We start from the raw sequence: 41,200 nt of genomic DNA, 5'->3' as shown, positions 1-41,200 counted from the left end.
GCCGCTCTAGAGCATTTTCAAGTGAAGTGGAAACCGGTTTCCACTTTGCGCTGGCGCGGCCCTTGGGGTCGGGATCATGCTCTAATTGATAGCTGCCGCATCCTTGCGCGAGGCTACCGCCGCATCAGGCTTGAAGGGCACATCCTGAACCAGCGAGGACGACACGGTCGGGACCTGCTTCCCTTCGCTCGCACGCGAAACCGCGGTGCGCGTCCTGCTGAAAACAGTTTCGGCATTCCTGTCCGGCTGACCCAAACTCTTGAGCAGTTCAACCATCAACGGGCTGTATTGTCCGCCTGACTCATCGACGACCCGTCCCGGCGTCGCCGATGACAGGATCAGCGCGTTATCCGGCACGTTGATCGGCGCAAGACCGTGTGAGTAGGAGCGAAAGCGCCGCTCATACGGGTTGCGCCGCGAGGCGTCGATCACGGCGAGCTTGACCTTGGCGGCGCGCTCCTTCATCGCCCGGAGAACGGTTTCGATGGAGAGTCCGTCGCGCCGAACGTCGGCTTCCCTCCAGATCCGCGCGTCGACCGGGATCATGTAGCTCTCGCGGTCCGACTGAATGCCGAAACCGCTGAAGAACAGTAGCGCCGTCGTATCCGGACCGATCTTTGATTGAAGCCGGCGGACCGCGCGATGCATATCCTCCTTGTCGGCGTCCTCGACCATGATGACGTCAAAGCCGTCGCGCCGCAGAACCGCTGCGAATGCCCGAGCATCGTTGATGGACTGCTTCAACGGCCGGTTTGCATCGGGATAGTGCCCATTGCCGATGACCAGCGCGACCCGCGCACGCTTGACCGCGATGCTGCCGGTCGTGTCCTCGGCGTCCAGGGCCTTCGCGACCTCCAGACTGCGCTTGTTGAGGGCCGCATGGGCCCCGATCGCCAGCGAGACCATCCCGACGAGGACAGCGGCTAACATGACCGACCGGTGGGAAACGCGAAACTGACCCAACGTCATCCTGATCGATTCCTGGTCCGGTCCGAGAGCGCAACATGAGTTGCGCCATCGTCCGTTTGGTTTGAGAGAGCGCCCGCTTGTCGCGGTCAAATGCGCTGGTTTTGCGGCACCGCAGCATAAAGACGATTTTGCACCGCTGATGGTCCAATGAGCAACATGAAACCTTTATTTATCGGAAACACAATTGGTTAAGCGTATGCACGGGAACCCGGCGCGGTCTCTGAAAGAGGTGCGAAATTACGGAGAAGGGAGTCGTGTCATTGAGTCGGTGGCCGGCTCAGGTCGACGCGGTGACTTTCACATTCACATTGGTCTTTACCGGGGAACCTTCATCGCTTCTGATTCAATCAGAAGCGATGCTCCGGATTGCTGTTTTCGACACGTTTTCTTCACGCGAACCGGTATCCACTTCGCTTGAAAACGCTATAATCGTATACGTCTCAACGGCTTGGCTGGCCAAGCGTTGGGTGAAACGCCGGAACACGCGCGATGGCGCGGGCGAAAAGAAATAACATGCGCGATGGCGCGGAAAGAAATCATGACTGCTCGCCATCTAGCCGGCGCTGTCTACCGCGCGCTGACGAACCGTAAGGACGGCCCGACACTCTATGAGGTGTGCGATCCCGTACTGTTGCGCCATCAGGGCGGCGACGGTCATCTGGCCAAATTCTACAGGACCGCGCTGGCGAACCCGGCGCTGCGCCCGCTGTTGCGGCGCGCCGGCCTGCCGGAACTACGGGATAAGACCCGCTTTCAGGAGCTGCAGGATGCGCTGCGGCAGGCGCGGGATGAAGAGACGCCGGACTGGGCCGCGATCGGCCGGCCGGTGGCGGCGTTGCTGGATACGGTGACTTTGCACCATCCCCGGCCCGTCGCAACGTCCTGCTCCGGGCCGGAGCCGAGTCTTGCTGATATCGAGCGCGTGATCCGGACCTGCGGCGCGCATCTGCTTCAATCGTTCCGAAACAACGGGTTCATCCCCACCTTCGCGGCGTTCAACCTGATCGGCGATCCCGATCTGCGCGGCCGGGATTTTCTCGCCGCACTCACCGGCCTCGACGCCCGCGGCTACAAGAATTCGACGCTGCTCTTCAATCTGGCGCGGGTCTTCATCGCGCGGTCGCCGGCGCGCGAGGTGATCAACCCGCCATGGCGCGGCATCGCCGAACCGATGTGGGAGCCGGTGCAGATCCGTCATCGCTCCGCCTATTACGACGCATTCTTCATCGAAGCGCTGCTGGGTTTTGCCGAAACCGGCCTTGCCACGCCGGCGGAAACCGATGCGATCCGTCTCGCGAGCAGTGAGATGGTCGATTTCTGCCTGAAAACCAGCCGCGAGGATGTGCTCTCGCGAGACAGGAGCCGGGTCAGCGTGATCACGGCGCTGGCGCCCAATCCCCATCCGCGGTTCAACCGGTTTTTCACGCATATCAAGCAGGATCTCGGCTTCGGCATTTACGTTCCGGACTGCGACACCACGGCCTGTTCGTTTTCGGCCGCGACGCAAGCCGGCTCGAATGATCCGATCCTCGATCAACCGCTGCTCGATTTCTACGCTGGCTATCAGGTCGGCGGTGGCGCCAACGAGCCGCTCGTCACCGTGCCGCTGAACGACAACATCGATTACGACGGCGGCATCGTCACCTGGATCGACAATCTCGCGGGCGATCGTCCTTACGGCAACGATCTCGATCCCACCCTCAACCTCGATGTTCTCGAGGTCAGCTTCCGCAACTGTTCGCGGTGGCGCGTCCTCCAGACGCCGCAGCGCCTGCAAACGGTGCAGCGAATCATCCGCTTCCAGAGACGTCTGGTCGAGAGCGGCGCGTTCACCGATCCAAGGTCCCATATCTACTATCTGCCCGAGCTTTATTGCGCCTATTTCGGACGCTGTTACGCGGCATTTGCGATGCTGCCCTCCGCCACGCGGCGGGCGATCGATCCCGACGACAGTTTCGGCTACATGCGCGGCCGCATCCTTGGCTACGTGCAGGACACGCTGATCGCCGCCGAGATGAACGCGTTCGACGCGGCGCTGGCGCTCATCGCCCTCGGCCATCTCGGCGCGGACAGGGCGGCTTTCACGCCCGCGCTGAACTGCATCGTCGCTCACGCCGGCGAAGGCGGGCGGCGCGGTCCCTTCAGGGCTTACGAATGGAACAAGATGAAAACGCCGACCCGCATCGTGGTGGGCGGCCCGGAAGTGACCTCCGCCTTCGTCCTGATGGGGCTGGCCCTGGCGCGCAAGGCGATGCAGCGGGCGGTATAATAGCGGGGCGACCCCGGACGTTTGCTTCAATCTCCTGGAGCCGGGGCCTCCGGGGCCCATAGTTTCCACAGACGCGCGCTCTATGATTTTGATTTGACGCGTTTTCTTCACGCGAACCGGTGTCCACTTCGCTCGAAAACGCTCTAGCTGTATAGGATGATAACCCGTCCGGGACCATCAACGGCGGAAGATGCCGACGCAAGGAGATGAAATCGTGGTGACCGCCATCGAGACGATCGAGCAGCTCGAGGCTATTTATGGCCAGCCCGGCGAGGCGGCGACGATCAAGGTAGCCTACCGGATCACGCCGGCCTATCGCGCGCTGATCGAAAGCTCTCCGTTCGCGATACTGGCGACCTGCGGCGAGGAAGGGCTCGACTGCTCGCCGCGCGGCGATCTGCCCGGCTTCGTTCGCGTTCAGGACGATCTCACGTTGATACTACCGGATCGGCGCGGCAATAACCGCATCGATTCGCTGCGCAATCTCATCCGCGATCCAAGGGCCGCGCTGCTGTTTCTGATTCCGGGATCCGGCACCACCCTGCGCGTCAACGGCCGCGCGCTGGTGTCGGCCGACCCCGAACTGCTGGCATCGTTCGGGGTCGAGGGCAAAACGCCCCGTTCGGTCATCGTGATGACCGTGCAGGAGATCTACTTCCAGTGCGCGCGGGCGATCATCCGATCCCATCTCTGGGATCCCTCCAGGCATGTCGACCTCAAGAGCTTGCCGACACCCGGTGAAATTCTCGCCGAGATGAGCAAGGATCGGGTCGGCGGCGAGGAATATGACAAAGCCTGGCTCGAACGAGCCCGGCAGACGATGTGGTAAGGCTCTTGCGGGCCCGGCCCGCTGTTGCGAAGAGCATTTTGGAGTATGGTCCGCTTCAGCTTGATCGGATCATGCTCTAGAGCCTTTCCGCTTCTGATGGAATCAGAAGCTAGGCTCTATGATTTTGATTTGACGCGTTTTCTTCACGCGAACCGGTGTCCACTTCGCTTGAAAACGCTCTAACGCCCTAACAGCTGCTTTATGATCCCATCGATGGGTGGCGGTTTGTCCGGGGAAGGAGCCTCCCGGCGCGGTGGTCCTTCGGAAGGCTTGCCCGTGGCAGGTGGTTCCGCAGGAGCGGGATTGGCCCCCGCGCCGAGACCTTGCCGGATCAAGGTGTCAAGGGTCTCTCCGATGTGAGGAACGGACGAGTCGGAGTTGCCGATTCCGCTGCGGCCGAACAATCCCTGTCCCCATTCCCTGAGCTTTGCGTAAGCCGCGCCGGGATCGTCGAGAATGCCGGCGACATCAGGATAGATGCGCGGCTGGCTCCACGATCCCTGCACGGCGACCGGAATGCCGAGGCCGATCGGATCGGCGCGCCCTCCCTGGCCCTCGGTGCTCAGGACGAGTTTCGGCTCGACCCGGAGCGCCAGCATCTTCGCGCCGAGATCGAGGGAGCCCGCGCCGGTCATCCTCACAAGCGGGCCGGTGAGAAACAGGTCGTTCGTGGTCGCCTGCCCTTTCGCTATGGTCGCGGTGGCGCTGAGTTGCGACAGGTCGGTGGTCTGGTCGGGACGCTCCTGCCATCCCGACAGGGTGCCGGACGTCAACGCGCGGATCATTTTCGCAATGTTGAGATTGCGGATCGCCCCGTCGCGGACGTCGATCGAAGCCGTCCCCGCAAGGCTCGACATGATCGCCCGCAAGCTGGCGCCGGCGCCCCGGACATCGGCTGTCGCCCGCATCCTGCCATCGATATTGTCGAAATCGGCGAGACTCGACAACAGCGGCAGCGCGCGAACGCCGGTCACCTCGGCCTTGAGCGCGTAGGACGGGTTATTCGAGGACGCATCGATCGACAGGCTGCCATTGGCTCGCCCGTCATAGACGCCGAGGTTCGGAACGGAAGCCTTCAACACGCCTCTGGCGATGGCGGCCTCGATCTGGGCCGGCGCAAAGCGCGCCCGGCCGATCGTCAGTTCCGCGGCTGAAATCGTCCCCTGCGCATCGACATAGTTGAGCCCGCCGACATCGATCGGCGTGTTGCTCCATGACTGCGTGCCGGAGCGTGGTGCCGAAGGCTCGCCCGGTGCTGCGCTCAGGTCGAGCTTCTGAAAATCGAGATCGACCTTCACCAGCGGCTTGCTCGCAAGATCGACAGATGCCCAGCCGTTGAACTTGCCGTCGTCGAGCGATCCGGACAGGCCATTGATAAGAAGCGTCTGCCTGTTGATCCGGACTTCGGCCCTGGCGGTCAGTTGACGGGTTGGCGCACCGGAAACCTCAAGCGTCAGCTCGGTCGGGATATTCCGGCGCCCGAGCGGACCCGCGGGCGGTATCGCTGCGATGGCGAATGTCAGCGAGCGGCCGCCGGGGCGCGCGTCGCCCGTGATGTTGATTCGCCGGTCAGCGCCAAGCGTCACGCTGGTGTTCACGTCATCGATGCGGTCCTCCCACCCGGTTTGCGGATCGAAGAAAACGATCGCGCCGTTGGAAACCGTTACCCTTCCGATCGGGAACGCCGTATCGTCTTCCGCTGTCTCTTCGGAGCGGTCCGGCCCGGACGGCACGCCGCCGCCAGTGCGTTCACGAAGCAGCGGCGCCCGCAGCGTCGGATGGTCGATCGCCAATTCGGAGATCCTCAAGGTCCCCGACAGCAGGCTCGCAAGCGCGAGAGTGGCGCGAACTTCCCCCACGGCGAGCTGAGCATCCGTCGCGGCGTTCGCCGGACGATCAAACGTCACATGATGCAGAGTGAATCCGGGCGAGGGCCATAGCTCAATTCCGGTCGTGCCATTGATCGCGATCCGGTATCCGGTGTCGCGTTCGATCCGGTCCTGCACCAGCGAGGTGACGAAACGGGAAGGAACTCCGGTGACGAGAAGCACGATGACGATCGCGACCAGGCTGGCTGCGACGGCGCCTGCGATTTTCAATGCTCGTGCCATCTTGGAATAGCGCGTCCTTAGGGTTGCCGACCGTCAGAGCATTCTCCGGCTAAGTGGAATCCGGTTCGCGTGAAGAAAATGCTCTTAATCAAAAACTTGCGCATATTCTTATCGCAAAACCGGTATCCACTTCTGCGGAATACGAGCCTATGACACACTTTGCTCGATTTTCGATCGGGCGCATTGAAAAATGTGGCGTTCGGCACCTGCCGGCGAGACCCGGTCAGGCGCGCCAACCAAGGCCTGATGACCTCGTCCGGCTGTTGGTCTCAGGATGAAGGCGATGAGCAGGCAGTCGGAATTCGCGGTTATTCTCAAGATGAATCCGTTGTTTTCGGATCTTGACCCCGATGACCTGCAACGCATGGCGGCGCTCTGTCACACCGTGCAGGTCAATGCCGGCGAGGTCCTGTTTCAGAAGGGTGACGACGGCGATGCGCTCTATGGCGTCCGCCGTGGTCAGGTCCGCATCGAGACCGGCGATTCCGACGGCGGCCGGTTGACCCTGAACTTTCAGGGTCCGGGAGACCTGTTCGGCGAAATCGCGGTGCTGGACGGTCGGTCCCGCACTGCTGACGCGGTGGCGGGTGAGCCGGCCGAGCTGTTCGTGCTGCGTCGGGGCGATCTTCTGGCGTTCCTTGAGCGGGAGCCGCGGATCGCCATCCGCCTGATCGAACTGTTATGCCAGCGCATCCGCTGGATCAGCGAGCGCATGGAGGAGTCGGTGCTGCAGCCGCTGCCGGTTCGGATGGCGCGCCGGCTGTGCGCGCTGGCCGAGGATTATGGCTCGGAGGTTCATATTTCGCAGGAGCAGCTCGGCGTTTACGTCGGCGCGGCGCGTGAAAGCGTCAATCGCCAGCTCCAGCAATGGCGCAAGGACGGTATTCTCGATCTTCAACGTGGCCGCATCCTGCTCAAGAACATCGGCCGGCTGAACGCCGTGGCGCGCAACCCTTAGAGCGGCGGCCGGTCAAATGGAATCACCGCCGCCGTTCCAGTTAATTGATTGAGCATCGGATTTATCCGAAACCGGTTCCCACTTTCGGGTCCGATGCTCTAGCTACAGCGTTTTCGAACGAAGCATGTCCTCGGCTTTCGATTCCCAGTGTTTTGAGACGCGTGAGGCGGGCGGAAACCGCTACACGCTTTTCCTCATCCCGCTCTGGGATGGAACCCGGTTCGCATGAAGAAAACGTGTTAAAATATAAAGATAGAGAATTTCATCGCTTCCATGAAGCGGTGACAGTCTCCAGCGCTTATTCGGCGCCGGGAAGCGGTACGGCGCTCGTTGGCTTTTTGTGTTCGGCCGTTTCCGGCTGGGCGATCTCCGCGCCCGAGGTCAACACCCGTTTGCCGTGACGCCAGATGAACTTGCCGACATCATCCATCAGCAGGAACATCGCCGGCACGAACACCAGCGACAGTATCGTCGAAAACAACAGCCCGCCGATCACCGCGAGCGCCATCGGCGAGCGGAATTCACCGCCGGCGCCGAATGCAAGCGCACTCGGCATCATGCCTGCGACCATCGCGACGGTGGTCATGACGATCGGGCGCGCGCGCTTCATGCCGGCGTCGATCATCGCCTCTTCCCGTGCGCGGCCTTCGCGGATCGATTCGATGGCGAACTCGACCAGCATGATGGCGTTCTTGGTGACGATGCCCATCAGCATCAGGATGCCGATCCAGACCGGAGTCGTGAGCTGCTTGCCGGTGAGCAGCAGCGCCATGATCGCACCGCCTATCGAGAGCGGCAGCGAGAACAGGATGGTGATCGGTTGCAGGAACGTGCCGAACAGCAGCACCAGAACCGCATAAACCATCATCAGTCCGGCGGTGATCGCTGTCGCGAATCCCGCGGACAGTTCGTTCAGGCTTTCGGCGTCGCCCGACGGATTGACCCGCACGCCCTTCGGCAAGCTCTTCATCACCGGCAGATCGTTGATCATGTCGGTCGCATCGCCGAGCGCGGCCGTTCCGACGAGGTCGGCCGCGACGGTCGCCTGCCGCTCGCGGTCGTAGCGGTTGATGCTGGTGGGGCCTTGATCCAATCTGATGTCGGCAACGACGGAAAGCGGGACATGGCCGCGGCCGCCGCCGATCGGCACCCGCATCTGCTCCAGCACCTTCAGGTCGGCGCGTGCGCCGTCTTCGAGTTGCACGCGGATCGGAACCTGGCGGTCGCCGGCGTCGAACTTCGCCAGCGCGGGGCCGACGTCGCCGATCGTCGCCACGCGGATGGTTTGCGAGAGCTGCTCGGTCGAAACGCCGAGGCGCGCGGCCAGATCAGCCCGCGGCCGGATGCGCAGTTCGGGACGGTCGAGCGATGTCTCCGGCGTGACGTTGGCGATCAGCGGGATGCGTTTCATCTGCGTCGCCAGTTCGTTCGCGACATTGCTGACGATGCCGATGTCGGGCCCGGTCACCACCAGCGCAACCGCGCGCAAGCCATTCTCGTCGAGGAACCAGTAACGAACGTCGGGAACGCTTTCGAGCTCCTGTCCGATCGAGAGTTCAAGCTCGCGCTGGGTGATGCCGCGGTCCTGCTTGGGGGTATAGTTGATGATCAGGGACGCGCGGCGCACCTCCTGAAGTCCGGGCGGCACCCGTCCGCCGTCGACGAAGACGCTCGTCACCTCCGGCCGTTTGCGCAATCGCGCCGCGATGCCTTCCGTGACCTTTTCGGTATGGGCGAGCTGTGATCCGGGCGGCAGCTCGATCGCCAGCAGCGAGCGCGCGGTGTCCTGCGCCGGCAGGAAGCCCTGCGGCAGCAGCTTGATGCTCCAGATCGAGGCGGCAAAGACAGCGAATCCGATCAGAACGGTGATGATGTAATGCCGCACCGACCAGGTCACGAGCCTGGTATAGGCGCGCAGCACGCGCCCCGGCGGCGGAGCCTCATGCGGATGATCCTTCATGAAGTAAGCGGCAAGCACGGGCGTCACCAAACGCGCGGCCAGCAGCGAGAAGAACACCTGCACCGATACGGTGATGCCGAACTGCTTGAAGAACTGCCCCGCGATGCCCGACATGAAGCTTGCCGGCGCGAAGATCGCGATGATGGTGAGACTGATCGCGATCACGGCAAGGCCGATCTCGTCCGCGGCTTCCAGCGCGGCGCGGTAGGGTGACTTGCCCATCCGCATGTGGCGCACGATGTTCTCGATCTCGACGATGGCGTCGTCGACAAGGATGCCGGTCGAGAGCGTGATGGCCAGGAAGCTGACCAGGTTCAGCGAGAAGCCGAGAATGTCCATCGCCCAGAAGGCGGGAAAAATCGACAGCGGCAGCGAGATCGCGGCGATGATGGTGGCGCGGATATCGCGCAGGAACAGGAAAACGATGATGACGGCGAGGGTCGCGCCTTCGAAAAGCGTCGAGATCGCCGCCTCGTAATTGCCTTTGGTGAACTCGACGGAGGTGTCGATGAGCTTCAGGTCGACGTCGGGATACTGCTCTTTGAGAGCGTTGATCCGCTCCTGCACCGCCTCCGCCACCACGACATCGCTCGCTCCCTTGGAGCGTTTGATGCCAAGCGCGACCACCGGTTCGCCGTTGAAGCGGGCGAAGGTCCGGCGGTCGGCGATGGTATCGGTCACCGTTCCGAGATCGTCGAGCCGGATTTCACTGCCGCCCGGCAGGGAAATCATCGTGCCCGCCAGTTCGTTAAGGGTCTTGGCGCCGGCAAGGGTCCGGATGGCCTGATCGTTCTGTCCGATCTCCGCCCGCCCGCCGGCGACATCGACGTTGATGCCGCGCAGCCGCTGGCTGACATCGACCGCCGTCAGCCCGACAGCCTGCAACCGGTCCGGATCGAGCGACACCAGGATTTCGCGCTCGACGCCGCCGATACGCTCGACCTGGGCGACGCCGCGCACGCCCTGCAATGTCCGCTTGACCACGTCGTCGACGAAATAGGACAGTTGTTCAGGCGTTTTGCCGGGCGATATCGCGGCATAGGTGACGATCGGCAATCCGATGACGTCGACGCGCTGGATCAGCGGTTCGTTGACGTTCTGCGGGAGATTGGCGCGGACCCGCGTCACGGCGTCCTTGACGTCGTTCAGCGCACGATCGGTATTGGTCTCCAGCGCGAACTGGATGGTGGTCAACGACAGCCCGTCGGTGATCGAGGACGAGATATGCCTGACGCCCTCGACGCCCGAAACGCCATCCTCGATGGTCTTGGTGACCTGGGCTTCAAGTTCGGCTGGCGCGGCGCCGAACTGCGAGACCGCCACCGAGATCACCGGGATATCCGCGCTCGGCAGCCGCGTGACCGCGAGGTTGGTGAAGCTGACCCAGCCCAGAATCAGCAGAATGATCGAGAAGAGGACGGACGGAAGCGGATTCCGGATCGACCAGGCGGAAATATTGGAGGCCATCAATGTGCTCGCGATCGATCGAGGTCATCTGTGAATATGGCCTTGACCCGGTCGCCGTCATGCAGCGAGGTGCCGGCGTCGGCCACGACGGTTTCTCCGGCTTTCAGTCCTTCGAGGATTTCGACGGCGGTGTCGGAGGTCAATCCGATGCGGACGCGCCGCTTCTCCACGATATCTCCATTCACCACCTGAATCGTCAGGTGGTCGATCGCGGAGCGGGGAATCGCCACGCCGCAACTGCGCTTGGCGTCGATGCTGGCGCGGGCGAACATGCCGATCCTCAAGCCCGGATCCGCGCTCAGGGACAGCCGGACATGGCCCATCTGGGTCTTGCGATCGATCTCGGGCGAGACCAGCCGGACGCGCCCCACCAGATCGGAACCGTCCTCGCGACTGACGCGCGCGCTCGCGCCCGGGTTGAGCTTGAGCACATGGATCGAAGGCACCTCGGCATCCAGTTCGACCTCATTGTTGACGGCGATCCGAAACATCGGTCCGGCCTGTGGCGAGGCGGGCGCTCCGACGACGGTACGGACCTGGGTGACGAGGCCAGCAGCGGGCGCGCGCAGGGTCGATCCCGATTTGCCGCCTGGCGGGGGCGTCAGCCGGGCGAGCTCCTGATTCAGCGCGACGGTGTCGCCTTCGCGAACGAGCACGTCGGTGACAAGCGATCCTTCCGAGTCGGGGCCGGCCACCGCTTCCTGGCGCGCGACAACGAAGCCGGTCACACGAACCATTTCGGAAAAGCAGGCATTGGTGGCGCGGACGACCGTCACGAGGGCGCCCCCGGATGGCTCGGCGTCATCGGCGGCGAGCGAAGGGTTCATGATGCCTAGCGTCGCCACCGCCACACAAAAAAACAGGCCGGAGGCGAGCTTACGCGTGCACCTCGGCCCAAATCCAGTATCCGAAAGTCGCCTCACTCTGCAATTCTCACATTGAAACGGGCCGCGCGCTCTGATGCGGAGACTTATGAGGTGCATCCGCAATCGCAAAACAAACCGGTGGCAAATCACGCAGTGTGGTCCATGACGTCAACGCACGCCGTAATCGGCAAACTCCTTCGCGATGTCGGGATCCATTGCCTTGGCGTTGGCGATGTCGAGGCTACCCTCAGCGACGGCGCCGCTGCGCTGCCTGGCAAGTCCTCGTCCGTAGAGCGAGGAGGTCAGCCTGGGGTTGATCTTGAGCGCCGCGTCGAAGTCCGCGATCGCCTTTTTGTTCGCGCCGCTTTTCAGATTGAGCAGGCCGCGGCTATCCAGCGCATCCACGAAATTCGACCTCAGCCTGAGGGCCTCGTCGCAATCTCGCCGCGCAGCCTGCAACTCGCCGGTCACGGTCCGGACCCAGCAGCGATTGTTGTAGGCCTCAACGTCTTTCGGATTCAGCCGGATCGTCGCATCGAAGTCCTTGATGGCGAGCGCGTAGGCGCCTTTGCTGGCATAGACCTGCCCACGCCGATACAGCGCGCTGGCGTCATCTGTCTTGGCGGCGATTCTGGCCGTCAGCGACTTGATCGTTGGATCCTCCGCCAGGGCGAGCTCGGTCTTTTCGTTATCCCGGGCTTGCGGCCGAGGCTCCGCCGCAGGTTCCGGAACCTGGGTCGGCGAGGGGACGGGCTCCGGAGGCGCGGACGCGACGGCAGGTGTCTGTGATGGAGCAGGCGTCTGCGCCGGATCGGGCGTCGTCGATGCGGAGGGCGTCGTGGACGGCGCGGGTGCGGGCGAAGCCGATGCGGGCGGGGCAGATGCGGACGCAGGCGGCGCAGCGGGCGCAGATGGAGCCTCGGTTTGCGGACGGGGCGGCATTGATAGCGTCGCGGCGGCGTCAGCCTGACTTTCCTGACCCGGAATAAAGTAAAAATCCTCCGCCAGGGACGATGAAATCCACGGCACCTGCTCGGCGCGCGAGGCGCGCGTCACGCCGACGCGGGTGCGATTCAGCGTTTGCTCGGCTGTCAGGCCGGGAACCCGGATCTCCTTCAGCAATTCGCTTACGAACAGGCTGTGATCGGCGCTCACATCACCCACCACCGAACTCAGCGCGGCGGAATACATCACCAGCGATCCGCTCGGTGCGATCACTGGCGCCAGACCGGCCGAAAAGCTGCGGAAGCGGCGCTCGAACGGATTGCGGCGGGAGGCGTCGAGCAGCGCGATCTTGACTCCGGCGCCGCGATTATTGATCTCACCCAGGATGGTCTCGAGGCTGAAGCCGTCGCGGCGCACGTCCGCTTCGGTCCACAGTTGTGCGTCGACCGGGATCAGATAGCTTTGGCGTCCGGACTGGATGCCGTATCCGCTGAAGAAGATCAGCGCGACGCTGCCGGGCTTGATGCGGGTGTACAGGCGCTTGAGCGCGAGGCGCATGGCGTCGCCGGTCAGGTTCTCTCCGGTTTCGACGTCGAACCCGTTGCGCTTGAGTTCGGCGGCGACATCGCGGGCATCGTTGATCGGCTCCTTGAGCGGCGCTTCACTGTCCGGATAGACGGCGTTGCCGATCACGAGCGCGACCCGCGCGCTGCCGTCCGTCGCGGCTGATGCGACCGGCGCCATCGCGAGCACCATGGTCAGCGTCAACACCGCCATCACCGCGACCCGAATGTTCATGCGACGACAGTTCCAAGGCAACGGTCCCAAGGCAACAGTCCCAAGGCAACAGTCCCAATGCGGATGCCGTTCAGCCTGCGCCGTGGCGACCCTATCTTACACGATCCGTCTTTTCAAACAGGCGGCGCAGCGCCTGTCAATGGCGCCAGAGCGGCCCACCCGCGATCCACCGCGCGGGCTGCGTCAACGCCCGATGGCAGGCGCATGGGACAGCTCCGATGCGCCTGTCTGCGGCTCATTCACTGGCTATTCGCGGCCTGGTCCTTGGTGGCCATGTTGACGACCTCGACGCGACGGTTTTCAGCAGCGAGCGGGTCCGCGGGGTTTTTGTATCCCTCTTTTCCGTATCCGGCCGCGACCAGATTCGCCGCTGGAATCTTGTACGTCTCGACAAGGAAGCGTTTCACGGCTTCAGCCCGGCGTTCGGAGAGGATCTGATTGTAGGTGTCGGATCCCTTGCCGTCGGTGTGCCCGCCGAGCATGATGACGGAGCCTGCCAGTTCGTCGCTGGTCAGCGCCTTCCCAAGGCTGTGCAACTGCGGTTCAGTACGCGAGGTCACGGCGGCGGAATCGAAATCGAAATTGATGTCCAGATCGATCTTCGGGCGCTTGGCGGCAATCTCCGCCAGTTGACTGCGGTCGCCCATGGACAGCGAGCGCGTCTTGCCGCGGACCTTTTGGACGAAGTTGAGATCGTTCGGATCAAGCGTCGGCCGTGGTGACGCGCTCAGGCTTCGCGTTTTCGAGACTTTTAGCCCGTCGATGATCTGCTGGGCGGAAAGGTCCTCAGCCGAGACGCCCTGCGGCGCCGCGATCGCCATCAGGCCGGCCGCCAGGATGGCTGCTGCCAGGCTTTTCCCGGAAATCCTCTGAATCAACATGATTATCTCCCTTTATCACTATAAGTCCGCCACGCGATGGGCCGTCAGCCTAGCATTCTCTATGCATGACCTGCGACACCATTACCGTGACCGGCATCACAAAGGCGGGTTTGAATATTCTGCCCGACAGTCCTGATTTGACGTCGCTCGGTGGAAGTTTGTTCAAATCACTAAAGCCATGATGTCAGGGGGTGAATCGGTGGGCGTCCGTGGATTGGGAACCGGGGAGCGGAGTTGCGCGTTTGCGGCAAAGGGTCCGGAGCGGCAGCGGCCCGACAATTCGCGGTCTTTGACGATTGAAGGTGATCATTGCAGGAACGGAATGACCGGATCGTCGAGACAGACATTCCCGCCCGTCTCGACAGTCTCCGCTGGAGCCCGTTCCATACGCGGGTTGTAACCGCTCTCGGGATCACATGGATACTGGACGGGCTGGAGGTGACGCTGGCCGGCGCATTATCCGGCGCGCTCAAGGACAGTCCCACCCTTCAGTTCAGCAATCTCGATATCGGCGTCGCCGGCAGCGCCTATCTTGTGGGCGCCGTGCTCGGCGCGCTGGGCTTCGGCTGGCTGACGGATCGCATCGGACGCAAGAAGCTTTTCTTCGCCACATTGACGCTCTATCTGGTCGCGACCGCGGCGACGGCGCTGTCCTGGGATCTCGCCAGCTTCGCGCTGTTCCGGTTTTTCACGGGAGCGGGCATCGGGGGCGAATATACCGCGATCAATTCGACGATCCAGGAACTGGTGCCGGCGCGGTATCGCGGCTGGACCGATCTGACCATTAATGGCAGTTTCTGGATCGGCGCGGCCCTGGGCGCGGGGGGTTCGATCGTCCTGCTCGATCCACACGTCATCGATCCCGAATTGGGCTGGCGGCTTGCATTTCTCACTGGCGCGATTCTCGGACTTGTGGTGTTTGTGATGCGGCTCTGGATTCCGGAAAGCCCCCGCTGGCTGATGGTTCATGGCCGGCCGGAGGAAGCGGCGCGCATCGTCGCCGGCATCGAACGGAGGGCGGTTCGCGATCCGGGTCAGCCTGCCGGCGGGGTCTGGCCGGTGATTGAGCTTCGGATGCGCAGCCACACACCGCTGCGCGAGGTAGCCCGGACGTTGTTCAAAGTATATCGCAAACGCTCGCTGGTCGGCCTCGCGCTGATGACCGCGCAGGCGTTCTTCTACAACGCGATCTTCTTTACCTATGCGCTGGTGCTGTCGACCTTCTTCAACATTCCGGCGGATCAGATCGGCTGGTACCTTCTGCCGTTCGCGGCGAGCAATTTTCTCGGGCCGCTGCTGCTCGGCCGGCTGTTCGATACCGTCGGACGACGCGCGATGATCGCGTTCACCTACGGAATCTCCGGCATCCTGCTCGCCATAACCGGCTATCTCTTCGCCGCCGGCGTTCTCACCGCGCAGACCCAGATGATTGCATGGATGGTGATCTTTTTCTTTGCCTCGCCGGCGGCCAGCGCGGCTTACCTGACCGTGAGCGAGACCTTTCCGCTTGAAGTGCGGGCGCTGGCGATCGCGGTGTTCTATTGCGTGGGGACCGCAATCGGCGGCGTTGCCGGTCCCGCGCTGTTCGGCGCCTTGATCGACAGCGGCTCGCGTGACAGCGTATTCATCGGATATTGTTTCGGATCGGCGCTGATGGTCGCGGCCGCGCTGATCGGCTGGCGATTCGGAATCGCCGCCGAGCGGCGACCGCTGGAATCGGTGGCGTCGCCGCTCGCCGCTGTGGAGTCACGATGAATCAGGGTGTAACAGGAACCGTGCCGAACAAAACCGCTTCAGTGCCCGACGATGTTGAGCCTCGCACGCTGCCGCTCGGGACGTCTGCGCTGCTGCTCGATATCGACGGCACGCTGCTCGATCTCGCGCCGTCGCCGAGCGAGGTTCGCGTGCCGCCAAAGCTCGCTTCGTCGCTGCCGCGGCTGTTGTCGCGGACGGGCGGCGCGCTGGCGCTGGTCAGCGGCCGATCGCTCCGCGATATCGACCGGATCTTCGCGCCGTCGCTGTTTCCCGCGGTCGGTGGTCACGGCGCGGAGATGAGGATCTCGGTCGAAAGCGAGGCCGTGGCTGCCCATGCGCCGCCGATGAATCCGGATTTGATGCGGCGTTTCGCGGCCATCTCCGAGCTGCATCCCGGCATCCTTGTCGAAAACAAGGGATATTCGCTGGCGCTGCACTTCAGAAAAGCGCCGGACGTCGAGCTCGCGATCTATGATCGGGTATCGGCGATACGCGCGGAACTTCCGAACGCGCCCATAGAGGTGCTGCCGGGCAAGTTCGTCTGCGAGATCAAGCATTCCGGATTTACCAAGGCAACCGGGGTGACCGAACTGATGTCGCATGAACCGTTCAAGGGACGGCGGCCGGTCTTCATCGGCGACGACGTGACCGATGAAACGGTCTTCGCCATCATGCCGGACATGCGCGGCCTGTCGTTCTCGGTCGGACGGCGCGCCCAAGGCGTTGACGGGCACTTTCAGGCGCCTCGGAATGTCAGGGCCTGGCTGGCCCGTCTTCTGGACGACGAACGAGCGATCGCTGAATGACCGATCATGGGCTTGATCTTGCCGTCATCGGCAACTGCCGCACGGCGGCCCTTGTCGATCCGACCGCGCGACTCGTATGGTGGTGCTTCCCGCGCTTCGACTCGGACCCGGTATTCTCGCGCCTGCTCGCGGGTAACGAAGAAAAGGGTTTCAGCGATGTCGTGCTGGACGGCATGGCTGATTTCCAGTCGGACTATGTCCGCAACACCGCGATCGTCTCCACCGTCCTGACCGATACGCACGGCAACGCCGTGCGCATCACCGACTTCGCGCCGCGTTTCCGGCAGTACGGCCGCACATTCCGGCCGCCGCAGTTGTTTCGCATCATCGAGCCCGTCACGGGCCTGCCCCGGATCACCATCCGCATCCGGCCGACGCACGCCTACGGCAAGCCACTGGTCCGGCACTCGATGGGTAGCAACCACATTCGCTACTTCGAGGAAGACGGCACCGCGCTGCGCGTGACCACCGATGCGCCGCTAGCCCTGATCGAAAACGAAACGCCGTTCGTTCTGACGCGGCCGATGTATCTCGTGTTCGGAAATGACGAAGCGTTTCCCGGCGATCTCGCATCGACCGCCCAGCGCTTCGCCGAGGAAACCAAAACCTACTGGCTTAGCTGGGTGCGGCGTCTCTACATCTCCTATGAATGGCAGGAAGCCATTATCCGCGCGGCCATCACGCTCAAGCTGTCCAACTTCGAGGAAACCGGCGGCATCATCGCCGCGCACACCACCTCGATTCCGGAGGCGCCCGGCTCGGGCCGCACCTGGGACTATCGTTATTGCTGGCTGCGCGATGCCTATTTCGTTGTGAAGGCGCTCAATCGCGTCGGCGCCACGCGGACGATGGAGGACTTCATCGGCTTCACGCTCTCGCTCGCATCCAACGCCGAGGAGGATCTCAAGCCGGTCTACAGCGTGGTTCCGAATTTGCCGCTGAACGAGTGGGTCGCCGCCGATCTTCAAGGCTATCATGGCGATGGACCGGTGCGTGTCGGCAATGCCGCGGTCGATCAGAAGCAGCACGACACTTACGGAAGCGCCATCCTCGCCGCGCTGCCCATGTTCTTCGATCGACGATTGCCGCGACCAGGTGACGAAAGCCTGTTCAAGCTGCTTGAATCGCTGGGCGACAAGGCGGCCCGGGTCGCGATGACGAGCGATGCCGGCATATGGGAATATCGTGGTCGTCAGCGCATCCATACCCATTCCGCAGCGATGTGCTGGGCCGGGATCAACCGGCTCGCGGCCATCGCGGAGCGGCTTGGACTGTCGGACCGCGCGGCGCATTGGAACGCCATTGCCGACCCCCTGCACGCTCAACTGATCGAGCGCGCCTGGAATCCAAAGCGCGAGGCGTTCACGGCGGCGTTCGGGTCCGATGATCTCGATGCGAGCGTGCTGTTGCTGCCTGAACTCGGGGTCTGCGAGGTCGACGATCCCCGGTTCGTCAAAACCGTCGCCGCCATGGAGCGCGAGCTGCTGCGTGAAAAGCATGTGATGCGTTACGCGGCGGAAGATGACTTCGGTCTCCCCGTGACCGCCTTCCTGATCTGCCGGTTCTGGCTGATCGATGCCTGGTGGGCGCTCGGGCGGCGAGAGGAAGCGCGGGAGGCGTTCACGGATGCGCTGGCGCATCGCAATCGCTTCGGGTTGCTGTCAGAGGATGTCGATCCCAAAACCGGCGCGCTGTTCGGAAACTTCCCGCAGACCTACTCGATGGCCGGATTGATCCTCACCGGCATGAAACTGTCGCGGAACTGGGAAGATCGCTACTGGCGCAGCTGATTCAATGGAAGACACTTCCCATTAAAAGTATTGTGGCAACTGTTTCATTTCCAAATGACGAAGAACTTGAGTTTCGTTCTAGACTGCCTGAATTTGGCGTCAATTTGGTGGGAAGGAGGCAGGAACCATATTGATGAACGAGCGTTTATCTAACGGGTGCAAAACCAGGAGGGGACCCTTGTGAGCCTCGTTGTCGTTTCTAATCGCGTGGCGCGTGCGCGGGCCAATGAGCCCCTGACAGGCGGACTCGCGGCGGCTTTGTTACCAGTTATTGAAAAATCAGGCGCAATTTGGGTAGGTTCCAGCGGTCGGGTGCGCGACGGGTCGCATAAGGAACCCTTTGCTGAAGTTGAAGCGCTCGGTGCGGGAGCGCTTGCATTGCTCGATCTGCCAGCCGCGCACTACGGCGGCTATTATGAAGGCTTCGCCAATTCGGCGTTATGGCCTGCGCTGCACTCCCGGTCCGATCTCATTCGAGTGTCGCACGACGACTATCAGTCGTATCGCGAGGTCAATGCCTTCATGGCGAGAGCCTTGATGCGCTTTCGCAAGCCGGACACCGCGTTCTGGATTCAGGATTACCATTTCCTCTCGCTTGGCGCGGAATTGCGCGATCTCGGCGTTCGCAATCCCATCGGCTTCTTCCTGCACACGCCTTGGCCGGCGCGCGCCATCATGGGCGCCGTGCCGCATCATCGCGAGCTGATCGAGGCGATGCTGGCCTATGATCTGATCGGGTTCCAGACCGACGACGACTGCGAGAATTTTCTCAGCTACGTTCAATCGGAACTGGGCCTCAAGATTCAGGACGGGGTCGTGACCTCGCGTTACGGCAAGTCGCGATGCGCGGTATTCCCGATCGGTATCGATGTCGAGAAATTTGCGTTGCAGGCCGCCAAGGCGTCGTCGCATCCGGACGTATCGCGATTGCGCCGCAGCCTGAACGGAGAGCAACTGGCGATCGGTGTCGATCGCCTCGACTATTCGAAGGGCCTTGTGAACCGGATCAATGCATTCGATCGGATGCTGGTCTTGAATCCCGCGCTGAAGCGCACCGTGTCGTTGCTGCAGATAGCGACGCCCTCTCGCGGCACGATCGAGGCCTACAGCAATCTCAAGAGCGAACTTGCCCGACTGGTGACCGAGGTCAACGGCCGTCACGGCGAAACCGACTGGATGCCGATCCGCTACCTCAACCGGGGATACAGCCAGACCGTGCTGGCCGGCCTCTATCGCACGGCGCGCGTGGGCGTGGTGACGCCGCTGCATGACGGGATGAATCTCGTCGCGAAGGAATATGTAGCCGCGCAGAATCCCGCCGATCCCGGTGTTCTGGTCCTGTCCAAATTCGCCGGCGCGGCGAACGAGTTGCAGACGGCGCTCCTTGTCAACCCGCACGAAATCGACGGGATGGCCCGCGCCATCGCCGCCGCATTCGCGATGCCTTTGACAGAGCGCAGGACGCGCTGGGAGGCCATGATGCGGAAGCTGCGCGCCGGCACCGCCCAGCAATGGTTCACGGACTTTTCCGAAGCGCTGGAAGATGCGCGCGCGTCCAACGAAAAGACCGCAAGCAATCGTCCGGCTGCGGCTGCGGCGGTGACGTCGAAATCATGGCCCCTGCATGTGGTGGGGTCGCGTAGCGGCGCCGGCATTCATTAAAGTATTATCGCTTCTGATTGAACAGAAGCGATAATGTTCAAGGCGCGGACGAAGTCGCGCCCGCCGGGGCTGCGCGCGTGTGAGGCGCGATCCATCCCGCCCCGATGATGAATGTGCGCCTTGCGCCGTCAATACGTGGCAGCCAGATAATCCACGATCTTGCCGATGTCGGCCTCGTCGATCTGCGCGCCGTACGCCCTGATCATCTTGTTGACTTCCGCCTGCCAGAAATCCTTCCCGAACTTCGGGCCGCGAGGCTGGGTCGCGATGTAATCCGCCGAATGACAGGCCAGGCAATTGTTCTTCACGACGTCGAGATTTGGTCCCGGCTTAAATTCGATCGTCTCACGCGGCAGTTCGTAGGAACGCGGCTTGGCGGTGGCCTCCTTCGGCTCATAGGCGCAGACGCTCGCGGCCAGCCCGATGCTGGTCGCGAGGGCAAGAGCAACGGAACGCGTCATGGGAACCTCCCTCAAGAGACGGTCACGCGGACGGTCTCAATGACATTGCGCATGTAGCCGGCGGGATTCCATCTGGCCTCAGTCGGCTGCACTTCGCCGCCGTTGCTGGTGGCGCGCACCTTCAATTCATGTGCTCCCGCGCCAAGTCTGACAAGCATCCTCCATTCACGGAATGCGTACCGCCCATAATCCCGGCCGAGCCGCGTGTCCGTCCAGGTCTCGCCGCCGTCGACCGAAACATCGACACTTCTGATACCCGTGCCGCCATCGAACGCGATCCCCTTCAAAATCTTTCCGCCGCGCCAGAGTTGCGCGCCTTCGGGGACGTTGGTGATGAAGGAGCGGACATTGAGCCTGCTGATGGGGACCGTCGCTGTCGGCGTCGTGCCCGGTTCGACGCAGGCGCAGGCATTGTCGGGAATCCGATAGGCCGTCTTCATCCAGAAATTGTCGTAGGTGCTGTCGATGACGGTGATCTCATTGAGGTGCTTGACCCAGTAGGTGCCGTAATATCCGGGAACGACGAGCCGAAGCGGAAAGCCGTTCAGGAACGGCAGGTCTCGTCCGTTCATCAGATGGGCCAGCATGACCTCGCCGTCACGCGCGTGATCCACATCGAGCGCCTTGGCGAAATCCGGCGTCCTGTCACTGACGGGGCCGTCCATGCCTCCGAAAACCACCTGCTTCGCGCCCTGCTGCACGCCGGCCCGATCGAGCACGGTCTTGAGCGAAACGCCGCGCCAGCGTGCGTTGCCCATCGCGCCGTGACCGAGCTGGCCGCCTGCGACCCGGGGATCGACGAACCCCCGGCTGTTGCCGGAGCACTGATTGACCGCGATGATCTCTGTCTGCGCCATCGCTTTGATGTCCTCGAGCGACAACCTCAGCGGACGATCGACCTTGCCCTTGATCTCGAGCGTGAAGGTGGCGGGATCGATGTCGAGCGGGATGTCGGCAAGATGATAGCGGACAAAGAAGGCGTCGTTCGGCGTGATGGGGCCATCGTTGAAAACCGGGAACGGTGTTTCGAGTTGGGGCGGCCGGCTGGTGATCCCGATCATCGGGCGCTTCTGGGGGTACTTGACCAGCGGGCGTTCGCCATTGCCGAAGGGCATCGTCACGCTGTCGAGCGCCAGGGCTTTGTATGGGGCCAGGCCGACGCCGAGCGCCAGCCCCGCGCCGAGGCGTTTCAGCATGTCCCGTCGGTCGAGCATGGCGTGTTCTCCCAGGCTTCTTACCTTTTACAAGGCTTCCATCGAGGCGGTCGCGGGCTATTTCCTCCGGCAAGTCTCGCACCGCCAGCCCGCAAGTCAATCAATGCCTTCGCGTGATGGCGGCGGGGATGGTCTATGGAGATTTCTGTTCGGGATTCCGGCTCGGGCGGAATTATGCTGCTGCCGCTTGTTCCGGAACTCCCCGGGAGCGCTTTGATTGACAGCGGAGGCGGAGTGGTCAAGAAAGCGCGACCTATAGCGTTTTCGACCGAAGAATGTCCTCGGGCTTGAGCCCTAAGGATGGATGACCTGTTCGCGCGAAGAAAACGCGTCAAAACAATAATCCAGAGCTTCGCCTCTGATTCAATCAGAAACGAAAATGCTCGAAGCTGCCGGAGCGAGGATACGCGACGGACGCAACCTCGGCATCCAGATGATCACCGCTGATCCTGATCACCCCCCGCTGCATCATGAACGTCCGGCGCGTTCGTCGTTGCTTTGGTTCGCGGCGTTGATTGCCGCCATGACCGCGATGCGATGTGTTTTTGCCGGTGTCCTCGAACTGCGCACGGATGAGGCCTATTATTGGACCTGGTCGAAGGAAAGCGCACTGTCGTTTCTCGATCATCCCCCGATGATCGCGTGGTTCATTCGTTTCGGCACCGCGATTTTCGGCGATACGAATTTCGGTGTCAGGTTCGCCGGGCTGCTGGCGATGCCGGTATCGCAATTGCTGCTGGCCGACATCGTCCGCCGGGTCACGCATGACATCCGCGCCGCCTTGCTGGCGGTTCTGATGATGGAATCGGCGCTGTATTACGGCCTGCTGATGGCGAAGGTCGCGCCCGATATCGCGCTGATTCCTTTTCTTCTGGCGATGGTCTGGTCGCTGGTGAGGCTCACTGAGAGCGGGGATGCGCGCTGGTGGCTTGCGGCCGGCCTTTTCGGGGGGCTTTCGCTGCTGTCGAAGCTGACGGCCTTGTTGCTGATCCCCGCCATCGCCGCTTTCATCCTTGTGCCGGACTGGCGCCTGCGCTGGCTGCGCAGTCCGTATCCATGGCTCGCAGCGGTGATTGCCGTCGCGGTGTTCTCGCCGGTCCTGATCTGGAACGGGATGCACGACTGGGCCTCGTTCAGGTTTCAGTTTGTTCGCGCGACAGCGGCGCATGATTTCAACATTCGCACGCTCGGCGATTACATCGGCCTTCAGTTCGGCCAGGTCGGACCGATCCTGCTGCCGGTGGTGTTGTTCGCCACAGGCCTCACGGCATGGCGCGGCTACCGGCATCGCGATCCCGTCGCCGTGCTGCTGTCGACCGCCGTACTGGTCCCGTTCGGGTACTTCCTCTGGAAATCGCTCACTCTTCGGGTCGGCGACACCTGGCCGATGTTCATCTGGCCGCTCGGCTTCGCGGCGGCCGCGATCGACATCGCGATACGGCCGCGCGAAAAATGGCCGGCATGGATGGTGAAATGGTCAATGTTCTGGGCCAACGCCGCGATTGCGTCGGGCCTCTGTCTCGTCGTCGTGATCTTCCTCTATTACACCGTCAGTCCGTGGAATTTCATCGGCAAGACCGACCCGATCGGCGGCGAGGCGGGGTTCGCGCAGGTCGCGAGCCGTGCTGAAAGCGAGATGCATAACTCCGGGGCGAGCTGGATCGCGACCAACGATTACCGTGTTTACGCGATGCTGCGCTGGCATCTCAGGGATCGCGTGCCGGTGATCCAGATCAACGAGCGCAGCCGCTTCCTGGGGTTCCGGGATCCGGGTCTCGACAGGATTGCCGGGCATGCCGGGCTCTATGTCGCCCGGAAGCCGGATGACGCCTCGATTCTGGCCTCGACCACGGCGGTGCTCACACCGCTCGGCCAGGTTCAGCGGATCTGGCGCGGGCGGGTCATGGATAGCTATGTGCTGGAAAAGCTGACCGGCTGGACGCCCGAGCTATCGCCGCCGCGGGACTCGCCCTTCTACAGATGGCGACAGCTGGCCGAAAGCGGTGCGGTTGTCCGTCCAGAGATTTTCACTGCTTCATGGAAACGGTGAAAGACTCTAGGCGCTCTTCTCGAACAGTTCGCGACCGATCAGCATGCGACGAATTTCGCTTGTGCCCGCGCCGATCTCATAGAGTTTGGCATCGCGCAGCAACCGGCCGGCCGGATAGTCGTTGATGTAGCCGTTCCCGCCCAGCAACTGGATCGCGTCCAGCGCGCATTGCGTCGCTTTCTCCGCGGAGTAGAGGATCGCCCCCGCCGCGTCTTCGCGCGTGATCTCGCCGCGATCGCACGCCTTCGCCACCGCATAAACATAAGCGCGGCATGCGTTCATGGTGACATACATGTCGGCGACCTTGGCCTGCACGAGCTGGAAGCTGCCGATCGGTTGTCCGAACTGCTTGCGCTCGTGCACATACGGCATCACGACGTCCATGCAGGCCTGCATGATGCCGAGCGGACCGGCAGCGAGCACGGCGCGCTCGTAATCGAGGCCGGACATCAGCACGCTGACGCCGTGGCCGGCTTCCCCGAGTACGTTGTCCTCAGCGATCTCGCAATCCTCGAACACCAGCTCACAGGTGTCGGAGCCGCGCATGCCGAGCTTGTCGAGCTTCTGCGCGGTTGAGAATCCATTGATGCCTTTCTCGATGATGAAAGCGGTGATGCCGCGCGCGCCCGCGGCGGCATCGGTCTTGGCATAGACTACCAGCGTGTCCGCGATCGTGCCGTTGGTGATCCACATCTTGCTGCCGTTGAGAACGTAGCGGTCGCCTTTCCTGTCGGCACGCGTCCTCATCGAGATCACATCTGAACCGGCGCCCGGCTCGGACATCGCCAGCGCGCCGACAGCCTCGCCGGATATCAGCTTCGGCAGATATTTGCGCTTCTGCGCTTCGCTGCCGTTGCGGCGCAATTGATTGATGCAGAGATTGGAGTGCGCGCCATAAGAGAGTCCGACCGATGCCGAACCGCGCGAGATTTCCTCCATCGCGATGCAGTGCTCGAGATAGCCAAGACCGGAGCCGCCGTAGTCCTCTTCGACCGTGATGCCGTGAAGGCCGAGCGCGCCGAGTCTCGGCCACAGATCACGCGGGAACTGGTTGGACGTGTCGATCTCGGCGGCACGCGGCGCGATTTCATTGGCGGAAAAATCGCGGACCGTCTCGCGGATCGCATCGGCGGTCTCGCCGAGATCGAAATTGAAAACACCAAGACTATTGGAAATGGTCACGCGACGTCTCCCGCAAGCGCGACCGGAGACCGATCGCGTTTTGTCCCCGAACCAACCATGCCATGGAGAGGGGACGGAGAGAAGTGGTGGCACGACGGCCTGCCAACCGCTTACGCCACCGCGCGCGATGCGTCCTTGACTTTGCGGGTTGCGGCATCGACGGACTGCGTGACGTCGGCGATCTCGCTCATGCTTGCGGTGATATCGGCAACACTCTTGGCAGCGACCTGCATATTGGATGAGATACTTTGCGTTACAGACGCCTGCTCCTCGACCGACGCAGCGATGGCCGCAGATATTTCGTTGATGCGCGATATAGTCTGGGTGATGGCCTCGATAACGCCGACCGCGTTTACGGTGGTATCTTGAACTTCGGCAACCTGACCGCTGATTTCCTCGGTGGCCTTGGCGGTTTGTGATGCCAGGCTTTTCACTTCCGACGCAACCACCGCGAAACCACGACCGGCCTCGCCTGCGCGGGCTGCCTCAATCGTGGCGTTAAGCGCCAGCAGATTGGTCTGCTCGGCTATGCTGTTAATAAGCTTGACGACGTCGCCGATTTTCTGCGCGGCCGTCGCAAGCCCGGCAACGATGGTGCCGGTCTCATTCGCCTGCGTGACCGCCTGTTGGGAAATGGCAAGCGCGTCCGATGCCTGGCGACTGATCTCGCCAACCGACGCCGCGAGTTCCTCAGCGCCAGCTGCGACCGCCTGCATGTTGGCGGACGCTTGCGTCGAAGCACCGGCGGCTGAGTTAACGCGCTCCGACGTCGCGGCAACGGACACCGTGATCTGACCGAGGTCCGTATCGATGGATCTTTGCAGATCGGCACGACGCATACGGTCTTGGACTTGAGCCGTCACGTCGGTCGCAAACTTGACCACCTTCATGAGCGACCCCTCCACATCCTGGATTGGATTGTAGGATGCTTGGATCCAGACGGCCCGGCCGCCTTTTCCGATCCGCTTGTACTCCGCGGCCTGATATTCACCGCGCCGGAGCATGTCCCAAAACGTCTGATAAGCCGCGCTGTCGCGCTCGTCGGGCTCGACGAACATGCGGTGATGATGGCCCTGGATCTCGTCCAGACGGTAACCAACCGTCTTGAGGAAATTGTCGTTCGCGGTGATGATCGTCCCGTCGGGATTGAATTCGATCACGGCCTGTGACTTGTGAATCGCCTTAAGCTGACCCTCACAATCGGCATTGCGCAGCTTCTGTGTCGTGATGTCGGTAGCAAACTTGATCACCTTGTAAGGCTTGCCGCGCGCGTTCATCAGAGGATTGTAGGAAGCCTGGATCCACACAGTTCGCCCGCCCTTGGCGACTCGCTTGAATTCTCGCGCCTGATATTCGCCGCGACGCAGCGAATCCCAAAACTCGAGATATTCAGCACTGTCACGACGTTCATTGTCGACGAACATGCTGTGATGCTTGCCGCTGATTTCCTCGAGCGTATATCCCATCGCATTGAGAAAATTCGCGTTCGCGGTGATGATCGTCCCGTCGAGATTGAACTCAATGACGGCCTGAGACCTGTTCAGCGCGTCGAGTTTCGCGTTCGCATCGCGAGATGCCAGTAGAAAGCTCATGATTGTCGTCCCCAACTGCCCGCAAATACAATCTGCGCGAGTAGTTAAGCTTCTTTTACTACCAACAAGAGTGAGGAGGAATTTTGCGGAAACGGAACGGACAGCCGAAGCGGTAAACTCATGTAGAGCCGCCGAGACCGTCGATGTTACGCTCGTATTGCCGGCAAACGCGCGCTAACCCGTTAGCCGGGGCAAAGATTTCTGGGAGCGAACCGCAACCATCTCGAGGAGTCGTCTGCGTTGTTCCGCTCGCGCATTAAGCCGCATAAGCCCGGACGAGGGCCGAATACAGCCGTACAAGACCGGCTCCGCGGTTACTAAAGATCACGCCGAGTAGAGCGTCCGAGGGTCAACGAAACCTCAACCTAATTGACGTACGACTCACTGAACAACGAAACCCAGGCCGGCAATCGCCGCTTTCCGATTGTCCACGAACCTTATGTGCGCCATTGCAGGCTTCATCACCGACATCACATCAACATGGCCGCCAGCTTTTCCGATATCGTTGAAGAAGCGCGCCTGTCGGCACGCGCGTTGCTGGACTACGGCGAAAACTTCTTCAACCCGACGATCAGGCTCGGCGTGACCGGCCTGTCCCGCGCCGGCAAAACCGTGTTCATCACGGCGCTGGTGCATGGCCTGTCGCGCGGCGGCCGGTTTCCGGTTTTTGAATCTCTCGCCAGCGGTCGAATCGCACGCGCGCAGCTTGCCCCGCAGCCGGATGACGCCATACCGCGATTCAATTATGAACATCACGTCAACACCCTGATCGCGGAACGGCGCTGGCCGAGCTCGACAGTCGACATCAGCGAGTTGCGGCTCGTGATCGGCTATCAGCGGCAGAACGGCTCGGATCAGACGCTGACGCTGGATATCGTTGACTACCCCGGCGAATGGCTGCTCGACCTGCCGCTGCTCGACAAGAGCTATGAACAGTGGTCGGCCGAGAGCCTCGCGCTGTCGCGGCAACAGCCGCGCGCGCGCCTCGCCCAGGCCTGGCACGCGCATCTCGCAACCATGCGGCCCTCGGCGCGCGAGGATGAACAGGCGACGCTCACCGCCGCCCGGCTGTTCACAGACTATCTTCGCGGGTGCCGGGACGAACGCTTCGCCATGAGCCTGCTGCCGCCGGGCCGTTTCCTGATGCCGGGCAACCTCGCGGGCTCGCCCGCGCTGACCTTCGCGCCGCTCGACCTGCCGGCCGGCGGAATCCCGCTTGACGGATCGCTCTGGACGATGATGCGGCGGCGCTATGAGGCCTACAAGGACCTCGTGGTGCGGCCGTTCTTCCGCGATCACTTTTCGCGGCTCGACCGGCAGATCGTGCTGGTCGACACGCTCGCCGCCTTCAATGCGGGACCGGAAGCCTTATATGACCTCGAAGCGGCGCTTGCCGGAATTCTCGATTGCTATCGTGTCGGCCGCAGCACGTTACTGAGCACACTGTTCCGGCCGCGGATCGATCGCATTCTGTTCGCCGCCACCAAGGCAGACCATTTGCATCATATCAGTCATGACCGGCTTGAAGCGATCCTCCGGCGCATCGTGGAACGCGCCGCCTCGCGGGCCGAAGTCGCCGGCGCAACCATCGATGTCGTCGCCCTGGCGGCGGTTCGCGCCACGCGCGAGGCCCAGGTGCGATGCGGCCGCGAGAAACTGCCGTCCATTCTCGGCACGCCCCTTGCCGGTGAAGCCGCCAATGGCGAGACCTTCGACGGCAATACCGAGGTCGCGACGTTTCCGGGCGACCTGCCCGAGGATGTCAAGAGCCTTTTCAGCGGAAACGGCGCATTTCGCGGGCTGTCGACATCCGCTATGGATCAGGCCGACTTCCGTTTTCTGCGCTTTCGTCCCCCGCGCCTCCAGAACGAAGGAACCGGCGAGCCGTCGCTGCCCCATATCCGCCTCGACCGGGCGCTCCAGTTCCTGATCGGAGACCGACTGCAATGAGTGAGCGTACCGGCCAGCGCCGTCCCGTCACCTTCAAGCTCGACGATCCGCACGTCGTGGTCCTGGAACGCGACGAGGCCGCTATCCGGCCAGCGCGCGGCAGCATCAGCATCACGCCGGAGGCGGAACCCGAGCCCGACCCCGTGCTGCTGCCGGAATCGCTGGACGCGCCTCCGGTGCCGGCGCGGAAGGGATTTCGCTGGGGGGTGCTGTTCTGGTCATCGCTGGCCGGCCTCATCCTGCTCGGCACCGTGCTGGGTGCGATCAACCTGATCGGAGATCTGTTCGCGCGCAGCGAGGGGCTTGGTTTCCTGGGGCTGACGCTGGCGGCGCTGTTTGTCGTGGCATCGATCGTCATCGCGGCACGCGAGATCATTGGCCTTGCCCGTCTCGCCACCATCGAGAACCTGCATCGGCGCGCGCTGGCCGCGATCGCGGCTGACGATCGCAAGGAGGCGGATGCGGTGGTGCGCGATCTGGTGAAACTCGCGCACAACGATCCGCATCTGGCGCGGGCGCGGGCCACGTTGCGGAGCCACAGCACCGACATCATCGACGGCGCCGATCTGGTGCGGCTGGCGGAGCGCGAACTGATGGCTCCGCTGGATCAGGAGGCCCGCCGGCTGGTGTCGGTGGCGGCGCAGCGCGTGTCGATCGTCACCGCGATCAGCCCCCGCGCCATCGTGGACGTGCTGTTCGTATTCGCCGCCGCGATGCGGCTGGTGCGGCAGCTCGCGCGCCTCTATGGCGGAAGGCCGGGCACGCTCGGGATGATCCGGCTGATGCGCCACGTCATCGCGCATCTCGCAATCACCGGCGGCATCGCAGCCAGTGACACGCTGATCCAGCAGATGGTCGGTCAGGGCATCGCCGCGAAACTGTCGACGCGTCTGGGCGAGGGGGTGCTCAACGGATTGCTGACAGCCCGTCTCGGGCTGGCGGCGATCGACGTCACCCGGCCGATGCCGTTCACGGCGCTGCCACGGCCCGCGCTCGGCGATCTGGTCAAAGATCTGTTGCGCAAGCGCGACGGCGGCAACTGAGCTGTCGTGCGGCGTCCCTGGACACGAGCGGCCGGTGGAAGTCCGCTTGACACTCCTGCCCCGCATTCCCTAAATCGCGACTTCGTCGCCGCGCCGGGTCGGGCTCGATCCCGAAGTCTGGAAATTCCACCCGGCGGATGACGATCCCGGGCGCATAGCTCAGCGGGAGAGCGTTCCCTTCACACGGGAGAGGTCCAAGGTTCGATCCCTTGTGCGCCCACCATTCTGGATTTACAGCGTTTTCGAACGACGCGGATGCCGGTTCGCGTGAAGAAACGGATCAAATCAAACAGACAGAGTTTCTCATCGTTTCCGTGAAGCGGTAAATAAAGGCTCTCGCCGTGCGGCGCGCCTTCATGTTCCGCCCGATCATTCAAAGCAGCTTTGTTCGCGCGAGCAATGCGCGCAACGCATCGGTCGCCTTGCGGCTCAGCATCGCGTTACCCGCGGCGGCCTCGAGCGCCGCGCACGCGTCCTCATGCAGTGTGCGAAACTCCGCCCACTCGGCGGTGCTCAGGCGGGTGATGAAGTCATAGGCCTGTCCCACGGTGGCGATAGCAATGGACTCGCCGTTCACCGTGATGCGGAACGTCGCCTGCAGTTTCGTGATCGAGTCCGAGACCTTGTCCATTGCCACACGAAGACCTGCGCCTCGCGCGGCCGTCAAGATAAACCATCGGGCTATCCCACGAAAGAACCCGGCCGGCTTCTTATCCAAAGCACACGGATGATCCAACGCGGCGCTGCGGTTTCCCCTTTTCGGGGTTCTGCTCTAACTCCCAAGAGCCGGGCCATGAACGACGATGAAATCGACCGGCCCGCCCGGCGTTGCGTCATCGAACACGCCGGTCACGAGACGGCCTGTTCGCCATGCTCCGGTGTCAAGATTGGTCCGGCCCAGGTACAGTTCCGGTCCCTGGGCGACCGAGTTGTGTCCATGCACGACGTGACGGCCGTCAAAGCCAGAGGCATCTCCCTTGGGGTAGCGTTTCCAGAGCAAGGTGGTTTCGGACTGCGCATCGCGCGCGATGCCGCGATCGAGTCCGGCGTGAACATAGATTCGGTGCGCATCGATATGCATGAGCGGCAATGTCTCAAGCCAGGCGATGTCCGCCTCGGGAATGCAGGAGGCATCACCACCATATGAATCCACGACCGCATCGCCCCCGCGCTTCAGCCAGCGCGTCATCGTCGCGGGATCGCGACACGCCGAAATCATCATCGCGTCGTGATTGCCTTTGAGCGGAACGAAGCTCCAGCCCGCCGGCATTCCGCGCCGCAAGCGGGCGATGACCTTGTCGCTGTCCGGTCCCTTGTCGACGTAATCGCCGAGCATGACGAGGGTGCCCCCATTGCCGGCGGCGTGGGCATGAATCTCGTGCAGGGCCTGGCTCAGCAGATCGAAACGGCCGTGAATATCGGGAATGACATAGGTCAGGCTCATCAAAACTCCCGCCACCGGTGCGCGCTTCCGTCGCGCTCCGTGCATCGGCTGTCGTTCACGACGGCATCCCGCATCGTCGTCACATCCGCACTTCGATCAGGCGCGGCCCCTGCTCGGCCGTGACCTCCGCAAGCGCCCGGCTGAACTCATCGGCCGTGGTCACGGCGCGGCCCGGCACGCCCATGCCTTTGCCCAGCGCGACCCAGTCGAGCGGGGGGCGGTCGAGGCTGAGCATGTCCATGGCTTTCCTGCCGGGCTCGCCTGCGCCGACACCGTCGAACTCGCCGCGCAAAATCTGATAGAGGCGATTCGAGAAAACGACCGTAACGACGTCGAGGCTTTCGCGGGCCTGCGTCCATAGCGATTGCAACGTATACATCGCGCTGCCGTCGCCGACCATGCAGATCACCTTGCGGTCGGGACAAGCCACCGCAGCGCCTATCGCCACCGGCGTCGAAAATCCGATCGAACCGCCCATGTTCTGTAGCCAGTCATGGGGTGCGGCGCTGGCGGTCGGTGGAAAAAATCCACGGCCGGTCGAGATCGACTCGTCGACGATGATGGCGTTCTCGGGAAGGGACATCGCGATCGCCTGCGCGATGGAGGCGGGATTGAGTGCCCCCTTGGGCCACGCCAGTTCCATCGGCTGCTGCGGCTTCGGATCCTGCGCCCTGGCGCCGACAGCGCCGGCCAATGCCTCCAGCGCTGCTATCGTATCTTCGCCCTTCGCCGTCATGCGATGCACCTCGCAGCCCTCGGGCTTCAAGCGGCTCGGCTTGTCCGGATAAGCGAAGAAAGCGACGGGATCGTTGGCTTCAACCAAGATGATGTTGCTGAAGGGCTTCAGTGCGCGCAACGCCTGCTCGATCGGATAGGGAATGCGCTCCACGAAAAAGCGGCCGCGGCCGCGCGCCATGCGCGCGTTATAGGTCTCTGCCATCACCTGGCAGCCCGTCTTGCCGGCGATGCCGGCGGCCAGCGCCAGCCCCCTTTCGGTCAGCGCGCGCCCGCCGAGCAGAAGCAATGTCTCGCCGCTGCTGCGCAGGATCTTTGCCGCGCCGTCGATCGCCTGCGGTGAATAATCCGGGCGTTGCGGCGCCCCGGTGACTTCGGCGAGGCCATCGGCTTCGCTCCATGCGGCGTCGGCGGGCAATATCAGCGTTGCGATCTGCGGTGGCGAACCCCTGGCCGCGGCGACGGCGGCCGCGCCGTCACGAGCGACCGATCTCGAATCCGAAGACGTTCGGACCCAGGCCGACATCGGCCGGGCCAACGCTTCGATATCCGAGGTTAGCGGCGCGTTGCATTCGATGTGGGGGATCGCATGCTGGCCAACGATATTGACGACGCCTGAGCCGGCCTTCCTGGCGTTGTGAAGATTGGCAAGGCCGTTGGCGAGGCCCGGTCCGAGATGAAGCAGGGTGCAGGCCGGCGTACCCTTCATGCGGAAATAACCGTCCGCCGCGCCGGTCACCACGCCTTCGAACAATCCGAGCACGCAGCGCATGCCTTCCAAGCGGTCCAGCGCCGCAACAAAATGCATTTCCGATGTGCCGGGATTGGCGAAGCACGTGTCCACGCCGCTTCTGATCAGCGTTCGGACCAGGCTTTCAGCGCCGTTCATCTTGTACTCCGCTGTTCAATTTTCGGTGTTCCCTGATCAACATCGCTCCCGCCGCGTCCTCACCGGCCCTGCCGGTGACCACCGTGGCGTTCCGCATGACTCTGGGCGGGAAAGCTGATGTTTTTTCGCAACGTCAACAGGGAAGAAGCATCCCTGCATGAGGGCGACTTGCGAAATCAGGCGAATTATGGCCTGACTCACAGTCAAATCTATTGATGCGAGGAAATAATGACGCGCGTTTTGGCTCTTTTGATTGCCACCGCCTTTGTTTTCAGTGCGAAGCCGGCTCTCGCCCAATTCCTTGATACCGGCGACTTCATGAATTTTGGCTCCGGTTATACATCCGCAAGTCCGATCCCCCGGCAGCTTGTTTATTTCCAGAGCCGGTATGCGCCAGGCACCGTTGTCATCAGGACTGGCGAACGGAGGCTCTATCTCGTCCTCCCTGGGGGCCAAGCACTGAGATACGGGATCGGCGTTGGCCGCGACGGCTTCCGCTGGAGTGGCGTTCACCGAATCAGCGCCAAGAAGGAATGGCCAAGTTGGACGCCGCCCGCGCAGATGCTGCGCCGTCGTCCGGATCTGCCGCGCTTCATGAGAGGCGGCGTTGAAAACCCGCTCGGCGCGCGCGCAATGTATCTCGGCTCTACGCTCTATCGGATTCACGGCTCAAACGAGCCGGAGACGATCGGTCAGGCCGTGTCCTCCGGCTGCTTTCGCATGACCAACGATGACGTGGTGGACCTTTATAGCCGCGTGTCGGTGGGCACGACGGTCGTCGTCAAGAACTAGCATTCCCGCTTCTGATTGAATTGGAAGCGGCGCTTCCGATTGTCGTTCTGACGCATTTTCTTCACGTCTGTTTCAACGGCGTTGACTCAGACCCGTCGCCCATCTTTTTGTTTGCGCATGATCTTTTCCGAGAACCGGTTTCCACCTCCCGGGATCATGCTCCAACGGGGTTTTTAATCGTTCCATCTCATTGGTGAACATCGGACTCGCTTTCCAAGGGCAGAAGGCGCATACTTTACTTACCACCACGAGGGTTGTGGCTTCTAAACAGGGCTCCGGAGAACGCTGCTCGCGATCCGGCCCTTTTTCAAACAGGGAGCAACGCCATGAGGGTGCAACGCGGTTTGCGTGAGTTGAAGTCCTTGAAAGATCGGTTGGCCGAATTTGCCGCAGGCGTCAACAAGGTGGCCGGCGAACCTTCTCCGACAGCGCGCAACGATGAAGCGTTGAGGAAGCGTCGTCTGTCGGACATCGCGGCCCATATCGACCGCTGGGCGAATTCGCCGGGATTGCAGACGCCGAAGTGAAGCTGGTACGCCGCGTTCGACGTCAAGTCCGCGTTTGGTGTCAAGCCAACGTGCTTTTGACGTGGAGAATCGCGCGCAGGTGCTTGCAGGCATCCGGTCTTGGTCTCGGGCGGCTGTGTCTCGGGCGGCTGTAGCGGCCTTCGCCCCGATGATGCGAGGGTGGCCTCATGTGTTCAAGGCTCACGAGCTTCAAGGGAAGCAAAGAAAAAGCCATTCTTGTTCAAGAATGGCCTTGTTCAAGAATGGCTTGAGGCGAGCCATGGAGATCAATCCAGCCCTGTGTACTGCCGTTACCTTGTTTGCAGCCATACCTAATCAGGATGCCTCATATTGGGTGATTCGTCTGTGACCTGATTAACACAGCCGGTTCCGGCCTTTATCAGAGCGGCAAGATATCGGGCCCGCGGCGGACGTTGGTGCTGTTGAGTTGGCGGTCATTGCTGGCGGTGAGAACGTATCGGCGCGTTCGGGCTGCACTCCGAAGATCGCTCGATACGAAATGTATCGCGTCTTCATTGGCGAGGGAACCGACCTGTCTTCCAGAGGTTGGCGGACATCAGACACTGAAAGTCTCTAAATCATCAGGAGGGACGCCATGCTCTACGCACTGTTCGATCACGACAGACGCATTGGCGAGTCAGCCTCGACGGAACTGGGGGCCTGGGAGAACGCGCTGCGGGCAGGTCTCATTTCGGATATCCCCGTCGCTGATGAGCAAGGTGGTCAGGTTTTGCCGCCGGGCCTCCGCGTCAAACGGGTGGATGAAAAATCTCCGCCGAGACCGGAGTGAGGGCTTCGGCTCCACGACGGTCTTGTGGTCAATCGGTTGTCCGGATTGCCGTCGACGCCGATCTCTCTCCCCGTTCGACGTCGTCCTGTCGTCGTCTTAGGAGGCTCGCATGGGTTCGCGACGGCACGGCCGACGAGTGCTGGAACCGGCACGAAACCGCCATCGCGCAGTCAGGACGGCAGATTGTTGTTGAGCGAGGTGACACCCGGTTCGGTTGAGGAAACGCGTCAAAACCACAATCTGGAGTTCTGCTTCCGATTCAGTCAGAAGCCGTATGCTCTAGGAAATATGTCTTGCGTTACAGCATAATATGGGTTTCTTTCCAGCAAAGAGACATCTTCACGGAGAACAGAAATGACGGCTCCATCATCAAAAGGTGTGGCCGAAGGCGATCTGCGTCTCGTTGCGCTCTCACTCATTTCCGAGGCGCCCCGTCACGGCTACGACGTTATCCAGACGGTCGAGAAAATGACGGCTGACTGGTTTCTACCCAGCCCCAATGTCGTCCATCCGATGTTGGCCAAGCTCGTGGAAGAGCGTTGTCTGACAGCTTCTGCCGATCCTCCCCGGCTTTTCAGCATTACTGACGAAGGCCGCGCCTATCTTGAGCAGCATCGCGAACGCGCCGATGCCGTTCTCAACCGGCTGAAGGCTCTCGGCGAACGCGTCACCCGCTGGCGCCAGGCTCTTGGAGTTGCGGAACGGCAGAAGGAGGCCGACGCAGATTCCACGGAAGGACTGCTGGATGTCCTTGCCCGCGCAGCCATGCCGAGAAAGTAGCCTGCGCCAAACGTAAGGTGGCTGGCAGTCATCACCGTTTCGGATTGAACGGTCGGTGAGACCCTTGATTGCGTCCCTTGGACCGCTGCTTCTGAAATAGAGGGAGTGTCAGCCCGCTTCGACCCGAAATAGGTCGGCTCGCTTAGGTGATGTGGGCTCTTTGGCTTCGCGAGGTCATTCAAGGTTGCTTTTAGCAGGCAAACCACGGGGTATCGCGGACCGTCCGATCCTGAGCGATGGGGTAATGGGCACGGACGTTGCCCCTGTATTAGAGCATTATCGCTTTTGACTGAATCAGAAGCGAAGCTCTGGATTGTTGTTTTGACGCGTTTTCTTCACGCGAACCGTTTCTACTTCGCTCGAAAACGCTATAGCGAGATCAAGTACTCGGGCGCTCGCGCGGCGGCCTGAGCACCAAACCCTACATGGCTGCGTGGACTGGGCTGTCGGTTCGCTTTACTCTCGCCGCAGAGCGGAAAGGCACCGCACCGCAGCCGATGCCCGATCGGGTATTTGCGCTGTCGGACATTTTCATTGTCGACGCGGCCTGGAGTACTTCCCGGTGAAGCGGATGACCTGTTCGCCGGCAAGAGATGCGACCGGACAATCACTTCTGGTATGGTCAGATTTAACTTGATCGCATCATGCTCGAGAGCTTCGCATCTGATGAAACCAGAAGCGAAGCTCTCGATTTGGTTTTTCGCGCGACCTCATGTCCATCCCCGGGTCTAGCCCGAGGATATGTCTTGTTCCAAAACGCTAGAGAGTCTTGGGTGACTCAGGATCCGCATACGAGGACCTGGGTGAATGTCTTAGTCTTTCTGCAGCGTGTGCGTGAAGTACCACAGCGTGCCGTTGAGGACCATCGCTCCCAGAATATTGCCGATCGTGACCGGGATCTGATTCCACACCCACCACTCGTAGATGGACACGTTGGCGCCCGAGAGAATGGCGGTGGGGAAGAGCCACATGTTGACCACGGTGTGCTCGAAGCCCAGCGCAAAGAACATTCCGATCGGTATCCACATCAGCACGACCCGGCCCACGGTGCTGCGCGTCGCTTTGGACATCACGGACCCGAGGCTGACCAGCCAGTTACAAAGGACGCCCTTACCGATCGCGGCGCACCAGCCGATGAGACCGTAATGAATATACTCGATCTTGTGCTCGGCGGTGTGTGCGATGACCTGGAGCATCTTGTCCGGCTCGACGGCGCCACCCTTGGTGAGCGAGAACCACAGCAGCCAGCCGAAGAATATGCCTCCGAGCAGGTTGCCGCCGAGGGTCCAGAACCAGTTGCGAATGAGCTGAAACGGAGTGATCGTCCCGGCGTACATGCCGATCGGCATCGTGGCGAAGCTGCCGGTCGCCATCTCCAGGCCGAGGAAGCTCAGCGTGATGTAGCCCGCCGGGAAGACAAGCCCGGCTACCGCGAGCGGTATGCCTGCCGCGACCATCGCGAAGACGACGCTTGCGCCATAAGCCAGAAAGGGCGTGCACAAGAAGCCGCGAATGAGTAGGTGAATGGTGCCGTACTTGGCTTTTTTTGCGGCGTCTGCCGCGATCGCCGCACCCATATCGGACGGCGGCACCGTTTCGATCACAACGCTGGCGTTCGCATAATCGGCCATTGCGTTCCCCCCTGCATTTGATTTTTCCGGTCGCCGCCGAGCAGGCGGCGCCGTTATCGCTCAAATGCATATCAGATATCTGAATATCGTGCAACGTCGAGACGAAGTGTCACACGCGAATCGAACTTGACGCGCGCGAAAAAAATCATCGGGCGCTCATGCTCGTCGCGCGCAGCCGATCGCGAGCGCAACTGCAAGGCGCCGTGCTGCAGATATTCGTTACCTGGAGGAAGGCGAATCCTGAGCATGGTCTGATCGAGATGAATCGGATCATGCTCAAGAACATCATTGCCGGTCGCATTGTCTTGCGGCGAACAGGTCATCCGCTTCGCCGGAAAATGCTCTAATCCGTCAAGGTCGAGATCTGTTCGGTGAACCAGTCCAGATCTTTTTTCCAGCCGGCATTCTCAGGTGCGCGCATGACGACGCGTTCCATGGCGGCCTGTCCCTGCCGCAATGCGGCCAGCGCGCTATTGGGATCGTTGGACCGGCGATACATCTCGGCCAGATGTCCCTGGCTCACGGCCACACCGCGCTGCAGATCGACGTTGCCGGGGTCGGCAAGCGACAGCCGCTCCATGATCGCCAGCCCTTCGCGGAAGGACTTTTCGGCCGCTTCCAGATCGCCCTTTGATTCCAGCACCTCGCCGAGACGATCGTAAGATACTGTCAGGTCGCGCTGCCATCCGACGTTGGATGGATCGCGTTGCGCAAGCCGTTTCCTGATCTCGAGCCCTTCGTGGAAGGCTTTCAACGCCTCGTCCACCTCGCCCTGTGCTTCCAGCACGTCGCCGATGCAATCGTGCGACACCGACAGGCTGCGCTGCCAGTTGATGTTATCGGGATCGTTGCGCGCCAGCCGCTCTCTGATCGCGAGCCCCGCGCGATAGGATTTCAGCGCGTCGGGCAGATTGCCTTGCGCCATCTGCACGTCACCGACTTTCTCATAGGATACGGACAGATCGCGCTGCCAGCCGGTGTTGTTCGGATCGATGCGCGCCAGCTTCTCGGCGATCGCGAACTGATCCTGGAAGGCGCTCAGCGCATCGCCCATGTTGTCCTGCGCCATCAGCACGTCGCCGATGCGGTCGTAGGAAACAGCCAGACCGCGCTGCCAATCGACATTGTCGGGATCGGCGTTCGCCAGGCGCTGCCTAATCGTCAGCCCTTCATGGAAGGCTTTCAATGCGTCGGGCAGACTGCTCTGCGCCACCAGCACATCGCCGATCTTGGCGTGCGACACCGACAGGTCGCGCTGCCAGCCGACATTCTCGGGCTCGGTGCGCGCCAGTTTCTGGGCGATCTCAAGCCCGGTGCGGTAAGATGTCAACGCGTCAGGCAGTTTGCCCTGCGTCACCAGCGCGTCGCCGATGCGATCATGGGAGATCGACAGGCTGCGCTGCCAGCTCGTGTTTTCCGGGTGGGCCTTTGCGACCCGCTCCTTGATCGTCAGTCCGTTGCGGAAGAATTCGAGAGCCTCCGGCAGCTTGCCCTGCGCCATCAGCACGTCGCCGACGCGATCGTAGGCGAGCGTCCGTTCGCGTTGCCATTTGTTGTCGTCGGTATCGGCGCCGCGCGCCAGCCGCTCGCTGATTTCGAGCTGGCTCTGGAACGCGCCCAGCGCGCCCGGAAGATTGCCTTGCGCCATCAGCGTTTCGCCGATCTTCTCATGGCACAGCGAGATCTCGCTGTGCAGGTCTGCGTTGTCGGGATCGCCGTTCGCCAGCCGCTCGACAACGGCGAGCTGCTTGCGGATCGAGTCCAGCGCCTCGTCCAGCTTGCCTTGCACCGCAAGCAGATCGCCGATCTTCTCGTACGAGATCGACAGATCGTGCTGGAGCCCGGCATTGTCGGGATCCGCGCCCGTCAATTTCTCCCGGATCGCAAGTCCCTCACGGAACGACGTCAGCGCTTCAGGCAGCTTGCCCTGGGCCACCAGCACGTCGCCGACGCGATCGTGGGCAACCGACAGATTGCGCTGCCAGCCGGCATTGCCGGGTTCGTCACGCAGCAACTGCCGGAACGTTTGTTCGATCGCGTTCAAAATGATCAGGCGAACATCGGAAGCAACGTGCCTGCCCGCCGCATCGTCAAAACTGAAAAGCAGGCGCTCGGCCACGCGTGCGCGGACGGAATGATCCGGGTTCTCAAGCAAACGGCACATCTCGCGCGCGGCGCTCGCCGGAGTGCCGGTGGCCGGCGCGACGATCGCATCGGCGAGCGCGTATGTGGCGCTACGCAGTTCCTTTTCTCCGAGCGATGGATCGCCATAGTGCCGGGCCGCGCGCGCCTCATCCTTGCTTGCCAGCAGATGGACCATGGTTTCAGTCACCCGCAGCCGGTCGTCCGGCGCAAGCGTCAGAAGGTGATCCGCGATCAGCAGGTGCAGTTCGGGATTCGTAACGCGCAGCGCGGCAAGGCGCGAACGGGCGGCGGCGCGCGCCTGGGAATGGTTGAAATCCAGTTGCGCAAGGTCGCCGTGCTGGTGAATCTGGCCGCGGAACAGGTTGCGCAGCGTAGCGAAGCGTTTCTGGTCCCATGCCTCGCCACCGACCTGCGGCAGCAATTGACGGAAGTCACTCTCCCGCCATCCGGTCCGGCCCGCCGAAAGAAGGCCGATGAACGCCGCCGCGATCGCCGGGCTCAACAGTTGGGCAGCGCTATCGAATGTCGCGCGGCAGAGGAGCGGAATGTCGGTCGGCATCGCGCCGACCGCATCCAGCATCGCACTCTGCAGGCGCTGCTCCGGAGAGCCGGCATACTCACGCTGCATGTCGGCGAAATCACTGCTGTCGAGCAGTTCGAGTTCCTCGAGCGCCAGCACCAGCCATAACGGATTGCCCCAGGCCGGCCCGCCCGCATGTTTCTTCGCGAGCAGTGCGTCGATCACCGGTGAAGTCAGCTTGCGCTGGTTGCGCTTGCAGGTTGCTTCGATGATGCCCTCCGCCTCGGGCGACTCCAGCGACGGCAGAGCCAACGTTTCCACGCCGGAGCGCTCGGACAGCGCCTTGGAGGCGCCACCGGCCAGGCCGGTCGCGACCAGGCGCGCGTTGATCGGCCAGAGCCGCGGCAGCCAGGCCGTAAACTTCCCGCGCGAGGTCTTCTTGAACTGGTCGATCGCGTCGATCAGGACAACCACGCGCCGTTTCGAAGCCATCCGCACTAGCAGCGACGCGAAGGCCCGCTCGACAATCTCCGGATCGATATTGGCGGCGAGGTCGACATCGCCGGCGCCGAGGGCGCTGCCGAGCTCGGCGATCCAGCGGCGTAGCATGGCATCGATCGATGAGGCCTGCGGGGTCGCTTCGGCGGCATGCGCAAGAATGAAGGCGTCGGTTTCTTTCAGGCGGCGCAGAAGCTCGCCGAACAGGGCACTCTTGCCCGAGCCCGGATCGCCGGTGATGCAGATCCCCCAGGGCGGGCCTTCTTTCGTGGGAGAAAGCTCCTTGGCGGGAGAGAGACAGAGGTCGGTGACGCGCGCAAGCACCGACTGCCTGCCGACGAAGTCGCGGGCGCGATCGTCGGCAAAGCTCTGGAGCGCGTTGCGCTCCGCCTGCATCTCCTCGATCGTGCTGCTAACGGATACCGACATCGTGAAACCTCACTGAACAACTCGTTTATATCATCGTCGTGGAACTGGAAAAAAACCGACCAGCCGCGACATCAGCCACAAGACGTTCGCCGAATTCGCGCCGAAGCGTCGCATCGCCGGCGCGGAAGGTCTTGTTGGCACCTCGTGAAAAGCTTTCCGCATGGTCCGCATTCGAACGATCGCCGGGAGCATGCATCGTGCGAAGGCGGCGGTCGCGGGAGCCGCAGGACAGGTGTTCAAGTCCGGACCTGCGGCGCTCCAGCGTCTGTACGGGCTTGAAACCATGGCGTCAACGTGCCCGGCCAGACTGGAAATCAGAACGGAGAGGGGAAGAGGGCGCGATTGCTGCGATCTCCCAGCGGGCCGCGAGCCGGCCGGCCAGGAGCCGTTTTCGAACCATGCGGGACGCATCATCGTGCTGGAATCTTGTTGGAAGTCGACAACGGCCGCGGATGCTAGAGC

31 protein-coding genes, 1 tRNA gene and 1 pseudogene are annotated in these 41,200 nt (G+C 62.3%); 17 read left to right on the top strand and 16 right to left on the bottom strand.

Annotated features, from left to right (window positions below; all coding sequences use genetic code 11):
- Positions 1-81 precede the first annotated feature (81 nt).
- Positions 82-969, bottom strand: a complete 888-nt coding sequence (locus NWI01_RS08330) for a caspase family protein (protein ID WP_141383411.1) — start codon at positions 967-969, stop codon at positions 82-84.
- Positions 970-1,507: 538 nt separating this feature from the next.
- Between NWI01_RS08330 and NWI01_RS08325 the strand changes: the two genes are divergently transcribed.
- Both NWI01_RS08325 and NWI01_RS08320 read left to right on the top strand, forming a co-directional pair.
- Positions 1,508-3,238, top strand: coding sequence for a hypothetical protein (locus NWI01_RS08325; protein WP_141383410.1), 1,731 nt, complete (start codon positions 1,508-1,510; stop codon positions 3,236-3,238).
- Positions 3,239-3,455: 217 nt separating this feature from the next.
- Positions 3,456-4,067 carry a pyridoxamine 5'-phosphate oxidase family protein gene (locus NWI01_RS08320; RefSeq protein ID WP_181410414.1) on the top strand — a complete coding sequence of 204 codons (612 nt, stop codon included), beginning with the start codon at positions 3,456-3,458 and terminating at the stop codon, positions 4,065-4,067.
- A gap of 179 nt (positions 4,068-4,246) precedes the next feature.
- Here NWI01_RS08320 and NWI01_RS08315 read toward each other — a convergent pair whose 3' ends face one another.
- On the bottom strand, positions 4,247-6,178 hold the full coding sequence (locus NWI01_RS08315) for an AsmA family protein (RefSeq protein ID WP_141383409.1): 1,932 nt from the start codon (positions 6,176-6,178) through the stop codon (positions 4,247-4,249).
- A gap of 283 nt (positions 6,179-6,461) precedes the next feature.
- On the opposite strand from NWI01_RS08315, the gene NWI01_RS08310 reads away from it, so the two are divergent.
- Positions 6,462-7,136: a Crp/Fnr family transcriptional regulator gene (locus tag NWI01_RS08310; protein WP_141383408.1), complete on the top strand. Its 675-nt coding sequence runs from the start codon at positions 6,462-6,464 to the stop codon at positions 7,134-7,136.
- Positions 7,137-7,434: 298 nt separating this feature from the next.
- On the opposite strand, the gene NWI01_RS08305 is transcribed toward NWI01_RS08310, so the two are convergent.
- The 4 genes from NWI01_RS08305 to NWI01_RS08290 form a co-directional block, all read right to left on the bottom strand.
- Entirely contained in the window at positions 7,435-10,563 is a 3,129-nt protein-coding gene (locus tag NWI01_RS08305) for an efflux RND transporter permease subunit (protein WP_141383407.1), read from the bottom strand.
- Positions 10,563-11,390 (bottom strand): efflux RND transporter periplasmic adaptor subunit, encoded by an 828-nt coding sequence (locus tag NWI01_RS08300; RefSeq protein ID WP_244613693.1) that lies wholly within the window; start codon positions 11,388-11,390, stop codon positions 10,563-10,565. Before NWI01_RS08300 ends, NWI01_RS08305 begins: the two co-directional genes overlap by 1 nt.
- Positions 11,391-11,597: 207 nt before the next feature.
- Positions 11,598-13,172 carry a caspase family protein gene (locus NWI01_RS08295; RefSeq protein WP_141383405.1) on the bottom strand — a complete coding sequence of 525 codons (1,575 nt, stop codon included), beginning with the start codon at positions 13,170-13,172 and terminating at the stop codon, positions 11,598-11,600.
- A 239-nt stretch (positions 13,173-13,411) separates the two neighbouring features.
- Positions 13,412-14,053, bottom strand: coding sequence for an OmpA family protein (locus NWI01_RS08290; RefSeq protein WP_141383404.1), 642 nt, complete (start codon positions 14,051-14,053; stop codon positions 13,412-13,414).
- A 309-nt stretch (positions 14,054-14,362) separates the two neighbouring features.
- Here NWI01_RS08290 and NWI01_RS08285 point away from each other — a divergent pair, with 309 nt between their 5' ends.
- The 4 genes from NWI01_RS08285 (at position 14,363) to NWI01_RS08270 (ending at position 20,066) form a co-directional block, all read left to right on the top strand.
- The gene (locus NWI01_RS08285) at positions 14,363-15,808 is read left to right on the top strand and encodes an MFS transporter (RefSeq protein ID WP_141383403.1); all 1,446 of its coding nucleotides are present in this window, start codon (positions 14,363-14,365) and stop codon (positions 15,806-15,808) included.
- Positions 15,805-16,614: a trehalose-phosphatase gene (gene otsB, locus NWI01_RS08280; protein ID WP_141383402.1), complete on the top strand. Its 810-nt coding sequence runs from the start codon at positions 15,805-15,807 to the stop codon at positions 16,612-16,614. Before NWI01_RS08285 ends, otsB begins: the two co-directional genes overlap by 4 nt.
- Positions 16,611-18,404 carry a glycoside hydrolase family 15 protein gene (locus NWI01_RS08275; protein WP_141383401.1) on the top strand — a complete coding sequence of 598 codons (1,794 nt, stop codon included), beginning with the start codon at positions 16,611-16,613 and terminating at the stop codon, positions 18,402-18,404. The genes otsB and NWI01_RS08275 overlap by 4 nt, the downstream gene beginning before the upstream one ends.
- 180 nt (positions 18,405-18,584) lie before the next feature.
- Entirely contained in the window at positions 18,585-20,066 is a 1,482-nt protein-coding gene (locus NWI01_RS08270) for a trehalose-6-phosphate synthase (protein ID WP_141383400.1), read from the top strand.
- A gap of 128 nt (positions 20,067-20,194) precedes the next feature.
- Here NWI01_RS08270 and sorB read toward each other — a convergent pair whose 3' ends face one another.
- Both sorB and sorA read right to left on the bottom strand, forming a co-directional pair.
- Positions 20,195-20,527, bottom strand: coding sequence for a SorB family sulfite dehydrogenase c-type cytochrome subunit (sorB, locus tag NWI01_RS08265; protein ID WP_141383399.1), 333 nt, complete (start codon positions 20,525-20,527; stop codon positions 20,195-20,197).
- Positions 20,528-20,538: 11 nt separating this feature from the next.
- The gene (gene sorA / locus NWI01_RS08260; protein ID WP_141383398.1) at positions 20,539-21,741 is read right to left on the bottom strand and encodes a SorA family sulfite dehydrogenase catalytic subunit; all 1,203 of its coding nucleotides are present in this window, start codon (positions 21,739-21,741) and stop codon (positions 20,539-20,541) included.
- Between the two features lie 379 nt (positions 21,742-22,120).
- On the opposite strand from sorA, the gene NWI01_RS08255 reads away from it, so the two are divergent.
- Positions 22,121-23,791, top strand: coding sequence for a glycosyltransferase family 39 protein (locus NWI01_RS08255; RefSeq protein WP_141383397.1), 1,671 nt, complete (start codon positions 22,121-22,123; stop codon positions 23,789-23,791).
- Between the two features lie 6 nt (positions 23,792-23,797).
- On the opposite strand, the gene NWI01_RS08250 is transcribed toward NWI01_RS08255, so the two are convergent.
- Positions 23,798-24,973, bottom strand: a complete 1,176-nt coding sequence (locus tag NWI01_RS08250; RefSeq protein WP_181410413.1) for an isovaleryl-CoA dehydrogenase — start codon at positions 24,971-24,973, stop codon at positions 23,798-23,800.
- A 110-nt stretch (positions 24,974-25,083) separates the two neighbouring features.
- Positions 25,084-26,565 carry a methyl-accepting chemotaxis protein gene (locus tag NWI01_RS08245; protein WP_141383396.1) on the bottom strand — a complete coding sequence of 494 codons (1,482 nt, stop codon included), beginning with the start codon at positions 26,563-26,565 and terminating at the stop codon, positions 25,084-25,086.
- A 480-nt stretch (positions 26,566-27,045) separates the two neighbouring features.
- Here NWI01_RS08245 and NWI01_RS08240 point away from each other — a divergent pair, with 480 nt between their 5' ends.
- The 3 genes from NWI01_RS08240 to NWI01_RS08230 all read left to right on the top strand — a co-directional run bounded on the left by NWI01_RS08240 (position 27,046) and on the right by NWI01_RS08230 (position 29,781).
- Positions 27,046-28,515 (top strand): YcjX family protein, encoded by a 1,470-nt coding sequence (locus tag NWI01_RS08240; RefSeq protein WP_141383412.1) that lies wholly within the window; start codon positions 27,046-27,048, stop codon positions 28,513-28,515.
- The gene (locus NWI01_RS08235) at positions 28,512-29,558 is read left to right on the top strand and encodes a YcjF family protein (RefSeq protein WP_141383395.1); all 1,047 of its coding nucleotides are present in this window, start codon (positions 28,512-28,514) and stop codon (positions 29,556-29,558) included. The genes NWI01_RS08240 and NWI01_RS08235 overlap by 4 nt, the downstream gene beginning before the upstream one ends.
- 148 nt (positions 29,559-29,706) lie before the next feature.
- Positions 29,707-29,781 (top strand) — tRNA-Val (locus tag NWI01_RS08230).
- A 150-nt stretch (positions 29,782-29,931) separates the two neighbouring features.
- On the opposite strand, the gene NWI01_RS08225 is transcribed toward NWI01_RS08230, so the two are convergent.
- The 3 genes from NWI01_RS08225 to NWI01_RS08215 form a co-directional block, all read right to left on the bottom strand.
- Positions 29,932-30,189, bottom strand: coding sequence for a hypothetical protein (locus tag NWI01_RS08225; protein WP_011316181.1), 258 nt, complete (start codon positions 30,187-30,189; stop codon positions 29,932-29,934).
- Positions 30,190-30,330: 141 nt separating this feature from the next.
- Positions 30,331-31,002 carry a metallophosphoesterase gene (locus NWI01_RS08220; protein ID WP_141383394.1) on the bottom strand — a complete coding sequence of 224 codons (672 nt, stop codon included), beginning with the start codon at positions 31,000-31,002 and terminating at the stop codon, positions 30,331-30,333.
- Between the two features lie 79 nt (positions 31,003-31,081).
- Complete coding sequence (locus tag NWI01_RS08215) at positions 31,082-32,626, bottom strand: acetolactate synthase large subunit (protein ID WP_141383393.1); 1,545 nt, start codon at positions 32,624-32,626, stop codon at positions 31,082-31,084.
- A 228-nt stretch (positions 32,627-32,854) separates the two neighbouring features.
- On the opposite strand from NWI01_RS08215, the gene NWI01_RS08210 reads away from it, so the two are divergent.
- The 5 genes and pseudogenes from NWI01_RS08210 to NWI01_RS19580 all read left to right on the top strand — a co-directional run.
- The gene (locus NWI01_RS08210; protein ID WP_141383392.1) at positions 32,855-33,418 is read left to right on the top strand and encodes a L,D-transpeptidase; all 564 of its coding nucleotides are present in this window, start codon (positions 32,855-32,857) and stop codon (positions 33,416-33,418) included.
- Between the two features lie 326 nt (positions 33,419-33,744).
- On the top strand, positions 33,745-33,945 hold the full coding sequence (locus tag NWI01_RS19585; RefSeq protein ID WP_244613692.1) for a hypothetical protein: 201 nt from the start codon (positions 33,745-33,747) through the stop codon (positions 33,943-33,945).
- Between the two features lie 595 nt (positions 33,946-34,540).
- On the top strand, positions 34,541-34,735 hold the full coding sequence (locus tag NWI01_RS08200; RefSeq protein ID WP_141383391.1) for a hypothetical protein: 195 nt from the start codon (positions 34,541-34,543) through the stop codon (positions 34,733-34,735).
- Between the two features lie 354 nt (positions 34,736-35,089).
- Entirely contained in the window at positions 35,090-35,515 is a 426-nt protein-coding gene (locus NWI01_RS08195) for a PadR family transcriptional regulator (RefSeq protein WP_141383390.1), read from the top strand.
- 377 nt (positions 35,516-35,892) lie between these two features.
- Positions 35,893-36,009 (top strand): annotated as a pseudogene (locus tag NWI01_RS19580) (IS5/IS1182 family transposase); the annotation flags it as partial.
- A 318-nt stretch (positions 36,010-36,327) separates the two neighbouring features.
- On the opposite strand, the gene NWI01_RS08190 reads toward NWI01_RS19580, so the two are convergent.
- From NWI01_RS08190 to NWI01_RS08180, 3 genes are all read right to left on the bottom strand, one after another.
- Positions 36,328-37,146: a formate/nitrite transporter family protein gene (locus NWI01_RS08190; RefSeq protein ID WP_141383389.1), complete on the bottom strand. Its 819-nt coding sequence runs from the start codon at positions 37,144-37,146 to the stop codon at positions 36,328-36,330.
- Positions 37,147-37,217: 71 nt separating this feature from the next.
- The gene (locus NWI01_RS08185; RefSeq protein WP_141383388.1) at positions 37,218-37,469 is read right to left on the bottom strand and encodes a hypothetical protein; all 252 of its coding nucleotides are present in this window, start codon (positions 37,467-37,469) and stop codon (positions 37,218-37,220) included.
- A 20-nt stretch (positions 37,470-37,489) separates the two neighbouring features.
- Positions 37,490-40,738 (bottom strand): ATP-binding protein, encoded by a 3,249-nt coding sequence (locus NWI01_RS08180; protein WP_141383387.1) that lies wholly within the window; start codon positions 40,736-40,738, stop codon positions 37,490-37,492.
- A gap of 190 nt (positions 40,739-40,928) precedes the next feature.
- Between NWI01_RS08180 and NWI01_RS19320 the strand changes: the two genes are divergently transcribed.
- The coding region (locus tag NWI01_RS19320; protein ID WP_210242954.1) for a hypothetical protein at positions 40,929-41,200 on the top strand (272 nt) is incomplete at its 3' end.

This window comes from Nitrobacter winogradskyi, from assembly GCF_006539545.1.
In the GTDB taxonomy this organism is placed as follows: domain Bacteria; phylum Pseudomonadota; class Alphaproteobacteria; order Rhizobiales; family Xanthobacteraceae; genus Nitrobacter; species Nitrobacter winogradskyi_A.
Note: the sequence above shows the minus strand (reverse complement) of the source record. Positions and strands in the feature narration are given on the sequence as shown.

What these genes read in the sequence shown, in the direction of transcription:
- NWI01_RS08330 (WP_141383411.1), bottom strand. Translation starts at nt 969, where the DNA reads ATGACGTTGGGTCAGTTTCGCGTTTCCCACCGGTCGGTCATGTTAGCC.
- NWI01_RS08215 (WP_141383393.1), bottom strand. Translation starts at nt 32,626, where the DNA reads ATGAACGGCGCTGAAAGCCTGGTCCGAACGCTGATCAGAAGCGGCGTG.
- NWI01_RS08300 (WP_244613693.1), bottom strand. Translation starts at nt 11,390, where the DNA reads ATGAACCCTTCGCTCGCCGCCGATGACGCCGAGCCATCCGGGGGCGCC.
- NWI01_RS08210 (WP_141383392.1), top strand. Translation starts at nt 32,855, where the DNA reads ATGACGCGCGTTTTGGCTCTTTTGATTGCCACCGCCTTTGTTTTCAGT.
- NWI01_RS08255 (WP_141383397.1), top strand. Translation starts at nt 22,121, where the DNA reads ATGCTCGAAGCTGCCGGAGCGAGGATACGCGACGGACGCAACCTCGGC.
- sorB (WP_141383399.1), bottom strand. Translation starts at nt 20,527, where the DNA reads ATGACGCGTTCCGTTGCTCTTGCCCTCGCGACCAGCATCGGGCTGGCC.
- NWI01_RS08220 (WP_141383394.1), bottom strand. Translation starts at nt 31,002, where the DNA reads ATGAGCCTGACCTATGTCATTCCCGATATTCACGGCCGTTTCGATCTG.
- NWI01_RS08200 (WP_141383391.1), top strand. Translation starts at nt 34,541, where the DNA reads ATGCTCTACGCACTGTTCGATCACGACAGACGCATTGGCGAGTCAGCC.
- NWI01_RS08190 (WP_141383389.1), bottom strand. Translation starts at nt 37,146, where the DNA reads ATGGCCGATTATGCGAACGCCAGCGTTGTGATCGAAACGGTGCCGCCG.
- NWI01_RS08245 (WP_141383396.1), bottom strand. Translation starts at nt 26,565, where the DNA reads ATGAGCTTTCTACTGGCATCTCGCGATGCGAACGCGAAACTCGACGCG.
- NWI01_RS08275 (WP_141383401.1), top strand. Translation starts at nt 16,611, where the DNA reads ATGACCGATCATGGGCTTGATCTTGCCGTCATCGGCAACTGCCGCACG.
- NWI01_RS08305 (WP_141383407.1), bottom strand. Translation starts at nt 10,563, where the DNA reads ATGGCCTCCAATATTTCCGCCTGGTCGATCCGGAATCCGCTTCCGTCC.
- NWI01_RS08310 (WP_141383408.1), top strand. Translation starts at nt 6,462, where the DNA reads ATGAGCAGGCAGTCGGAATTCGCGGTTATTCTCAAGATGAATCCGTTG.
- NWI01_RS08195 (WP_141383390.1), top strand. Translation starts at nt 35,090, where the DNA reads ATGACGGCTCCATCATCAAAAGGTGTGGCCGAAGGCGATCTGCGTCTC.
- sorA (WP_141383398.1), bottom strand. Translation starts at nt 21,741, where the DNA reads ATGCTCGACCGACGGGACATGCTGAAACGCCTCGGCGCGGGGCTGGCG.
- NWI01_RS08295 (WP_141383405.1), bottom strand. Translation starts at nt 13,172, where the DNA reads ATGAACATTCGGGTCGCGGTGATGGCGGTGTTGACGCTGACCATGGTG.
- NWI01_RS08180 (WP_141383387.1), bottom strand. Translation starts at nt 40,738, where the DNA reads ATGTCGGTATCCGTTAGCAGCACGATCGAGGAGATGCAGGCGGAGCGC.
- NWI01_RS08235 (WP_141383395.1), top strand. Translation starts at nt 28,512, where the DNA reads ATGAGTGAGCGTACCGGCCAGCGCCGTCCCGTCACCTTCAAGCTCGAC.
- NWI01_RS08290 (WP_141383404.1), bottom strand. Translation starts at nt 14,053, where the DNA reads ATGTTGATTCAGAGGATTTCCGGGAAAAGCCTGGCAGCAGCCATCCTG.
- NWI01_RS08315 (WP_141383409.1), bottom strand. Translation starts at nt 6,178, where the DNA reads ATGGCACGAGCATTGAAAATCGCAGGCGCCGTCGCAGCCAGCCTGGTC.
- NWI01_RS08225 (WP_011316181.1), bottom strand. Translation starts at nt 30,189, where the DNA reads ATGGACAAGGTCTCGGACTCGATCACGAAACTGCAGGCGACGTTCCGC.
- NWI01_RS19585 (WP_244613692.1), top strand. Translation starts at nt 33,745, where the DNA reads ATGAGGGTGCAACGCGGTTTGCGTGAGTTGAAGTCCTTGAAAGATCGG.
- otsB (WP_141383402.1), top strand. Translation starts at nt 15,805, where the DNA reads ATGAATCAGGGTGTAACAGGAACCGTGCCGAACAAAACCGCTTCAGTG.
- NWI01_RS08325 (WP_141383410.1), top strand. Translation starts at nt 1,508, where the DNA reads ATGACTGCTCGCCATCTAGCCGGCGCTGTCTACCGCGCGCTGACGAAC.
- NWI01_RS08240 (WP_141383412.1), top strand. Translation starts at nt 27,046, where the DNA reads ATGGCCGCCAGCTTTTCCGATATCGTTGAAGAAGCGCGCCTGTCGGCA.
- NWI01_RS08185 (WP_141383388.1), bottom strand. Translation starts at nt 37,469, where the DNA reads ATGACCTGTTCGCCGCAAGACAATGCGACCGGCAATGATGTTCTTGAG.